This window comes from Paracoccus cavernae (assembly GCF_042430175.1).
Lineage (GTDB): Bacteria > Pseudomonadota > Alphaproteobacteria > Rhodobacterales > Rhodobacteraceae > Paracoccus > Paracoccus cavernae.
In genome coordinates, this window is the sequence record NZ_JBHMDZ010000044.1 from 57,417 (window position 1) to 113,612 (window position 56,196).

Below are 56,196 nucleotides of genomic sequence, written 5' to 3' on the forward strand. Positions count from 1 at the left end.
TTGGCGGCTTCAAACAGGAAGTCAAATTCGCGGAAGGCAACTATCTGAACCCCGGCCCGTGGCGTATTCCGTCGGACCACTATGCGGTTCTCGATTACTGCAAACGTTTCGGCGTCAAGCTCGAGCCGTTCGTCCAGCAGAACTACAATGCCTATCTGCACAGCACCGAAGCCTTCGGCGGCAAGCCGCAGCGCTTCAAGGAAATCCAGTCGGATTACCGTGGCCAGATTGCAGAGCTGCTGGCGAAAGCCGTCAACCAGAGCAAGCTCGACGAGCTGGTGAACGACGAGGATGCCGAACTGCTGGTCGAGTCGCTCAAGCGCTACGGCGTTCTGAACGACGATCTCGCCTATGTGAAATCGGACGCCACCTCGACCTATCGCGGTTGGGAGAAGGATCCGGGCGGCGGGGTCGGCGCAGCGCCGGTCGCATCCGACATCATCTCGCTCAAGGATATCCTGCAGGGCCGTCTGTGGAACGATCTCATCACCGGTGAGTCGATCGACCACCAGGCTGCGATCTTCGAGCCGGTCGGCGGCATGGACATGATCGCCCAGGGCTTCGAAAAAGAAGTCAAGGATCTGATCACCTACAACGCCAAGGTCATCAAGATCGAAGGCGGCGACACCGGCGTGACCGCGACCTATGTCGATGCGAACGGCGGCACCGAAGAGAAAACCGTCAGCGCGGATTACTGCATCTGCACCATCCCGTTCTCGGTTCTGGGCCAGATCGACCACAACTTCGGTCCCGATATGACCGCAGCCATCGACGACGTTTCCTATGCGTCCTCGATCAAGGTCGGCCTCGAGTTCAAGCGCCGCTTCTGGGAGCAGGACGAGCATATCTACGGCGGTATCTCGTACACCAACACCCCGATCACGCTGATCTCCTATCCGTCGACGAACTTCTTCAGCGATGGCCCGGGCGTTCTGCTGGCGGCTTATTCCTGGGGTGCGGCCTCGTATCAGTTCAACGCCATTCCGGCGGAAGAGCGGATCGAGAAAGCGCTGGAATACGGTGCGCTCATCCACCCGCAGTACCGCGAGGAATATTCGAACGGCGTCGCCGTCGCATGGCACCGCGTGCCGTGGACGCTCGGCTGCTACGGCGAATGGCGCGATATGGCGGCGCATTACGACAATGCCTGCAAGATGGACCAGCGCACGCTGATGGCCGGCGAGCACATCTCCTATCTGCCGGCATGGCAGGAAGGCGCGATCCTCTCGGCGCTCAATGCGATCGAGCGTCTCCACCAGCATGTCATCGGCGCGTAAGCGGTAGAGAAGGGAAATATTGTCATGAAACGTCAAATCTCTTTGGCCGTTTTCGCTGCTGCAATGGCGGTCTCGGGCGCAGCTTTCGCACAGGATTTCGTGCAGAGCGGTGCGGCCGACCACCTGCCGCAGAAAGAAGGCAAAGACATCTACAACGCCATCTGCTCGGCATGCCACATGCCGGAAGGGCAGGGCGCGGTTGGTGCGGGCCACTATCCGGCGCTGGCCAACAGCGACTTCGTGGAATCGCCCGATGCGGTGATGGCATGGGTCGTGAACGGCTATAAAGGCATGCCGCCGCTCGGCGGGGTGCTTGATGATGCGCAGGTTGCCGCGGTTGTGAATTACGTTCGCCACAATCTTGGTAATAATTACGAAGGCGAAACGACGGCCGAAGAGGTCGCCGCAATTCGCTAACGTCTTGAAAGGGCCCTCTGCGGGCCCTTTCTTCTACCTACGCGACCCAATCTCGCGACCAAAAAGGAAAAGTGACTATGAAAAAGACTTTTGCTCTTGCAGCAGCTCTGTGTGCGGCGCCGCTTCTGGCCAATGCCCAGGACATCATCCGCCACAAGACGCCCGGCTCGGATTTCCCGATTGCCCGCGCGGTCGAGATCCCCGCAGGCAAGACGACGGTTTATGTCAGCGGCATGGTTCCTTCGGTTGCCGATGAAAGCGCGGATCCCAAAACCGCAGCGGCTTGGGGCGACACCAAGACCCAGACCGTCAGCGTCCTGAACTCGATCGAGGCGACGCTGAAGGATCTCGACCTGACCATGGGCGATGTCGTCAAGATGCAGGTCTTCCTCGTTGCTCCCGAGGGTCAGGCCGCCGATTTCGCGGGCTTCATGGAGGGCTATACCCAGTTCTTCGGCACCGAGGCACAGCCGAACCTGCCGTCGCGTTCGGCGATGATCGTCGACGCGCTGGTCAACCCGAACTGGCTGGTCGAAATCGAAGTGACCGCCGTTCGCCCCTAAGGGCTGCGCAATCATAAAGGTCCCCGCGCCGGAAGGTGCGGGACGGCCCGGGCGGGCAGGGGGAAACCTCTGCCCGTTGCCTTGTCGGGCTAGGGCTTGCCGCTGGTGCCGGAGGGGTTGGCGCTCAGGACTCCGGCCCGCTACAGGTCGCTTCCGCCACCACGGGATGGCGGCTAGAGAGGATCTCGACATGGCTGACGGCGGGCAGGGCGTAAAGCGCGTGTTCGATCGCCAGACGGTGCATGATCGTGATGGGCGCTTCGGTATTTTCGACCCGCATCACCACCCAGATGGAGCTGCCCTCGATCGCGACTTCCTCGATCATGGCGATCAGGCTTTCGCCGGTCGCGGGGTTGCGGGTCTTGCACAGGACCGAGCGGATCAAACCGGCGTTGAGCGGCGCAGCCTTGGCACCCTCGCCCTGCGTGATTGTTCCGGCCGCGCCTGTCGCTTCGCGCATCAGAACGGGCTTGCGGCGGTTGCGCAGCGCCCAAGGCAAGGGCGGCCAGCGGCGCCGTTTGGCGGGCGCGGCCGCGGGGGAGGCCGTTCCGGCCGAGGCGGCATCAGCGGCAACCGCCGTGGCGCAGCAGCAATCGCCGCCGCAATCGCCGGAAGCGCGCAATCCCGCCGCATGGGCATCGTTGTCACGGCTATCATCGGCGAAGGGCATGCCCGAGGCACGGGCCTCGTTTCTATTGGGCGGGAATTTCGGCCATTTGGGCATGGCTATCCTTTTGACGGTCAGGCGCGGGCGGCACCGGTCTTGGCGGGATTCGGTTTCTCTCTAATAAAAACCTAGCCGAAACTCCTTTCTCCCGACTTGCGCTGGATCAGTTTCGCGCAGGCCGTGGAAATTAATTTCCGGCGCGGAAACAGGTTCGGCGCCGGTCAAGGTTTTGTCAGCTCCGTCAGCCGGTTATCGGCCCTGCTCGGATCGGGCTTCGTCGGGATGACCACCCGCGGGAGCGATTACCGGCGGATGCTTCTGCGGCCAAAGCGTCGCGCGGTGATAGGTCTCGCCCATAGCCAGCACCGCCGCGTCCTGTCCATGCGCCCCGATGATCTGCATCCCCATCGGCAGGCCGCTTGCGCCAAAGCCCACAGGCACGTTCAGCGCCGGAAGCCCGATCAGCGAAACGGGGACGACCACCTCCATCCAGCGGTGATAGCTGTCCATCGCGCGCCCGTTGATCGCCTGCGGCCAGCGCTCCCCGACCGCAAAGGGCCAGACCTGCGCCGTGGGCATGACCCAGGCGTCATAGCCCTGAAACAGCCGATGCGCGCGGGCATACCATTTAGAACGGATGGTCGAGGCCTCGTAGACCGCCTCGGCCGAAAGGCTCGCGCCGGTCGAGATCTCCCATGCGCTTTCGGGTTTGAGCAGCGCGCGTTTCGCCGGATCATCCCAAAGCAACTTTTTCGCACCGTAGTTCAGCATGGCGCGCAGGGTGATCCATGTCTGCCAGAGCTTTTCGGCGGGGTAGGGGGCGGCAAGGGGCACGACCTCGGCCCCGAGGCCGCGCAGGACGTCGAGCCCGCCCGCACAGGCCTCCAGAATGCCCGGCTCGCAGGGATAGGCCCCGTCCCAATCGCCGAGCCAGGCGATGCGTTTGCCGCGCAGATCGGCGGGGGCGGCCTCCACCTCCGTCAGGAAATCGCGCGCGGGCAGGCCGAAGGGCATCTGCGGGTTCGGCCCCGAGATGACGCCAAGGAGCCGCGCGAGATCTTGGACGCTGCGCGCCATCGGGCCCTCGGTCGCCATGGTAGACAGAAAGCTCTCGCCGCCCGCATCGCCGGGCACGAGGCCCCAGCTCGGCCGGAAGCCGTAGACGTTACAAAAGGCCGCCGGATTGCGCAGACTGCCCATCATGTCCGAGCCGTCGGCCAGAGGCAGCATCCGCGCCGCCAGCGCCGCCGCCGCCCCGCCCGAGGATCCGCCGGGCGTACGGGCAAGGTCATAGGGGTTACGTGTCGCGCCGAAGACGGGGTTGAACGTGTGGCTGCCGTGGCCCCATTCGGGCGTATTGGTCTTGCCGATCACGATCGCGCCCGCCGCCTTGATGCGGGCCACCATCAGCGCATCGGCCGCAGGCACATGACCGGCATGGATCGGCGAGCCCCAGGTCGTGCGGATGCCTTTGGTGGGGGCGAGATCCTTGATCGCCACGGGCAGGCCGAACAAGGCGCCGTTCGGCGGGGCATCGTCCAGTGCCCGCGCCTCGGCCATCAGCGCATCGCGATCGCGCAGGCTGACCACGGCATTGATCGCGGGATTGACCGCGGCGATGCGGTCCAGACAGGCCGCCATCACCTCGGAAGGGCGCAGGTTGCGGCCGGCAATCGCGGTCGCGATCTCTTGCGCCGAAAGCTCGTTGATCTGCATGGCCTACCCTTCGAACCGGTCTTTTTGCGCATCGCGGAGAAGGTTCTTCTGGACCTTGCCCATCGTGTTGCGGGGCAGGCTCTCGGCGAAAACATAGGCCTTGGGCTGTTTGAACCGCGCGAGATGCCCGCTCAGCGCGGCCTCAAGCACGGCCGCATCCGGCGTGGCACCCTGCTTCGGCACGACGACGGCGACCACCGCCTCGCCGAAATCGGGATGGGGCACGCCGATCACCGCGCTTTCGAGCACGCCCGGCTGTTCGTCGAGGATCAGCTCGATCTCCTTGGGATAGATGTTGTAGCCGCCCGAGATGATCAGATCCTTTTGCCGCCCCACGATCGAGACATAGCCTTCCGCATCCACCACCCCGATATCGCCCGTGATGAAAAAGCCGTTTTCGCGCAGCTCTTCGCGGGTTTTTTCGGGCATCTGCCAATAGCCGCGAAAGACGTTGTGGCCGCGAACCTCGATCATGCCCGGGCTACCTTGCGGCAGTTCGGCGCCGGTTTCGGGATCGGTGATCTTCAGCTCGACGCCGGGCAGCGGAAAGCCGACGGTGCCCGCCCGCCGCTCGCCCTCATAGGGGTTCGAGGTCGACATATTGGTCTCGGTCATGCCGTAGCGTTCGAGGATGCGGTGGCCGGTGCGCTCCTGGAACTGGCGATGGGTCTCCGCCAGAAGCGGCGCCGATCCCGAGGTGAAAAGCCGCATGTGCCGCGTGGCCGCGCGGTCAAAGGCGGGCTCGGCAAGAAGGCGGGTGTAATAGGTCGGAACCCCCATCATCGTCGTGACCTTGGGCAGGTGTTTCAGTACGAGCTCGGGCTTGAACGCCGGCAGAAACACCATCGCGCCACCCGAAAGCAGCACGACATTCGAGGCAACGAAAAGCCCGTGGGTGTGAAAGATCGGCAGCATGTGGAGCAGCGTGTCATCCGCAGTGAACCGCCATTCGCGCGCCAGAACCTCGGCATTCTCAAGCAGGTTGGCATGGCTCAGCATCGCGCCTTTCGAGCGCCCTGTCGTGCCCGAGGTGTAAAGGATTGCCGCGAGATCGTCGCGGGTGCGCGCGACGGGGAAATAGCTCTCGCTCTGCGTCGCCGCGCCCGCGGCAAGACTGCCGCCGCCCGCACCGTCCAGCGTCTCGAACCCAGCGCCGAAGCGGGCCGCAACCGCGGCAAGGCTGTTGGCCTTGGCCGGATCCCCGACCAGCAGCGCCGCGCCGGAATTTTCGACGAAATAGGCCACTTCCTCGGCGGTATAGGCGGTGTTGAGGGGCAAAAACACAACGCCCGAGGCAAGGGCGGCACCGTAAAGCGCCAAAGCGGCGGACGATTTCTCGATCTGGACCGCCAGCCTGTCTCCCGCCTTGAGCCCCAGCGCGCCAAGCGCATGGGCGAAGCGGTGGGTCTGGGCCACGAAATCGGGCCCCGAGACCGTGCTGTCGTCCCCCAGATAAAGCAACGGCGTCGCACGTCCTGCCTGCGGCGCGATCAGCGCGTCGTAAAGCGGATTGGTCATCTTTCTCCTCCCTCGAATTCCGGTCCGGCTTTTATGACGCCAAGGTCACGTCTCGCGCGCCAACAGTCCAGAGCGCGCGCGGGTGATTCGGTATGGATCGGGTCGAAAAAGGGAACTGAACGAAATTGTTTAACGTAGCGTCGACTTGCGGTTGAAGCAGGGGGAGGCTCGGGCTATGAGAAAGCGAATCCTTGTGATTTGTTTATGAAAAATAAACCCTTAAGAACTATTTGTTCTCCGGTTCTCGTGTAGTCTGTCCCGATCGAGATCTTCCGTTGAACGCTTCCGCCACCGTTGCCGCAAGGCTCTTGTCATCCCTTTTGCAAAGTTCAGAGACATGAAAAAAATTGCCCTCATCGCCCCGATCGCAGTCGTTCTCGGCCTCTCGGCCTGCGCGACGCCGGAAAATTACGAAACCACGCCGGTCGTGGTGCAATCCGCACAAGGTCCGGTGACCTGCCAGCTTTACACCAAGAGCCTCACCACCTGGGACCGCTCGATCGACCGTCCGGCCGCAATGTCGGTCAAAGCGGCTGATGCCGCCTGTCAGGCCGAAGGCCAGCGCCAGAAAAACGGCTGATCCGCCAAAGAAAAGCCCCGCCCCGACAGCTGTTCAGGGCAGGGGCCGACATCCCGCCGTTTCGTGGCCGCGTCATGCGGCTGCGTCCGGCGGGAGTGCTAGCTGTTCGTGATCAAAGCGTGCCCGCCGCGTGGAAGGCGTCCCGCAGCATCACATATTGGATGACGGCCAGCGCCATCATCACGCCAAAGACGACATACCACAGCATGTGGCGCTGACGCGGACGGCGCGGCAGCCAGACGGTCGAGCTGCGGGCCAAAAGTCCGATTGCGACCAGCGCGGCGGGGGCGACGAAAAGCCCCCAGACCCCGACGGGTTCGGATTGGATGTTGAAGGCTTGCGTCCATTCCAGCGGAATGCGCGTTTCGAACGGAATGCGGTTGACGGCGAAAGTGGCGGCTGCGGCCAGAAATGCGGCCCAGAGTGCCAGCATCGCGCTGGTCCAGTTTCGCGCCTCGAGTTTGCCTTTATTGGTCATTGCCCTACTCCCTGAATACCATTGATCGGAGCTACTGGTTAAAATCGGGCGAGCTGTCGGCAACGGCGCAGCTTTCTGATGATCCCCGCATGGTTGAATATGTCGGCAATCGGCCGAGCTGCCAAGACAAAAGCGGTTTTCCGCCGATCGTGGTTAACGTCGTGACGGCGCCCGCAGGGCTTGTGTCACCGCATTGCCGAACCCCAATAAAATGCGGTTTTATTAGCTGGCCGGCACAAAATTCTCGGCGGATTTTTGCCGTTAACAAATTCCTAATATGTTCATCTGATGCGGAATTTCCGTGCTTCGGCTCATGGAAAGGTTTCAGACTTCGGGCGATATTTCTTCTTAAAGTTGCAGTCATTCTCTGCGCATCCTGCGCTCCCGCGGGCCTTGCCGGCAGGCGTGGAGCAGGGCTAAACATATCCCAAAAGACAGGCCGACCATGAACGATCTCCGCGCGCTTTATCCCGAAATCACCCCCTACGAGACCGGCATGGTCGAAGTCGGCGGCGGCCATAGCCTCGCTTACGAGCGCGTCGGCACCAAAGGTGCCACGCCCGCGGTCTTTCTGCATGGCGGGCCGGGGGGCGGCATTTCATCCGGCGCACGGCGTTTCTTCGACCCCGCCCGCTATGACGTCCTGCTGTTCGACCAGCGCGGTTGCGGCGGCTCGACGCCCCATGCCTCGCTCGAGAACAACACGACCTGGGATCTCGTGGCCGATATCGAACTGTTGCGCCGCAAGGTCGGTGTTGAAAACTGGCTCGTTTTCGGGGGCTCCTGGGGCTCGACCCTGGCGCTGACCTATGCCCAAACCCACCCCGAGCGCGTCTCGGCTCTGATCCTGCGCGGCATCTATACCGTCACCAAGGCCGAGATCGACTGGTATTATCAATTCGGCGTCTCGGAAATGTTCCCCGACAAATGGGAGAAGTTTCAGGCCCCGATCCCCGAGGACGAGCGTCACGATATGGTCGCGGCCTACCGCAAGCGCCTGACCGGCGCGGATCCCGTGGCGCAGCTTGAAGCCGCCAAAGCATGGACGATCTGGGAGGGCGAGACGATCACCCTTCTGCCCGATCCCGAGCTGGTCGCGGATTTCAGCGACGGCCATTACGCCTTGGCCTTCGCGCGGTTGGAGAACCACTATTTCACTCACGGATGCTGGCTCGAAGAGGGCCAGCTTCTGCGCGATGCCCATCGTCTGGCGGGCATTCCGGGCGCAATCATTCACGGCCGCTACGACATGCCTTGCCCGATGGCGACGGCGTGGAAACTGGCGAAAGCCTGGCCCGATGCCGCCTTCCACCTGATCGAGGGCGCGGGCCATTCCTCGGGCGAGGCGGGGATCCGAGACGCCCTCATCCGCGCGACGGACCGTTTCGCGGATGGCCCGCCCGCCCGCGCCGGTTTGGCGAAATAGCGCCGGTCGCAGGCGGGGCCGCCTCTGGATCGGAGGGGGCCGAACCGCTATGACGGTCGGACCAGACAGGCCCCGAAAGGAAGTGACATGGACGTAGCCGACCGCATTGCCCGCGTAATCGCATCAGAGATCGGGGCGGGGGCCGCGCAGGTCACGGCGGCCGTGGGGCTGCTCGACGGCGGCGCGACGGTCCCCTTCGTCGCACGCTACCGCAAAGAGGTGACGGGCGGGCTGGACGATACCCAGCTGCGCAACCTTGCCGAGCGTCTGGTCTATTTGCGCGAACTCGAGGCGCGGCGGGCCTCGATCCTCGGTTCGATCAAGGATCAGGGCAAGCTGACGGACGATCTCGCGCGCGCGATTGCCGTGGCCGAAACCAAGGCCACGCTTGAAGATATTTACCTGCCCTACAAGCCCAAGCGCCGCACCAAAGCGATGATCGCGCGCGAAAACGGGCTGGAGCCGCTGTTGCGTCGCATCGTCTCGGATCGCGGCGTCGATCCGAAAGTGCTGGCCGAGGGCTATGTCTCCGAGGCCGTTGCCGATGTCAAAGCCGCGCTTGACGGCGCGCGCGACATCCTGACCGAAGAACTGTCCGAGAACGCCCCGCTTCTGGGCCGTCTGCGCGAATTCATGCGCAACGAGGCCGTGGTCGGCGTCAAAGTCGTCGCCGGAAAAGAAGAGGCGGGCGCGAAATTCTCGGATTACTTCGACCACCGCGAGAAATGGGCCGATATGCCCTCGCATCGCGCGCTTGCGGTGATGCGCGCGGCCAAGGAAGATATCGTCACCATCGAAATCGCCCCCGATCCGGAAACCGGCGCGCCGCGCGCCGAGCGTATGGTCGCGGCGGCAATCGGCGATCTGGGCTCGCGTCCGGGCGATGACTGGCTGCGCGGGGTTGCGGGTTGGGCTTGGCGGGTGAAGCTGACGAATACGATGTATATCGACCTGCTGACCGATCTGCGCAAACGCGCCCATGATGATGCCATCAAGGTTTTCGGGCGCAATCTCAAGGACTTGCTGTTCTCGGCTCCGGCGGGCGCGCGCCCGACCATCGGGCTTGATCCCGGTATCCGCACCGGCGTCAAGGTTGCCGTGGTCGATGCCACCGGCAAGCTGGTCGAGACGACGACGGTCTATCCGTTCCAGCCGCGCATGGATGTGCAGGGCGCGCAGGCCGCGATTGCGGCAATGATTGCGCGCCACAAGATCGAGCTGATCGCCATCGGCAACGGCACCGGCTCTCGCGAGACCGAACGGCTGGTCGGCGATCTGCTCAAGCAATTGCCGAAAACCGTGAAGGCGCCGACCAAGGTCATCGTGTCCGAGGCCGGCGCTTCGGTCTATTCGGCCTCGGAACTGGCGGCCAAGGAGTTTCCCGATCTCGACGTGTCGCTGCGCGGTGCGGCCTCGATCGCGCGGCGTCTGCAGGATCCTTTGGCCGAGCTGGTCAAGATCCCGCCGGAATCCATCGGCGTCGGGCAGTACCAGCACGACGTCGACCAGCGCCAATTGACCCGCGCGCTTGAAGCCGTGGTCGAGGATGCGGTGAACGCGGTGGGCGTCGATCTCAATATGGCTTCGGCCTCGCTTTTGTCGCATGTCGTGGGGCTGGGGCCTTCGCTCGCGCAGGCGATCGTCACCCATCGCGAGGCGAATGGCGCGTTCAAGTCGCGGAAATCATTGCTGAAAGTCACCGGCCTCGGGCCGCGCGCTTTTGAACAGGCCGCGGGTTTCCTGCGCATCCGTGACGGAGAGGAACCGCTTGACGCCTCGGCCGTGCACCCAGAAGCTTACGGCGTCGCGCGGAAAATCGTTCAGGCCTGCGGCCGCGACATCCGCCAGATCATGGGCCATCCCGAGGCTTTGCGCGGCGCGCGCGCCGAGGATTTCGTCGACGGCAGCTTCGGCCTTCCGACCGTGCGCGACATTCTGGCCGAGCTGGAAAAGCCCGGCCGCGACCCGCGCCCCGATTTCGTCACCGCAAGTTTTGCCGACGGGATCGAGGATATCAAAGACCTCCGCCCCGGCATGTTGCTGGAGGGGACCGTCACCAATGTCGCCGCTTTCGGGGCCTTCGTCGATATCGGTGTCCATCAGGACGGGTTGGTCCATATCAGCCAGATCGCCGACCGTTTCGTGAAAGATGCCCATGAAGTCGTGAAAGCAGGCGATGTCGTCAAGGTTCGCGTGACCGAGGTCGATGTCGCGCGCAAACGCATCGGGTTGTCGATGCGCAAAGACGGCGGCGGCTCGGACGAACGCGGCAATGCGGGCGGGGCCGCGCGCGGTGGCCAGAAGCCCGCGCCGCAGGGGCGAGGGGGGGCGCAAGGCAAGCCCGCAGCCGGAAAATCCGGCGGCAATTTCCAGAGCGCGCCCAAATCTTCGGACCAGACCGGCGCTTTGGGTGCGGCATTGCTGAACGCCTTGCGCAAAAGCTGAGACATCGGGGGGTGGTTGCTTGCGGGCAACCACTTCCGCCAAATCGCGGTTTCGCCGCTTTTGCCGTCTTGCCGCAGAAAAGCGGCGGCACTAGATCTTGCCTCGAACGGGGACGACCCCGCCTGATTTCAGGTCATATCCGCGCGGGACGACCCGGCATTCTTCAAGGGGAAAGCCGATGGCTTGGATTTATCTTACTTTCGCGGGTCTGCTGGAAATCGTCTGGGCGGTTGCGATGAAACAATCGCAGGGTTTCACGCGGTTGACCCCGACCCTCGTCATGATCGTGACCATGATCGGCAGCTTCGGCCTGCTCGCGCTCGCGATGCGCTCGCTGCCGCTTGGTACCGCCTATACGATCTGGACCGGTATCGGCGCGGTCGGCGCTTTCGTCGTGGGGATCATGTTTTTCAACGAGCTGGTCTCGCCCATGCGGATCCTCGCGGCGGTGCTGATCGTGAGCGGCCTTGTCTTGATGAAGATGTCGTCCTCTTCGTAAGGGCGACAGACTGCGAAAGACAAACAGCCCCGCAATCGCGGGGCTGTTTGCATTCGGGCGCAAAGCGTTTCGGGCGGAAGGCCGCCCGAAAGCTTTTCTTAACCGATTGCCGCGAGAATACGCTCGATCACGCGATCGGCGGCTTCTTCGGCGGAAAGCTCGACCGTATTGACGACGATTTCGGCATCCTCGGGGGCTTCATAGGGGCTGTCGATACCGGTGAAGTTCTTCAACTGGCCGGCACGGGCCTTTTTATAAAGACCTTTGACATCGCGCTCTTCGGCAACCGCCAGCGGCGTGTCGACATAGACTTCGATGAATTCGCCGGCGGCCATCAGGTCGCGGACCATCTGGCGCTCCGAGCGGAAGGGCGAGATGAAGGCGGTCAGCACGATCAGACCGGCATCGGTCATCAGTTTCGCGACCTCGCCGACGCGGCGGACGTTCTCGACGCGGTCGGCATCGGTAAAGCCGAGATCGCGGTTGAGACCGTGACGCACGTTGTCGCCGTCAAGCAGGAACGTGTGCTTGCCCATCGCATGAAGCTTGCGCTCGACGATATTGGCGATGGTCGATTTGCCCGAGCCCGAGAGGCCGGTGAACCAGACGGCTTTTGCCTGCTGGTTCTTTTGCGCGGCATGGGCGTCGCGGTCGACATCGGTGGTCTGCCAATGGATGTTCTGCGAGCGGCGCAGCGCAAAATGCAGCATGCCGGCGGCAATCGTCGCATTGGTCATGCGGTCGACAAGGATGAAACCGCCGAGATCGGGGTTCTCGGCATAGGCCTCGAAGGGGATCGGACGGTCGGTCGAGATATTGACGACGCCGATCGCATTCAGCGCCAGCGTTTTGGCGGCCGTATGTTCCAGCGTGTTGACGTTGACCTCGTATTTCGGCTGATTGACGGTCGCGGTGACGGTCTGGGTGCCGATTTTCAGAAGATAGGGGCGGCCCGGGAGCATCGCCTCTTCGGCCATCCAGACGACGGTCGCCTCGAACTGGTCGGCCACTTCGCAAGGATTGTCCGACTGCACGATGACATCGCCGCGCGAGCAGTCGATCTCGTCGTTGAAGGTCAGGGTGACCGACTGGCCGGCAACCGCCTTGTCGAGGTCGCCGTCGAAGGTCGTGATGGTTTTCACGGTCGTGGTCTTGCCCGAGGGCAGCACGCGGATCGCATCGCCCGGACGCACCGTGCCCGCGCTGATCATGCCGGTGAAACCGCGGAAATCGAGGTTCGGCCGGTTGACCCATTGCACCGCCATGCGGAAGGGATGTTCCTGCATTTCGGTGTCGTTGATCGGTGCGACCTCGAGATGGTTGATCAGGGTCGGGCCCTGATACCACGGCATCGCGGTGCTCGGCGTGACGATATTGTCGCCCTTGAGGCCCGAAATCGGGATCGGCAGGAAGCTTTCCATGCCGATGCCTTTGGCGAAATTCGAATATTCCGAGACGATTTCATAGAAACGCTCGGCCGAATAATCGACCAGATCCATCTTGTTGATGGCCAGCACCACGTTGCGGATGCCCAGCAGCTTGACCAGATAGGAGTGGCGGCGGGTCTGGGTCAGAACGCCCTGACGCGCATCGATCAGGATGACGGCAAGGTCGGCGGTCGAGGCGCCGGTGACCATATTGCGGGTATATTGCTCGTGGCCGGGGGTGTCGGCCACGATGAATTTGCGCTTGTCGGTCGCAAAGAAGCGGTAGGCCACATCGATGGTGATGCCCTGTTCGCGCTCTGCGGCGAGGCCGTCGACCAGCAGGGCGAAGTCGATGTCGCCGGCCTGGGTGCCGACGGTTTTGGAATCATGCTCGAGGCTCGCAAGCTGGTCCTCGAAGATCATCTTGCTGTCGTAGAGCAGGCGGCCGATCAGCGTCGATTTGCCGTCGTCGACCGAGCCGCAGGTGATGAAACGCAGCATGGTCTTGTGCTGGTGCTTAACCAGATAGGCATCGATGTCTTCGGCGATCAGCGCTTCGGTGACGTAAACCGGCTCGTCGGTCTTGGTATCTTGGATATCGGCGCTCATCAGAAGTAGCCTTCCTGTTTCTTCTTCTCCATCGAGGCGGCCTGATCCTTGTCGATGGCCCGGCCCTGACGCTCGGATGTGGTGGTCAGGAGCATTTCCTGAATGATCTCGGGCAGTGTGCGCGCCTCGGATTCGACGGCGCCGGTCAGCGGGTAGCAGCCCAGAGTGCGGAAACGGACCGAGCGCATCTCGGGCGTTTCGCCTTCCCTGAGCGGGAAGCGGTCGTCATCGACCATGATCAGCAGGCCGTCGCGTTCGACCACCGGACGCTTCTCCGAGAAATAGAGCGGCACGATGTCGATGTTTTCGAGGTGGATGTACTGCCAGATGTCGAGCTCGGTCCAGTTCGACAGCGGGAAGACGCGGATCGATTCACCCTTGGCTTTGCGGGTGTTGTAGAGCTTCCACAGCTCGGGGCGCTGGTTTTTCGGGTCCCAGCGGTGGTTGGCCGAGCGGAACGAGAAGATGCGCTCTTTGGCGCGCGATTTTTCCTCGTCGCGGCGTGCGCCGCCGAAGGCCACGTCGAAATTGTATTTCGTCAGCGCCTGTTTCAGACCCTCGGTCTTCCACATGTCGGTATGCAGGCTGCCGTGATCGAAAGGGTTGATGCCCTTTTCCAGGGCCTCGGGGTTCTGATAGACCAGCAGCTCCATTCCGGCGGCTTTCGCGGCGCGGTCGCGCAGCTCGTACATGGCCTTGAATTTCCAGGTCGTATCGACATGGAGAAGCGGGAAGGGCGGCGGCGCGGGATAAAAGGCCTTGCGCGCCAGATGCAGCATGCAGGCCGAATCCTTGCCCACCGAGTAAAGCATCACGGGGTTTTCGGCATTGGCCACAACCTCGCGCATGATGTGGATGCTTTCCGCCTCGAGACGCTGGAGATGGGTGAGCGAGGTCGGGCTCGGTCGGCTGTCGGTGGCTGGTTTGCTCGTCATTAGCATAAACTCTCTTGGCGAAAGGCGCGCGGGATGAGTTCGCACGTCGGCGGTCGTTGGAGCCGCTATCCCTCTTTAGAGGGGGGAGTGCAACTCAAGAATGGGTCCATTCCGTCATTCCGGTCGGGAATGGTGCATCCCCCCGTGAACGGCAGGATGATATTCAGCATCAGCTGCGGAATGGGGGAAATAATTTGCCCGTTTTTGCGGGGGATCGGCGGGGCGGGGCAAGGCGGGATATCGGCATGGGCAGGGCTCGGGACAGTCGGATAAAGCGGCGGCGCGAGGGGCGGCCTGAAAGGATCGGAACAAAGCTTCGGGAAAGCGGAAACAGGGAAGCGGCCCTGAAGGGGCGGGCCGCGGAGAAAAAACGGGAGCAGGACAAGAAGGTGACGTGAAAACCTGATCTTAGCGCTTTTCACCCTCCGCTGCCAAGGGGCCGCGGTACGTCGATCGGGGCAGCGGGTGCAGGCAGGCGCCGTCGCAAAGCGCGCGATGCGGCCCGGGGTTGTGCCTTGTGGGCTGGCTCGCCTTTGCGGGCGGGTGCCGCAGGGTCGGGCGGGCGCGAAAGGACGGGGGCGGGGATCAGGGTCGCGGAGGTTTTGGCGCGCAGGTCGCGGCTGCTTGCGGCGCGTGGTTTTCGGTCGCCAGAATGCGCGGCTTCGGGGCGTGACCCGCGCGGCAGTCGGGCTGTTCTGGGGCCCTGGTCGGGCGGAGGGATCGGGCGGGATTGCCGCCCGACCGATGGTGCTCAGGAGGCGAATTTGCCGTGCGGGATGATCGGTGCCTTGAATGTCTCGGCCGAGGCGCGGCCCCAGCGGCTGATCCATTCGCGCAGCTCGGGGATCTCGCTGCCTTCGATCAAAAAGCCGGTGGGCAGATGCGGATAGGCCTCGTTTCCGTCAAGGAAGGTGCCGTCCTTCTGGCGGAACATGAAGTGGTAGGGCAGGAATTCGCTTGGCGTATCGAGCCCCGCAGCCCCCGCGATCTCGCCCAAAGCATGCAGCGTATTGCGGTGGAAACGCGCGACGCGGTCGCTTTTGTCGCCGACATCGATGGCGCGCTGACGAAGGGGGTCTTGCGTGGCGATCCCCACGGGGCATTTGTTGGTGTGACAGGATTGCGCCTGAATGCAGCCGACCGCGAACATGAAGCCACGTGCCGAGTTGCACCAATCCGCGCCCAGAGCCAGCGCGCGGGCAATGTCGAATGCGCTGGTGATCTTGCCGGCGGCACCGACGCGGATCTGGTCGCGAATGCCGGCACCGCGCAGCGTGTTATGGACGAAATAGAGCCCTTCGAGCATCGGCATGCCGACATGGTTGGCAAATTCCAGCGGTGCCGAGCCGGTACCGCCCTCCGCCCCGTCGACCACGATGAAATCGGGCAGAATGCCGGTCGAAAGCATCGCCTTGACCATGCACATGAATTCGCGCCTGTGCCCGATACAGAGCTTGAAACCGACGGGCTTGCCCTCGGACAAAGCGCGCAATTCGCCAAGGAAACGCATCATCCCCTCGGGCGTCGAAAAGCTGCTGTGCGAGGGGGGCGAGATGCAGTCCTCGCCCATGGGAATGCCGCGCGCCTCGGCGATTTCCTTGCTGATTTTCGCCGCGGGCAACATGCCGCCATGACCGGGTTTCGCGCCCTGGCTGAGCTTCAGCTCGATCAGTTTGATCTGGGGGTCGGCGGCCTGAAGGCGGAACTTCTCGGGGTCGAAACTGCCGTCGGCTTTGCGGCAGCCGAAATAGCCCGACGCCACCTGATAGATCAGGTCGCCGCCGCTTTCGCGGTGATAGCGGCTGATCCCGCCCTCGCCGGTATCATGGGCGAAGCCGCCCTTCTTCGCGCCGCGGTTCAGCGCCGCGATCGCATTGCCCGACAGCGCGCCGAAGCTCATGGCGGAGATGTTGTAGAGCGAGGCATCATAGGGCTGGCGGCATTCCGGCCCGCCGATCGGGATGCGGAAATCGGTATCGGTGATGATCTTGGGCGCGACCGAATGTGTCACCCATGAATAGCCCGCTTCATAGACCTTTTCGGATGTGCCGAAGGGGCGCTTGTCCTCGGCGCCTTTGGCGCGTTGGTAGACGAGGCTGCGCGCCTCGCGGCTGAAGGGCAGCTCGTCATTGTCGCTTTCGATGAGATATTGCCGGATCTCGGGTCGGATGCTTTCCAGAAGGAAGCGGATATGGCCGATGATGGGATAGTTGCGCAAAACCGCATGGTGGCGCTGGGTCAGGTCATGGATGCCGAGCGCCGTCAGCAGGCCGAAAATGACCAGAAAAGCCAGTGCCGCCTGATGACCCGCTACCGCCATGACCGCGGCGGCAAACAGGCCGAAAATCGTGCAGCCCAAAATCGTGTAGCGTGCATATTGTGTCGACGTGAGAACCTTCAAGACCCTGTTCCTTTGGTACCTTGCGCGTGCGGTCGGGGAGGACCCGCCGCCCCCCTATAGCCGAGATCGCGCGCATTGGTTACGACAAGCTAGCCGCTTTCGGTGAACTTCCTGTTAACGCCGCGCCGCAAATTCGTGAGCCGTGCCATAAAGGCCGCGGCCGCGGGCATCTGTACTTCGCGCGGCGGGCGTGGCTTAGATGGCGCTCCATCCCACTTCCGGAGCAGGACATGCCGCGCAGGCCCTTGGACCAGATCGACCGCAAAATTCTCGAGCAATTGCAAAGGGACAGCAAACTGAGCAATGTCGAGCTGTCGAACCGCGTGGGCCTGTCGCCCTCGCCCTGCCTTGCGCGCGTCAAGCAGCTGGAAGCGGACGGGATCGTGCGGGGCTATGTCGCGCTTCTGGATCCGGCGGCGGTCGATCTTTCGATCAGCGTCTTCATCCATGTCACGCTGGAAAAGCAGGTCGAGCGCGCGCTTTCGACTTTCGAGCAAAAGATGAACGCCTTTCCCGAGGTCATGGAATGTTATCTCATGACCGGCGACAGCGACTATCTGGTGCGCCTCGTCGTGCCCGATCTGGCGGCCTTGCAGGATTTCATCGTCAAGGAGCTGACGACCATCCCCGGCATTGCCAACATCAAGTCGAGCTTTGCGCTCAAACAGGTCAAATACAAGACGGCGCTGCCGGTCTGAAAACGGCGCGCGGCCTGCGCCAAAGTCTTATTTGCCCGATTGGCGTGATTTGCCTGTGAATTGTTTGCGCCGGAAGTTTCGGCGTTTTGTGCTGATTCTGTGAGATAAATCAGCAGGACATGCTGCAAGGTTGGCATATTGCCGGATCAACGGCACCATATTCCGCGCGACCCCCGATATGCTGGCCTGACGTCAATTGGGGGGAAGATTATGTCGCAGCTCGAGCCGCAGGCCTTTGGAATGGTCGATCCGGATCCGGTGGAAACGCAGGAATGGACCGAGGCGCTTTCGGCGGTTGCATCCGCCTCGGGCAGCGAGCGCGCGCAATTCCTGCTGCGCCAGCTCGAGGGCGTGGCACGCGACAACGGCGTCTTCCTGCACGGCCAGCCCTATTCGGCCTATCGCAACACCATCCCCGTGGCCCAGCAGGGCGCCTATCCCGGCGATCTCGCCATGGAGGAGCGGCTGACCGCGATCATGCGCTGGAACGCTTTGGCGATGGTCGTTCGCGCGAACCGCGCCTATGGCGAGCTTGGCGGCCATATCGCGAGCTATGCCAGCGCGGCCGAGATTTTCGAGATGGGCTTCAACCATTTCTTCCGCGCCAAAACGCCGGAATTCGGCGGCGATCTGGTCTATTTCCAGCCCCATTCCGCCCCCGGCGTCTATGCCCGCGCCTTCCTTGAAGGGCGTCTGTCGGAAGAGCAGATGAACAATTACCGTCAGGAAACCGGCGGCAACGGGCTGTGCTCCTATCCCCATCCGTGGCTCATGCCCGATTTCTGGCAATTCCCCACCGGCTCGATGGGTCTCGGCCCGATCAGCGCCATCTATCAGGCGCGCTACATGCGTTACCTCGAGGGCCGCGGCCTTGCCGATACGGCGGGCCGTCACGTCTGGGGGGTATTTGGTGATGGAGAAATGGACGAGCCCGAGTCCATTGCCGGCCTGACTTTGGCCGCGCGGGAAAACCTCGACAACCTGACTTTCATCGTGAACTGCAACCTGCAGCGTCTGGACGGGCCGGTGCGCGGCAACGGCCAGATCATCCAGGAGCTGGAAAGCCTGTTCATCGGCGCGGGCTGGAATGTGATCAAGGTGCTTTGGGGCTCGGAGTGGGACGGGCTGTTTGCCCGCGACAAGGATCTGGTCCTGCTGCGCCGCTTTGCCGAGACTGTGGACGGGCAATATCAGGATCTGGGCAGCAAGGACGGCGATTACAACCGCGCGAAATTCTTTGATACCGACCCCGCGACCCGCGATCTCGTCGCCCATATGACCGATGCCGAGATCCATGCGCTCAAGCGTGGCGGCCATGACTTCCGCAAGCTTTACGCGGCTTTCGCGGCGGCCAAGGCGCATAAGGGACGCCCGACGGTGATCCTCGCCAAGACCAAGAAGGGCTACGGCATGGGCAATGCCGGCGAAAGCCGCATGACCGCGCATCAGTCGAAAAAGCTGGATATGGAGGCTTTGGTCGCCTTCCGCGACCGCTTCGATCTGCCGCTGTCCGAGGCCGATCTCGAGGCGCTGAAATTCTATCGTCCCGCGGACGACAGCCCCGAGATGACCTATCTGCGGACCCGCCGCGAGGGCTTGGGGGGCGCTCTGCCCGCTCGCCATCAGGGCGGGGCGGCCATTCCCGCGGTGCCCGCGCTGGCAAGCTACGGCAAATTCGCGACCCAAGCCGAGGGGCGCGAGATGTCCACCACGATGGCGGCTGTTCGCATGATGGGCGGGCTGTTGAAGGACAAGGCTTTCGGGCCGCGCATCGTGCCGATTGTCGCCGACGAGGCGCGCACCTTCGGCATGGACAACCTCTTCCGTCAGGTCGGGATCTATGCCCCCAAGGGCCAGCTTTACGAGCCCGAGGATGCTGGCTCGATGATGTTTTACAAAGAGGCCAAGGACGGCCAACTGCTGGAAGAAGGCATTACCGAGGCCGGCGCGATTTCAAGCTGGGCTGCGGCGGCGACATCCTACAGTGTCCATGACACGCCGGTTCTGCCCTTCTATATCTATTACTCGATGTTCGGTTTCCAGCGGATCGGCGATCTGATCTGGGCGGCGGCCGACCAGCGCGCGCGCGGCTTTTTGTTGGGCGCGACGGCGGGGCGGACCACGCTTTCGGGCGAAGGGCTCCAGCATCAGGACGGCACCAGCCATGTCATCGCGGCGACGATCCCGAATTGCCGCGCCTATGATCCGGCCTTTGCATCCGAACTGGCGGTGATCATGGATCACGGCATGCGCCGCATGATCGACGAGCAGGCCGACGAATTCTACTACGTCACCGTCATGAACGAGAACTACGCGCAGCCGAACCTGCCCGAGGGCCGCGAAAGCGACATCATCAAGGGGCTTTACCATTTCGGCACGCGCGGCGACGACAAGGCCGAGACCCGCGTGCGTCTGCTTGGCTCGGGCACGATCATGCAACAGGTCATTGCGGCGGCGGATCTTCTGGCCGCGCGTTTCGGGATCGCGAGCGACATCTATAGCGCGACCAGCTTTACCGAACTGGCCCGCGAGGCCCGCGAAATCGAGCGCGAGAACCGGCTTTGCGCCCATGACGAGCCGCGCATCAGCCATGCCGCGCGCCTGCTTTCGGGCCGGATGCCGGTGGTGGCCGCGACCGATTACGTCCGCGCGCTGCCTCAGATGATCGCGCCCTATCTCGATGCGCGGATGGTTGCTTTGGGCACCGACGGTTTCGGGCGCAGCGATACCCGCACCGCGCTTCGTGCCTTCTTCGAGGTCGATCCGCAAAGCATCGCTTTGGCCGCGATCGACGCCCTCGTGCGTGACGGCCATCTGCCGCGCGACATCCAGCGCGAGGCCATCGCGGCCTTTGGTCTGGACGCGCAAAAGCCCAGCCCCTGGACCGTGTAAGGAGGCCCCGACAATGACCATGCTGACAAAGATTGCAGTGCCGGATCTGGGCGAGTTCAAGAATGTGCCGATCGTCGATATTCCGGTGGCGGTGGGCGACGAAATCGCGATCGGCGATACGCTGATCGTGGTGGAATCCGACAAGGCGACGCTGGACGTGCCGAGCGATTTCGCGGGGGTGGTGACATCGATCCTCGTGGCGCTTGGCGACAAGGTGAGCCAGGGCTCGATCCTCGCCGAGATCCGCATGGAGGCGGGGGCTGCCGCGCCCGCCCAGCCTGCCGCGCCCGAAGTGGAGGCGGCAGAGGTTGCGCCGCCTGCATCCACAGCGCCCGCACCTGTCGCGCCGGTTCCGGCGGCGCTGCCCGTCGCGGCGCCCGCGACGGTCACCGCTCAGGCGCCGGTTCAACCTGTAGCGGGCGGCTCGCCGTTCCCGCCCCATGCCTCGCCCTCGGTGCGCAAATATGCGCGCGAGCTGGGGGTCGATCTGGCGGGGATCGGCGGGACCGGTCCCAAGGGCCGCATCTCGCGCGAGGATGTGCAGGGCGCGGTCAAGGCCGCGATCGCTGCAGCCAAAGCGGCACCTGCCGCGTCGGGCGGGGGCCTCGGGTTCGATCTTCCGCCTTGGCCGCAGGTCGATTTCGCGAAATTCGGCGAGATCGAGCGGGTCTCCTTGTCGCGCATCACCCGCATCTCTGGTCCGGCTTTGGCGCGCAATGCGATCATGATCCCGCATGTGACCAATTTCGACGAGGCCGATGTCACCGATCTTGAAGCGTTCCGCAAAACCCTCAATGCCGAGGCGGCAAACGGGGGCGCGGGCAAGCTGTCGCTGCTGCCTTTCGTGGTCAAGGCGGCGGTCGCCGCGCTCAAGACCTATCCCGCCTTCAACGCCTCGCTGGATGGTGGCGAGATGGTGCTCAAGCATTACTGGAACATCGGGGTCGCGGCGGATACGCCCGACGGGCTGGTCGTGCCGGTGATCAAAGGGGCGGACCGCAAGGGCATCCGCGAGATCGCCTCGGAAATGGCGGATCTGGCCGCCGATGCGCGGGCGGGGCGGCTGCATCCGACGGATATGCAGGGCGCGAGCTTTACGATTTCTTCGCTCGGGGGGATTGGCGGCACGAATTTCACGCCGATCATCAATGCGCCGGAGGTCGCGATCTTGGGCATGACGCGGGCGGCGATCAAGCCGGTCTGGGACGGGCAGGGCTTCGCGCCGCGCCTCATCCAGCCTTTGTCGCTGTCCTGGGACCACCGTGCTGTGGACGGGGTGGCGGCGGCGAAATTCCTTGGCGTGGTCGGGAAGATGCTGGGTGATTTCCGCCGCATCACCTTGTGAGGCGGGGGGCCGCGCGCAAGCGCCTTCGGGTGAAGCCGTCGGGTGAAAAAGGGCTGCGGGAAACCGCAGCCCTTCGCGTTACAAAAGCGCCTTGAGGTCCGAGGCCGGATCGGCAATCACCGCCGCCTCGGGCGAGCGCCCCGCCTCGATCAGGCGTTTGCCGATCATATAGTTGCGCGGATCATTCATCGCATCGACGGCAAGCAGGGTCTCGCCCTTGAAATACCAATGCGAACAGGTGGTTGCGCCTTCCGCCTTGCGTACGACAACGCGGTCGAAGCCGGTGTTGAGGCCCGCAATCTGTAGTTTCAGCGCATATTGATCCGACCAGAACCAGGGTTTGGGATGATAATCCGCCTCTGCGCCCAGCATATTGGCGGCGACGGCCTCGGCCTGATCAATCGCGTTCTGGACGCTTTCAAGCCGGATCATCGCGCCGCGATAGGGTAGAACCGTGCAATCGCCCGCAGCCCAGATGGCGGGATCGCTGCTTTGGCCGCGCGCATCGACGATGATGCCGCCCTCGCAGGCAAGCCCCGCCTCGCGCGCGAGCCGGTCATTGGCCGCAACCCCGATCCCCGCGATGACGAAATCGACGTTCAGCACGCGCCCGTCCGCCAGATCGGCGGTGATCGCGCCGTCACCTGTCCCGCGCAAGGATGCCAGTCCCGTGCCCTCGATGATGGCGACGCCGTTTTCGCCGTGGAGCGCGCGGAAGAAATCCGAGGTCTCGGGCGCGGCGACGCGTTGCAGGATGCGCGGCGCGGCCTCGAGCAGCGTGACCGACAGGCCGAGCTTGGCCGCAACCGCCGCCGCCTCGAGGCCGATATAGCCGCCGCCCACGATCAGCACCCGCCGCCCCGCGACGAATTCCGGCCCCATCCGCGCGACATCGGCCAGATCGCGCACCACATAGACGCGCTCCAGATCGCCGCCCATCGCGGCAGGCAGGCGGCGCGGGCTCGCCCCCGTGGTCAGCGCCAGCCCGTCGTAGCCGAGTGTCGTGCCGTCATCGAGACGGATTTCGCGGCTCTCGCGCCGGATTTCCGCCACGCGGCGCCCGGTCAGAAGCGTGATCCCCTGATCCTCGTAGAACCGCGCGGGCCGCAGATGCAGCTGCTCGAGCGTCATCTCGTTCATCAGATATTTCTTGGATAGCGGCGGGCGCTGATAGGGCAGCGAGGGTTCGTCGCCGATCAGGGTGATCGCGCCTTCATGCCCCAGCGCGCGGAGCTTGGCTGCAAGCGCCGCCCCCGCCTGTCCGGCACCAATGATCACGAAATGGCTCATGCGGGTGGTCTCCTGTCGTCTGGGATGTCCGGCGGCGGGACGGGTCACGGAAAGCTGCGCGTTTGCCGTGGTGAATGATCAAAAAGTTCATTATTCATCAGCGCCTTGAAAGAATCATACCAAATGGTTTGACCGATTGCTATTATTTTGTTTAACTTTTCCCCAAGGGGAGGAGAAACCATGACAGAGATGCCAGACCGCACAGGGTCCAGCCGGGGGGGGGTGCCGATGAAACGCTATTGGGCCGATTACTCCAGCCGCGAATTCGCCGCGCTCGACCGCGAGAGAATCATTGCCGTGCAGCCGATCGGAGCGATCGAGCAGCATGGCCCGCATCTGCCGATGTCGGTCGATGCCTGCACCGTTGACGGCGTTGCAAGACGCCTCGCGCGCGCCTTGCCCGAGGATAGCCCCGTGCTGATCCTGCCGACGCAGGCGGTGTGCAAAAGCGACGAACATATCGATTTCCCGGGCACTTTGACGCTTTCGCCGGAAACGCTTCTGCGCGTCCTGACCGAAATCGGCGCCTCGGTCGCGCGGTCGGGCGTACGCAAGATCGCCTTTCTCAACGGTCATGGCGGGAATATCGCGGTCATGGACCTTGCCGCCCGTGCCCTGCGTGTCGAGCACGACATGATGGCCTTTTCGGTCAACTGGTTCGGCTTCGGCATGCCCGAGGGGACCTATTCGCCGCTCGAATCCGGCCACGGCATCCATGCCGGCGATATGGAAACCTCGGTCATGCTGGCGCTGGACCCCGACAATGTCGATATGGGGCTGGCGCGCGACTACCGCTCGCGCGGGCAGGATCTGGCAGAGACCACGCGCCATATCGGGCTCGGCCGCGGCGTGAAGCCGGGCTGGAAGATCCAGGATCTCAACGACGACGGCGCTTGCGGCGAGGCCCATCTGGCCAGCGCCGCCAAAGGCGAGGCCACGCTTGACCATGCGGTCGCGCGTCTGGTCGAGGCCATGGCCGAAATCGACGCCATGCCGGCCAGCTGGCTGCGCAAACGGCAGGAGGGCTAGGCGATGCCGGACCAATCCCACGGCCATCCCGACGGCGGCCGCGCGGGGCAAACCGCCCTGATCGAAATGATCGACGTCGACAAGGAATTCGCCAACGGCACGGTCGCGGTCCGCGATATGTCGCTGGTGATCAACAAGGGCGAATTCGTCAGCTTCCTCGGGCCGTCGGGCTGCGGGAAATCGACGGCGCTCAAGATGATCTCGGGGCTTTTGTCGGTCTCGAACGGCTCGATCACGGTGAACGGGCATCTGGCGGGGCAAAGCCCCGATGCCAGCGACATCGGCTATGTCTTCCAAGAGGCCAACCTGCTGCCTTGGGCCACGGTTTTCGAGAACGTGTATTTGCCGCTGAAGCTGCGCGGGCTGTCGCGCAAAGAGGCGAGCGCGCGTGTCGAGGAAGCCCTCGCGATGGTCGGGCTCGCGAAATTCGCGAAATCCTATCCGCGCCAGCTCTCGGGCGGGATGCGGATGCGCGTCTCGATCGCGCGGGCGATGGTGACCAAGCCCAAGCTTTTGCTGATGGACGAGCCCTTTGCCGCTTTGGACGAGATGACGCGCGCCAAGCTCAATGACGATGTGCTCCAGCTTTGGGAAAGTCAGGGACTGACGGTGATCTTCGTCACCCATTCGGTGTTCGAATCCGTCTATCTGTCCAGCCGCGTCGTCGTCATGGCCGCCCGTCCGGGCCGCGTCGTCCACGATATCGCGCTCGGGGACGGCTATCCGCGCAACGCCGCCTACCGCATGACGGCGGCCTATACCGAGAGCTGCCGTCTCGTCAGCAACGCTTTGGAAGGGACCATGGACCATGTCGATCTCAACCATTGAGGGCGCCGTAACAGCGGGGGGCCCCACCCGCGCCAAACCCGATCCCGCGCTGGCCCGCGCCCGCGCCGAGCGCTTCGAGGCGCGCAAACGCGTCATCCTGCCGGTCGCCTCGATCCTGACCGCGCTGGCTTTGTGGGAATTCCTCGTCTGGTTTTACGAGGTCCCCCATTACCTGATCCCCGCGCCGAGCCTGATCGCGAAAACGCTGGTTCAGGACTGGTCGAGCCTGATGGGCAGCGCGATCTTCACCATCAAGCTGACGCTGTTGTCGCTTGGCCTTGCGATCGTGGGCGGCGTCCTGATGGGGATGCTTTTCGCGCTGTCGCGCAATCTGGAAATGAGCCTGTTTCCCTTTGCGGTGATCTTGCAGGTGACGCCGGTGATCGCGATTGCGCCGCTGATCCTGATCTATGTCAGCAACACGTTTTTCGCGTTGCTGATCTGCGCGTGGCTCGTGGCTTTCTTCCCGATCCTGTCGAATACCGCGATCGGGATGCGCAGTGCCGACCATAATCTGCGCGACCTTTTCACGCTCTATCAGGCGACGCCGTGGCAGCGGCTGCGCTACCTGCTGATCCCCTCGGCGCTGCCCTATTTCATGGCCGCGCTGAAAATCGCGGGCGGGCTGGCGCTGATCGGCGCGGTGGTCGCGGAATTCGTCGCGGGCACAGCGGGGACGAATACCGGCCTTGCCTCGCGCATCCTCGAATCCAGCTTCCGCAACGAGATCCCGCGCATGTTCGCCGCGCTTTTCCTCGTGTCGATGCTGGGGATCGTGATCTTCCTTGCGACCTCGTGGCTCTCGCGCGCGGTGCTTGGCCATTGGCACGAAAGCGAGATCAAACGCGAGGGCTGAGACCCGCCCGAACCATCCGCCCGTCCGGTCCTCCGGTCGGGCGTCTTCCATCCCGTCACCGCCCCATCCGCTCCGCCGCTTCCCAAGGAAAGAGACCGACCATGACCAGAACCCAAGCCCTCGACGCGTTCAAAGCCGATCTCGCGGGGATCCGTTTTCACGACGACGCCAATTACCTCTCGGCGCGGTCCAAGGATTATTTCTGGTACAGCCCGATCCTGAACGATCTGCTGCAGGACAAGCTGGGCGAACTGGTCGTCGTGCCGCAATCGGTCGAAGAGGTCACAGCCGTTGCTGCCCTGATCGCGCGCTACAAACTGCCCCTGACCCTGCGGGGCGGCGGCACCGGCAATTACGGCCAATGCGTGCCGCTTGAAGGCGGCGTGATCATGGATCTGACGCGGCTCGACAAGGTGCGCGAAATCCGCGAGGGCTATGTCCGCGTCGAGGCCGGCGCGCGCATCTCGCGTCTGGACGAGGCCGCGCGCGAGACGGGGCAGGAGCTTTTGATGTATCCCTCGACCCGCCAGATGGCGACGATCGGCGGCTTTATCGCGGGTGGTTCCGGCGGGATCGGCTCCTTGCGTCACGGGATGCTGCGCGATCCGGGAAATGTGAGCTATATCAAGGTCATCACCGTCGAGGAAAACCCGCAGGTGATCGAATTGCGCGACGACGCCATCCAGAAGGTCCAGCACGCCTACGGCACCAACGGCATCGTGGTCGAGGTCGGTCTGGCCCTGACGCCCGCCACCGACTGGATCCATACGGCGGCGCTCTTCGACGGCTACGACCATGCCTTGCGCTTTGCGACTTCGGCGCAGGAAGGCGGGATGGATTGCTATCTGCTGACCGCGGTCGAGCGCCGCTTCGCGCCCTATTACACCAAATTCGGCGACTACTTCCCCGCCGACCGCGACGCGATTTTCGCCATGGTCGCGCCCTCGGAACTGGCGCGTTTCACCGCCGAGGCCGAGGCGCGGGGGGGCCGTGTCTCCTTTGCGATGACCAAGGACGAAATCCGCGCGGCCGGTCTTCAGCCCGCCTATGAATGCGGCTGGAACCATACCACGCTTCAGGCGCTCAAGGCCGACAAGGGCTGGACCTATCTTCAGGTCGCCTATCCGCGCCCCTTCGATCCCGATCTGGTGATGGCGCAGATGGCGCGCTACGGCGAGGAGCTTTACTGGCACCACGAAATGGCGCGGATGGACGGCGAGATCCAGATCTTCGCGCTGCCCCTCGTGCGCTATCGCGGCAAAGACGAAACCTACCGCCTGATTGCCGAGCTCGAAAGCCTCGACGGCTGCACCATCTTCGATCCCCATGTCGTCACCATCGAAGACGGCGGCATGAAGCAGATCGACGACAGCCAGATCGCATTCAAGAAACAGGCCGATCCTTACGGCCTGATGAACCCCGGAAAAACGCGGGGCTGGAGCGCCGATATGGCGCGCAAGGACGAAACTCAGGGAGAGGTCGTATGAAGGGAATTCTCGCGGCATTGGCCGCAGCAGGCGCCTTGATGGCGGCAGGCGGGGCTTGGGCGCAGGACAAGGTCGTGCTGGGCACCAACTGGCTGGCGCAGGGCGGGCATGGCGGCTTTTATCAGGCCGTGGCCGACGGGACTTACGCCAAACACGGGCTCGAGGTCGAAATCCGCCCCGGCGGGCCGCAGGTCAACAACCGCCCCATGCTTTCGGCGGGGCGTCTGGACTTCATCATTGCGGGCAACCTGTTGCTTTCCTTCGATAACGTCCGCAACAACATCCCGACCCGCGTCGTCGCGGCCTTCTATCAAAAGGATCCGCAGGCGGTCATGGCCCATGCCGGCGCCTATCCCGATTTCGCGTCGCTGACCAAGGCGCCGACGGTGTTGATGGGCAAGGACGGCCAGTTCAGCTTCTGGAAATGGATGGTCGCGGACAAGGGCTTCAAGAACGAGCAGCTGCGCCCCTACAACTTCAACCTCGCGCAGTTCCTTGGCGATCCGGCCATGGTCCAGCAGGCCTACGGTACCGCCGAGCCGCTTTATGCCAAGACCGAGGGCGCGGCGGTCGATACCTTCCTGCTCGCCGATCAGGGCTGGACGACCTATGGCGGCACGATCGAGACCCGCCAGCAGCTCATCGACGAAAACCCCGAGCTGGTGCAGCGCTTCGTCGATGCCTCGATCGAGGGCTGGTACAATTACATCTACGGCGACCGCAGCGCCGCCTATGCCGCGATCATGGCCGCCAACCCCGAGATGACGGTCGAAAAGCTTGATGCCGAAATGGCGCAATTCGAGGCTCTGGGCATCATCGATTCCGGCGAGGCGCTGGAAAAGGGGATCGGCGCGCTTGACGAGGCGCGGATCAAGGATTTCCACGATCTCGCGGTGGCCTCGGGCATTCTCGAAGCGGGCAGCGTCGATCTGTCGAAGGTCGCGGATACCCGTTTCGTCAACAAAGGCACGGGGCTTGATCTGAAAGCCAAGCTTTCGGCCGAGTAATTCCCCGCCTCACGACAACCGGCCGGACGCGCATCCGCAGCGTCCGGCTTTTTCTTGACCGCAACCTTCTTTGCCGCCGTCTTTGCCGCCGACTTTGGCTGCCGTCTGTCGCCGCCGCGCGCGCGATCCGGCCCCATCCCGTTCAAAAGGCTGGTAAAGCCGCGCGGGGCAGGCTACCGCCAGAGAAGGAAATCCAGATCCGGAGGGAGGGCGGCATGACCAGCGCCCAGCAACGACGCCGTGAAATCCAGGCCGCGATCCGCGATGCCGCGATCCGCGAATTCGCCCGTAACGGGCTGGCGGGGACCTCGACCGCGGCGATCGCGCAATCGGCGGGGATCACCAAGGCGCAGCTGCATTACTATATCTCGTCCAAGGAAGAGCTCTATCAGGATGCGCTCGGCCATATCGTGACAGAATGGCGCGACATTTTCTTCATCAATGCGCCGGGCGACGATCCGGCGTCGACGATCTCGGCCTATATCGCGCGCAAGATCCGCCATTCGCTCGACCATCCCGATGTCTCGCGCTTTTTCGCCAGCGAAATCGCCCGCGGCGCGCCGGAAATGGGCGAACATTGGGGCGCGCTGAAAGCCGCCGTTCAGGACGCGAATGCCGTGATCGAGGGCTGGATCGCGGCGGGCAAGATCGCGCCGCTCGATCCTTTGCTGTTCCAGTTCAACATCTGGGCCGTGACCCAGCATTACGCCGAATACGAGGCGCAGGCGCGCGTCCTGATGGAGGTGCCCGAGGGCGCGGCCCTTGATCTCGACCGCATCATCGCCGAGGCGACGGGGCTGTTTCTGGCGCGCTGCGGTTTGGTCGAGCGCGGCTGAGGGCGTCTGGACGGGGGGCAGTCAAGCCGCCCCCCTCAGGATCGCGCGACGCTCAGCTTGCCGCATATGCCAAGCGGCTGCGCAGCAGATCGACGGCCAGAAAGAGGGCGAGGCTCGCGCCCAGAGCCGGCAGCGCCCAGCCAAAGGCCAGCGCGGCGATCAGGGTTGCGATGCGTGCAGTCGCTCCCGTCCGCGACCAGCCGGCAATCAGCCCTTGCGGCAAGGCCCCCGCTGCAGGACGGCGCAGCCACCAGATGCGGTAGCCATAGGCGATGACCGCCACCAGACCCAGACCCGCCTGCGCGACGACGATCTGGTTCGCCAGCCCGAACAGCACGCCCATATGCGCGTCGATCCCCCAGCGCACCAGCTTCGCGACCAGCCCGAAACTGTCGAAATCGGTGCGTGCAATCACGGTGAACATCGCCGGATCGACCGCCGCCGCATCGACCTGACTGGGCCAGCGCCGGTCGTATTCGGTCACGAGCCATGCCTTGCCGGCTTTCGGCGGACGGATCTCGGTCATGGGGGCGTCGATCCCCTCGAACCGCGCCGAGGCCAGCGCGACATCGAAATAATCGTCCAGCTCGGGGCCGGATAGCGCGGTCATCGCGGCGGCTTGCGCCATATGTTCGGCATGTTCACCCCCCGACATATCCGCCATCCCCGCCCCGTCCAACGACAGATCCAACGCGGGCGTGACCCAGCCCATGACGCCGCGCAACGCGTCGATCCGCGCCCCCGCCGCCTGAGACCATGTCAGCCCCGTGACCGACAGGAAGAGCAGGACAACCGCGATCGAGACCCCGATCATGCTGTGGATCCAGCGCAGCCTTTGCGCCTTGGGCAGCTGGTTGACCGGCCGCGCGCGCCTGCGCCCCGTGGCCCAGAGCCAGACCCCGCCGAGCGTTGCCACCCACAGCCATGATGCGGCCAGCTCGCTGTAATAGCGGCCCCATTCGCCCAGCATCAGGTTGCGGTGGAAATAGTCGATGGCGGTGCGGAAGGGCAGGATCCCCGAGGTGCCATAGGCCACCATGTCGCCTTTGACCGCCAGCGTGAAGGGATCGACAAAGATCGCGCGCGTCTCGGACGGGCCAAGCGCGGGGTCGGAAAACATCACCCGCGTCGTATCGGCAGGTGTCGGCGCGGGCCGGAGCGCAAAGATCGGCGCATCCCCCGCCAGCTTGCGCGCGGCGCGGATCTGCTCGGCCAGAGGGGCGGGTTTCGGGGTCTCGGGGCTGGTCCAGTCGCCGGTCTCACCGGTCGAAAGCGCCTCGCGGTAGATCCATGCCTCGAGCTGGGGAGTGGCGACGTAAAGCGTGCCGGTCAGCGCCGCGATCAGGATGAAGGGGCCGGCAAAGAGGCCGACATAGAAATGGAGGCGCAGCAGAAAGGCGCGCCAGGCGGCGGCATTGGTGCCGCTATTGCTGCCCTTGTTGGCGGCATCGGGCCGCGCGTTGGGAAAAGTCTCGGTCATTTTTGGTCCCGCATTCGCAAAGAGAGGGCGCGCGCGGCGGTCCCGCGCGGGCGATCACATGTCGAAAAGCCCAAAGCCGGCCCGTGAAAGCGTTCAGACGGGGCGACCGGCAAGCGGGAAGAGGGGCGGGCCGCGCGGCGGCGTCGCGCGGTCGCGCAGCCGGTCGAGCGCATAGCGGCGCATCGGCAGATAGGTGACGGCCTGCGCGTGACGCTCGATCGCGACAAGGCAGGGCTCGGGATCGGGCAGGATCGCGGGGCCGACCTGCGTGCAGACCGGACAATGGGGCAGGGCGAATTCGTCATGCCCCTCGGCCCCACCGCAAAGATCGCTCGGCAATCCGGCGAGCGCATAGGCGCGCAGGGCAAGCGAATCCGCCGAAGGCAGACGATGGCCAGCCCCCGCCATGCCCAAAGCGAGCGTCAGCATCGCCACGAGCACCAGACAGAAAGAGGGCAGAATCCGCATCGCCATGACCCGCAATAAAACGGGATCCCGCGCGAGACAAGTCGCCAGAAATGCTGAATTTCGTCCCCTGCGCGGCAAAGGGCGGGCCGGTGCGTTCCCTGTTTGCCGCCGCGGCGCGCGCGGGTCTTGTTTTGCGGGGTCCCGTCATGGTGCGGCGGCCGGTTGCCGTGCCGCGATCGAGCCGCAGCCCGAGCCTGTGCAAGCCGGGCTATCTTGTTGGCGACAATCCCGTCATGCTGCGCGAAATCATGCAGGAAAGCGGGAAATGATGCGCGACTTCAAAGCCATTCTCTTCGATTGCGACGGGGTTTTGCTCGATAGCGAGCCTCTGGGCTGCGAATCTCTGGCCCGCGCGGTCAGCGCTGCGGGCAGGCCGATGACCACCGTCGAGGCGGCCTCGGTCTTTTCGGGCAATTCGGTTCAGGCCAGTCTCGCTTGGATCGCGGGCGAGGGGCTCGATCCCGAACAGGTGGTCGCCTCGGCCGACGAGATCCTTTTTGCGATGTTCGACATGGATATTCCCCATATTCCGGGGGTGGAGGCGGTTCTGCGCGGTTTCGACCTGCCGATGGCGGTCTGCTCGAATTCCAGCATAAACCGGCTCGAGCAATCCTTGGCGCGCACGCCTCTGGCCGCGCATTTCGGGCCGCATATCTATTCGGCCGAACAGGTCGCGCGCGGTAAACCCGCGCCGGATCTGGTCTATTTCGCCGCCGAGAAACTGAGGGTCGCGCCTGCCGAGGCGATCTTCATCGACGACAACCCCCACGGCGTGAAGGCCGCGGAGGCGGCGGGCTGTCTTGCGGTGGGATTCGTCGGCCCCTCCGACCACCGTGCGGGCCATGCCGAGGTCCTGCGCGCCGCCGGTGCCGATCATGTCGTGAGCGGAATGGCGGCATTCCACGAACTTCTGACCCGCCTCTCGGTCCCCGTAGCCGCGTGATATTGTTCGATTAAAGGCGCGTTCTTCCCCGTGTGTGCGCGGCAATGGCCGCCATCGGGCGCGATCGGCGGCTGGCGTGCCGACCCGTGCGCAGAGATGGGGCAAAGGGGCCTGTGCGGCCCTTTTGCTCATTCCGAGCCGAAGATGAAGGCCCCCAAAAGTCGCGGCGCGACCGGCTTTTGCAAGATCTCGATCCCGTATTCGCGCGCGCGTTCGCCCAGCTCCGCCGAGCGGTCCGCAGTGACCAGGCGGGCGGGCAGATCGCGGCCGAAACGCATGCGCAAGGCATTGAGGCAGGCGATCCCGTCCATCCCCGCGCCAAGCTGGTAATCGACAAGGCACAGATCGGGCTCGACGCCGGTTTCCGCAATCAGATCAAGTGCTTCCTCGCCGCTGGCCACGCCCAGAACCGTCAGCCCCCAGCGTTCGAGCAGTTCGGTCGTGGCGCGCGCCAGCTCGGCATCGTTTTCGACCAGAAGGACGGTCTGGCCGCTCTGTTCCTCGTCGGGACCGGCGGTGCGGGTCTGGGGCGCGGGCGGCGTGCGCGCGGGTAAAAGCCCCTCGGCCGAGGTCATCGAAACCGAAAAGGTCGAGCCGCATCCCAAGGCCGAGCGCAGACCGATCCTGTGGCCAAGCTGGCCTGCCGCGCGCTCGACGATGGCAAGGCCGAGCCCCAGCCCTTCGCCCGCCGCGGCCTTGCTGTCGAGGCGGTGGAATTCGCGGAAAATCAGGGCCTGATCGGCGGTATCGATCCCCGGCCCGCTGTCGCGGATCTGGGCCTGCCATTCGTCCCCGCGCCGACGCAGACCGACATGGACGCGGCCCTGCGCCGTATAGCGGATCGCGTTGGAAATCAGGTTTTGCAGGATGCGGCGCAGATAGACCTGATCCGAGATCACCACGGCGCCCTGCACCGGCGGCACGATCAGTTGCAGCCCCTTGCGCGCGGCGAGCGGGATGAATTCCTCGCGCAATTGCGCAAAGAGCGGCCCCAGCTCGATCGGCTCCAGCGTGACCGCCGCATGGCCGGACTCAAGCCGCGAAATATCGAGCAAAGCGCCCAGAAGGCCCTCGACCGAATCAAGCGAGCGCTGCACCTTGTCGATGGTTTTGCGGGCGGGCGCGCTCATGGTTTCGTCGGGAAGCGAGGCGAGATACAGCGTCGCGGCAGACAAAGGCTGCAAGAGATCATGGCTCGCGGCGGCGACGAAACGCGCGCGCACGGCATTGGCGCGTTCGGCCTGCGCCAGAGCATCCTCCAGCTCGAGCGTGCGCGCGGCGACCCGCGCCTCGAGGGTTTCATTGGCCTGCGACAGCGCCGCAAGCGCGCCGCGTTCGGCCGAAACGTCGTCGAAGGACATCACGAAGCCGCCGCCCGGTGTCTCTTGCGCGAAGATCTTGAAGATCTGCCCGCCCTTGCGCGTCAGCTCGATCGCGAGACTGTCCTTGCGCCGCACCCGCCGCACCCAATCCGAGATGCGGTGCGGCGACAGCCCGTGCGGAAAGAGGAACTGGCTTTTGACCTGTTCGAGCAGCTGGTCGAAATGCATGCCCTGCCGGACGCGGGTCCGCGGCAGCGCGAGATATTCGGCAAGCTTTTCGTTCCAGCCCAATAGCAGAAGCCGCGCGTCGAAAATGCACACGCCAAGCGTCAGATGGTCCAGCGTCGCGCGCATGATCTGGGCGTGATCGTCCTGCAGGCGGCCGCGCTCCTCGCGTTCGCGCCGGATGAGGTCGGTCACCTCGGTTTGCAAGATCACGGTGCCGCCGTCATCGGTGCGGTGTTCGGAGATCTGGAGCCAGCGATCGCCTTCGACCGCGAGATCGAGGATGAAATGATGCTCTTTGTGGCGGGCGCGCCGCATCTCGACCCAATCGGGCGGGGAGACATCGGCGGGCAGCAGGATATGGGCAGAAGAGGCCGCGAGGTTGAGGTAATCGTCAAAGCCGAGGCCGGGCACGAGTTTCGGCACGATATCGGGCAAGAGCACGCTGAAGCGCGAATTGCACATCACCATGCGCTCGTCGGTGTCGAAAAGCGCGAAACCTTCCTGCACCGTCTCGATTGCCGCGGCGAGGTTCTGGCGCGCGGCCTCGGTCTCGCGACTGGCTTCGGCGAGGCGCGCGTTCGAGGTATTGAGCAGATCGAGCGCGCGTTCGAGATCGCGCGTCCGGCTGCGCACCTGTTCTTCCAGCATGGCGGCGCGCTGGAATTGCGCGAAACCGTGGTCGTGATCCTCGGGCATGGCCTCGACCTGACGGATCAGCGCGCCGGTGATCGACAAAAGCTTTTCGTTGCGCCGCGCCAGATCGTCTTCGGGATGGAAAAGCGCGCCGAGATCCAGCGGCGGGGCGGGGTCGGGCTGGCCGCTGCGGTCGCTCATGGCCGGACTTCCGGCGGATAGAAAGCCACGCCGGTCAGGGTCTGGTTGACATGGAGCCCGCCGAATTGCTCGCCATAGGTCGAAAAGCCGACGACGCGGTTATTCGCCAGAATCCGCGAGACTTCGGCGCCCTTCTGGCGGCTTTCGGCGTCGATGCGGCGGAAGATGCAGTCGAAACCGAGGATGAGATCGGGCGCGCCCGCCGCCGAGATTTCGGCCAATGCGCCTTCGAGATGCTCGGCGATATCGCTTGATTGGGCGATGGTAAGCACCATGCCCTCGGCGATGGCACTGAAGAAGACCAGCGAATTGTCGGGCAAGGCGTGGCGGATGGCGCGGGCGTGATAGCTGCCGCCGGCGCGCACCAGAACGGGGCGGGTGGCGAAGACATCGGCCGTCAGCGCATCGACCGGCAGGCCGACAAGGCGGGCATATTCCAGCGCCGCCGGCTCGTCGTTGATGCGCGTCACGATGCGGCGCAACGGATCGGCGGCGGTCACGATCATGCGCGCGGACGAGGGCCGGTTGTTGTCGAAAGAGAAATTGCGCAACTCGCCGCGGCTGCGGATCAGGCACAAAATCGCGGCATTGTCGAGAATGCGGCCGTCGGCAAAGACTTTGGCATTGCGGAAATGGCCCGAATCCCCCGCCGATCCGCCGACCATCGGCACATGGCCGAGCCCGCCGGTCAGCGCCGCGATCAGGGCTTCTTCCTGCCCCGACAGCCCGTCGACCAGCAGGATCGCGAGGTCATGGGGCAGGGCCTCGGCGCGGCGGGTCAGATCTTCGCGGGCATGGAGAACCTCGGCCACGATTTCGCGGGTGGCGATGTGCTCGATATTCTCGATCACGACATATTCGGCGGCAAAACTCGTCTCGGGCAAGGCGAGGGCGACAATCTGGCCGGTCTCGTAACCGCTGGCACCGATCTCTCCGGCGGTGGTGCAGCCGGTGATGCGCGAATGGGGATAATGGCGTGCCGCATCCGCCAGAAGCGGCGCGATATCGGCCTGAAGCGAGGCGAAAAGCACGATCAGCGCGAAAGGCCCCGGCCCGAGCATCCCCGCAAGGGCCTGCGCGGCATCGGGCGTATCGGCCGCGACCGAGGCGCTGCGGGGCGCGCTGTCCGCTGCCGTGTCTTGCGTCCCGCCGATAGCTTCGCCATCCGTGCGGGGCGCGAAGGAAAGCAGCCCGTTCAAGGGGATATCACCATCCGAAACTTCCTCCATACCGCTTAACCCTCCCCCTCGGGCAAAGGTTATGAACTTCGTCGTGACCCGACAAGGGGCGGCATCGGAGCGGCGTGATTGCGCGGGCCGACATGGATTTCGTCGCGCGGCTTAATGGCTCGGGCTCGGGCCGGTTTCCTGCGCTTCGCGCGCCATGAGCACGGCCTGGGTGCGCGAATAGACCCCGAGTTTGCGCATGATCGCGGTGATATGGGCCTTCACCGTGGTCTCGGCGATGGACATGTCGTGGGCGATCTGCTTGTTCATTTTCCCCGCACAGATCTGTTCGAGGATCTTGGCCTGCTGGCGCGTCAGCTGCGAGAGCTTGCGGATCGCCTCGTCTTGCGACGAGGGCGAGCGCGGCTCCGTCAGGCTGGCGAGACTGGCTTCGGGGACGAAAACTTCTCCGCGCGCAATCGTGTCGAGCGCCTGCCGGAACATGTCGCGTTTGGCATGTTTGGGCAGATAGCCCGCCGCACCGGCCAGCAGCGCCGAGCGGATGATGCGTGGCTCGGCGGCGGCCGTCACCACCACGACCGGAACGTCCGGCGCGGATTGGCGCAGGGCCATGAGGCCGGAAAGTCCATTGACATCAGGTAGATGCAGGTCAAGCAGGATCAGGTCGGGCCGCTCGGCGCTTTCAATGCGGGCAATGGCCTCGTCCATTGTCTCATAATGTTCGATCCGCTCGATTCCGGCCACGGATTGCAGCGTCATCGCCAAAGCATCCCCGAAAAGCGGGTGGTCCTCGACGATCAGGGCCGAGCGGAATCCGTTCTGCGGGCGGCTGAAGGCGGGGTCGTCCTGCATCTTTTCCTCGGCGTTGTTTCTGCCTTTTGCCGATCTTAGACCGCGTTTTGCGATTCGCGGTATTGCTGAAAAGTCGCGGTTGTTCCCTGCCTGCGATGCGCACAGGATGGCGGCTGTCGGGCCGTGGCCCGTGCGGCGCTCAGGGCCTGCCGCTGGCGATGGCCAGACCGTCGACCACGGCGGTAAAGGCCTCGGAGCGGCTGACCTCGGCCTTGGTGCAAAGCGCCTTCGCCTCGTCGGCGACCAGCGACATCAGGCTCGAACCGCCGACCAAAACGATGCGCCCGATCGCTTCGGGCGCGGTGTCCGCCATGTCCAGCGTCTCGGACATGGCCTGATGCAGGGCGCGGCGATAGGCACCGAGCGCGGCATCCATCGAGGCCGGCGTGACATCCGCCGCAAGGCCGCGCTCGATATAGCCCATGGCGATACGGGCTTCGGGGCGGGCGGAATTGGCGGCGATCTTGCCCTTTTCGACGGCAAAGGCCAGCTCGTGGCCCAGCTCGTCCCCGATCACCGTGGCGAGGCGGGTCATCTTCTTGGGCTCGACCGCATGTTTGACCAGATCCGCCACCAGTTTCTGGGTGTCGCGGGTATAGAGGAAGGGGATTTTCGGCCAGCTTGAAAGGTCCTGATAGACCCCGTTCGGCACCGGCAAGAGCCCCTCGCCGAAGGTGCGGCGCAGTTCGGTGCCGTGACCCAGCAGCGGCATGGCATGGCTGAGCGAGATCGCATGGTCGAAATCGGTGCCGCCAAGACGCAGGCCGTGGCTGGCGAGGATCTCGACCCGGCCTCCGGGCGCGCGATAGACTGAGAAATCCGAGGTGCCGCCGCCGATATCGACGATCAGCCCCAGCTCTTCGGGGCGGCCGAGGCTATGGCTCGCGACAGCGGCTGCCTCGGGTTCGAACATGAAATCGACCCCCGCGAAACCGGCGGCGAGATAGCAGGCGCGCAGATCCTCTTCGGCCTTGCGGTCGCGGGCGGGATCGGCCGAGTGGAAATGGACCGGACGGCCCGACAGCGCATGGGTGAAGCGGCGGCCGGTCTCGGCCTCGGCGCGCGCTTTCACGGCGGCGAGAAAGGCGGTGACGATTTCGGACAGGGTGCGGCGCTTGCCGCCGACCAGACGGCTCTCGTGGAAGAGGCTGGTCCCGAGGATGCTTTTGAGCGCGCGCATGAAGCGGCCGTCTTCGCCGTCGATCAGCGATTGCACCGCCTGCTGGCCGATCTGCATCGCGGCGCCGCGCGTCGGGAAAAAGACGGCGGTGGGCAATGTGTCCTCGCCGCCCGCAATCGGGATGCGGCGGAGCGCGCCGTCCTGCCAGATCGCTGCGGCAGAGTTCGAAGTGCCGAAATCAATGGCGAGAATGGCGTCGGGCGCGTCGGACATGGGCGGACCTGTGATCGGAGAAGGGGCGCGGCCGCGGGGGCCGGAAGGCGGAGCGGCGGGGCTATACCGAAGGCGCGCCTGCTGCAAGACCCGCATTGGCCCTTACCCCGCATCGGCGCGAAAGTGCTTGGTCCGAAAGGCAAGGGTCGCACCGGCATGATCCGCACCGGCATGATCCGCACCGGCAAGGGCCGAAGGGAAAAAGGCCCCGCAGGTGCGGGGCCTTTCGGGATGGTGAAGGGCTCGGGCCGATCAGGCCGCGAGTTTGGCGATGACGCCGCCCTGTTTGCTCCAGTCGGCGAACCAGTCCTGGAACAGTTTGAGCTGCGCTTCGCAATAGCCCTGCTGGCTCGGCGAGAGCTTGTCGAACTCGTTGAAATGCGTGACATATTCCGGGTTGCCGGTCAGCACCATCATATGTTTGTAGAACAGGACCAGATCCGGGCCTTCGTCGAAGGACGACAGCACGCGCAGCGCCGCTTCCAGTTCCAGCGCGCGGGTGCGGGCCTCGGCATCGCCTTTGGCTGCGGCTTTGCACAGTTTGACCAGCAGCAGGACCTCTTTGGGCAGGACGTTGCCGATGCCGGTGATGGTGCCGATCGCGCCGCATTCGACGATGCCGACGAAGTTGGCGGTATCGACGCCGACCATCAGTGCGACCCCGTCATCGGCCGAGGTGATGAATTCCGCTGCATAGCGCAGGTCTTTCGGCCCGCCGAATTCCTTGAAGCCGATCAGGTTCTTGTGCTCGCGACGCAGTTCGAAGAACAGCTCGGCGCGGGTCGCGAAACCGTAATAGGGGCTGTTGTAGATCACGGCCGGAACGTCCGGAGCAGCGGCGAGGATCGCCTTGAAATGCTCTTTCTGGGCCGCGACCGAGGTGCCGCGCGACATGACGCGGGGGATCACCATCAGCGCCTGCGCGCCGACCTTCTGGGCATGGGCCGCATGGGCAACCGCCAGTTTGGTGTTGACCGCGCCGGTGCCGACCATGACCGGAACGCCGGCTTTGACCAGCGCTTCGACGCCCTGCATGCGCTCTTCGTCGGTCAGCAGCGGCCAATCGCCCATCGAGCCGCAATAGACGACGCCCGACATGCCCTGCGCGACCAGATCCTGACCCTTGCGCACCAGCGCGTCGAAATCAGGGGTACGGTCCGCTTTGCACGGGGTCATCAGCGCCGGGATCGTGCCCGTGAACATATCCGAAATCATCTTTCTCTCCATCATTACAGGGCCTGCCGCGGCAAAGAGATCCGCGATTCCCGTCATCTGACTCTCAACATAACTCATGTATTTTATTTGTCGACAAGTTTTCTGCATGATCCGCAACAGGGCCCGCCGCAGGGCGAAAAGGCGCGCGCCGCATCGGGAAAAGGGTGGAACAGCGGCTGGAACGGTGCGCCCGGGGCGCGGGGTGGCCAAGGTACGGGCAAAGGGCGCGAAAAGGCGCGCAAACGCAGGGAAACAACAGCAAAAGCGCTGAAAAGACTTTGATCCTCGGCCCAACAAGTCCATATTCATTGTCGACACAGAGGATACCAGATGGACCAGAAACAGGCGCCCGCATCGGCAGACCGCAAACGGGGCTCGGGCGTGAAGCTCGTCTATGACGTGCTGCGCGACGAGATCATCAGCCTTTCGCTGCCCCCCGGCAGTGCGATCGACGAGAACCAGTTGGCCGAGCGCTTCGCCATGTCGCGCACGCCGATCCGCGAGGCTTTGGTGCGCCTTGCCGGTGACGGTCTGGTCACGACCCTGCCCAACCGTTCGACCGTGGTCTCGAATATCGACTTCCTCAGCCTGCCCGCGTTTTTCGATGCGATCACCCTGATGTACCGCGTCACCACCCGTCTGGCCGCGCGCAACCGCACGCCCGAGGATCTCGCGGTCATCCGCGCCCATCAGGCCGATTTCGCCCGTGCGGTGCGTGATCAGGATGCTCTGGGCATGATCGCGACCAACCGCGATTTCCACGCCTCGATCGCGGATGCGGGCAAGAACCCCTATTATGCGAGCCTCTTTGCGCGGCTGCTGGACGAGGGGCGGCGCCTCTTGCGGCTTTACTATTCCTCTTATGCCGACAAGCTCCCCGAGGAATTCGTGACCGAGCACGAAGAGATGATCCGCGCGATCGAGAATCAGGACATCGACACCGCCGACCGGCTCGGCGCGACCCATGCCGACCAGATCGTCCTGCAGATCCGCACCCTGATCGCCGAAGACCGGCGCGAACATATTCCGCTGTAAAGCCGTGTAAAATCCCAGCAATCCGGGCCCGTCGCAAGATCGGGCCCGTTTTCGTCGGGCGCGCTGCACGGTCAGGCGCCCCCGCGAAACTCCCCCGCGCTTTCGCAAAACTTTCACAACCGCGACACCCCCCTGTCACAGCCCCTGCCTATTTCGGTCGCCAACAAGCCGGGGGCGAGATGCTGCTATCTTTTGAGAATGTGACGCGGATTTTCGGGCAGGCCACTGCCGTAGATCACGCGAGTTTCCAGATCGACCGCCCGATGATGGTCGGCGTGATCGGCGCATCGGGCGCGGGAAAATCGACGCTGTTGCGCATGATGAACCGACTGACCGATGCGAGCTCGGGGCGGATCCTTTTCGAGGGGCAGGACATTCTGGCCTATAAGGGCGCCGACAAGCGCCGCTGGCAGAGCCAATGCGCGATGATCTTCCAGCAGTTCAATCTGGTGCCGCGCGTCGATGTCGTCTCCAACGTGCTGCACGGGCTGCTCAACCGGCGCGGCATCGGGGCGACGCTTCTGAACCTGTGGCCGCGCGAGGATATCGCCCGCGCCATCGCGATCCTCGACCGTCTGGGCATTGCCGAACAGGCCGCCAAACGCGCCGAGGCGCTTTCGGGCGGCCAGCAGCAGCGTGTGGCGATCGCCCGCGCCCTGATGCAGGACCCCAAGATCATCCTCGCCGACGAGCCGATCGCCAGCCTCGATCCGATGAATGCGCAGATCGTGATGCGCACGCTGCGCCAGATCCACGAAGAGGACGGCCGCACGGTGATCGCGAACCTCCACACGCTCGATACGGCGCGGCGCTATTGCGACCGCGTGATCGGGATGCGCCACGGCCGCGTGGTCTTCGACGGCGCGCCCGCGCAACTGACGCCGGCCGCCGCCCGCGACATCTACGGCGCGGGCCACGACTTTTCCGAGGCCGCGACCTCGACCGAAATCGACACGCTGGAGCGCGATCCCGCCCCCCTGCGCGACGATGCCTATGCCGCCCGCATGTTGGCGGATTGAGCGCAAGACCAACCCCAGACCCCGAAAAACCGGAGTTCCACCCCATGAAATCCCTTGTCCTCGCCCTGACGGTCTCGACCGCGATGGTGCTGCCTGCTTTCGCGCAGGACGGCATCAAGGAATTCAACATCGGCGTGATGGGCGGCGAGAATGCGCAGGACCGCATGACCGCGAATGCCTGCCTGCAAAAATATGCCGAGGAAGCGCTCGGCGTTCCGGTCAAGCTTTTCACTCCGGCCGATTACGACGGCGTTATCCAGGGCCTGCTCGGCGGGACGCTGGATGCGGCGAGCCTCGGCGCCTCCAGCTATGCCAAGATCTATCTCACCGATCCCGAAGCGGTTGATCCGGTGCTGGTCAAAGCCAATCTCGACGGCTCGACCACCTATCACTCGATCGGCTTCGCGCGCACCTACAGCGGCATCACCTCGCTGGCCGATATGAAGGGCAAGAGCTTCGGCTTCGGCGATCCGAACTCGACCTCGGGCTATCTCATCCCGCTGGTCGAAATCCCGGCCGAGGGCTATTCGATGAAGCCGGGCGAGTATTTCGGCGAGATCAAATTCACCGGCGGCCACGAACAGACCATCATCGCGGTCCAGAACGGCGATGTCGCGGCGGGCGTGACCTGGGCGGATGCCCAGGGCGATTGGGCCGACGGCTACAATTCGGGCGCTTTGCGCAAGGCGGCAGATGCGGGCATCGTCGACATGAACCAGATCGTCGAGATCTGGAAATCCAAGCCGATCCCCGAAGGCCCCTTTGTCGTCCGCAAGGCGCTGCCCGACGACGTGAAGACCAAATTCACCGCACTTCTGGCCGAGCTGGGCGAGAAGGACAAGGAATGCCTTTACGGTGTGGCTTCGGGCGAGACGGCGGGCTTCAAGCCGGTCACCCACGAGGCCTACAACACCATCATCGACGTGCGCAAAGCCGAACTTGCAGCGCAGTAATTTCCGAAAACGGGCGGGCAGGGGTTTTCCTGCCCGCTTTTTCACATGCAGGTTTCGATGACCGATCTGGACCACCTCCAATCCCGCTATCTCGATCTGGTGCGCCGCCGCCGGATGTATTCCGGCCTTCTGCTGATCGTCTTCGTGGCCCTTCTGGCCGGCGGTTTCCAGATCGCCAACGACCGCAATGCAGGCGGCTTTCTGCGCGGTCTGCCCCATGTTTTCGACTATCCCTCGGAGCTGATCGCCGAGGCAGCCGCCAAGGCCGCCAATCTGCCGGGGCTGATGTGGACCTATCTGCCCGCGCTGGTCGAGACGCTCAATATCGCGGCGGTCTCGACGCTGGTGGGAGCGCTTGGCGGCGGGGTGCTGGCCCTGCTCGCGACGCGCGGACTTTCGCCCTGGCCGCGCATGGTCGCGCCGGTGCGCCGCCTGCTCGACATCATGCGCGCCATCCCCGATGTGGTGATCGCGCTGGTGCTGATCTTCGTTCTGGGCGGAGGGCCGGTGCCCGCGATGATCGCCATCGCCTTCCATACCACCGGCGCCTTGGGCAAACTCTTTTCCGAAGTGGTCGAGAATGCCGATACCAAACCGGTCGAGGGGCTGGAAAGCGTCGGTGCGGGCTGGTTGCAGCGGATGTGGCTTGCGGTCATGCCGCAGGTCGCGCCGAACTGGCTGGGCTATGCGCTGCTGCGCTTTGAAATCAACATCCGCGCAAGCGCCATTCTGGGCTTCGTCGGCGCGGGCGGCATCGGCTACGAGCTGAGAAACGCCATCGCCTGGGGGCCGGGCCGCTATGATGCGGCCGCGGCGATCTTCATCCTGCTCTTCGTCACCATCGTCGTGATCGATCAAGCCTCAAGCACGGCGCGAGACCGCCTCATCCACGGGGAAAAACCATGACGAGCGCCACCCGAACCGCGCCGATCGCGCAAGTCGCCCTCATCGAGGCCCGCGCGCAGGCGTTGATCCGCAAGCGCAGCCTGCGCGCAATGGCGGTGCCTGCGGGGATTCTGGCCTATCTCGTCTATGTCTTCTTCGCCTTCGATCTTGCGGGGCTCGCGGGGCGGGCGCGGCTGGACAATGCCGCGCTGCTGATGCGCGATTTCTGGTCCTACAAGACCCATGTGACGCTCGACAACCGCTCCGATCTGGTCACGACCGCGATCGAGGGCAGCCGCAAGATGACCTATCCCGCGGGCGAGGAGCCGGCATGGATCACCCGCGAGGGCAGCGCGACCCGCGTCGAGATCCCGCAAGCCGAGGTCGTCCTTGCCCCCGGTCGCGTCGAGGTCCTGCGCGAGGGATTTACCCCGATAACCATCCTTCCCGCCCGCTCGGGCATTACATGGGAGGGGATCACCGGCAGCGAGGATTGGGTTTCGGCCAGCGCCTCGCGCGTCGATCTGACCATCGGCTCCTCTCGGGTCAGCGTCACCAAGAACCGCGCCGAGGTCATGCGCCGCTTCGCGGGCTGGGAGCTCTTTTTCTTCACCCTCGACAGCCCCTATCACGGGCAGGGGCCGCTGGCTCTGGCGGGGACCGCGCTGTCCGATCCCGCGCAGATCGGCGCGATGGCCCATGACTTCTGGACCAATCGGGTCTGGCATCACGGCGATGTCTTCGGTGCCTTGGGCGAGACGGTCCTGATGGCCTTTCTCGGGACCTTCGGCGCGGCCCTGATCGCCTTGCCGCTGGCCTTTGTCGCGGCCAGCAACTTCGGGGTCTCGCGCATTTTGCGTCAGGTGGCGCGGCGGTTCTTCGACTTCCTGCGCGGGGTCGACGGGCTGATCTGGACGATCATCCTGTCGCGCGCCTTCGGGCCAGGGCCGCTGACCGGCAGTCTCGCGATCCTGATCACCGATGTCGGCAGCTTCGGCAAGCTCTTTTCGGAATCGCTCGAGAACATTGACGGCAAACAGGTCGAGGGGCTGCGTTCGACCGGCGCGGGCCCGCTGCAACGGGCGCGCTGGGGCGTGCTGCCGCAGGTGGCGCCGGTGGTGTTGTCGCAGGTGCTCTATTTCCTCGAATCCAACACCCGCGGCGCGACGGTGATCGGCGCGATTGTCGGCGGGGGTATCGGTTTGATGCTGACGCAGGCGATCCAGACCCAGCAGGATTGGGAGCATGTCGCCTATTACATCGTGCTGATCGTGCTGGTGGTGATGGTGATGGACTGGTTCTCGGGCATGTTGCGCCGCCGCCTGATCAAGGGCTGAAAAGCCCCGCAGAAAACACGCGGGCCGCCCTTTCGGGGGAGGCCTTTGCCTGTTCAGGCGCTGCGTTCCTCGGCGATGTGATGGGCCATGACATGGAGCATGTCGCTGACATGGGCATCGCTGAGGCTGTAAAAGACCTGCCGCGACTGGCGCTCTCCCCTTACGAGACGCGCCGCGCGCAACAGGCGCAGATGGTGGCTGACGAGCGATTGCGACTGGTCGAGCGCCTCGGCGATCTCTCCGACCGAGCGGGGCGCATTGAGGCAGCACAGCAGGATGCTGAGCCGCGTCGTATCGCCCAGAAGCTTGAATGTATCCGCCAGAACCGCGGTCTCGGGCTGGCTGAGAACCAGCCCGCAAGGCGCGGCGGCCGCAGGCAGGGTGCTCATGGGGCGGTCCCGCCCGCAAGGCTGCAGCGCCGCGTTTCGCCCGACCAGTCAAGCGCCACGGTTGCATGTTCGATCTCGAAACGCTCCTGCAGGGCGCGGGCGATACGGGCGGAAAGATCGCGGAACGCGGCCCCTTCGGAGGGCTCGACGCTTAGCGTTGCGAGCATGCGCTTGTTGGTGATCTGCCACAGATGGATATGCGCGACCGAGGTGATTTCAGCCGCGAAATCCGCGCGCAGGAAGGTCTCGACCTCATCGGCGGACAACCCTTCGGGCGCGCCTTCGAGCAGGATGTCGAGCGAGCGTTTCGCCAAGAACCACGCGCTGCGCAGGATCAGGACCGAGACGACGACCGACAGGATCGGGTCGATCGGGGTCCAGCCGGTCAGCCAGATCGCCGCCGCCGCCGCAATCGCCCCGACCGAGCCGAGCAGATCGCCCAGAACATGCAGGGTCGCGCCCTGGATGTTGACATGGTCGTGGTCGCCGCCCTGCGTCAGGATGCGCAGCACCAGCAGGTTGACCAAAAGCCCGAGCACCGCGACCACCAGCATCGGCCCCGCGAGGATCTCGGTCGGCGAGGTAAAGCGGTGCCAGGCCTCGAAGGCGATCCAGAAGACGATGGCGAAAAGCGCAAGCGCATTGACGAAAGCCGCGATGACCTCGAAGCGCAGATAGCCGAAGGTGCGCCGCCCGTCCGCCGCGCGGCGTCCGAAGCGGAAGGCGAGATAGGACAGCGCCAGCGCCGCGGTATCGGTCAGCATATGGCCCGCGTCTGCCAGCAGCGCGAGCGAGCCGGACAGATAGCCGCCCACTACCTCGACCAGCATGAAGCTTCCGGTAATCGCGAGCGCGATCAGGACCTTGCGCTCGTTCTCGGAGGTGACGGCGGGTGTGTGGTCATGGCCCGCATGGTCGTGATCATGGCCATCGTGGCCGTGGCCGGCGTGCTCGTGGGGTCCGTGACCGTGGGTGCCGTGACCGGCGTGGCTGTGGTCTGGATGGTGGTCATGCCCCTCGGGGGCAGGGTGGTCATGCGCGGCCATGGTCGCTTCCTGCGAATGAGTCAACATATGAATACCTATTCATAGATTGATTCCTTCGGCGCAGCCAGCCCCGATTTCTCCCGCGCGGCGCCAAAAAGAAAGGCGGCCCGAAGGCCGCCTTGCCGGTCCCGAAAGGGAAGTGATCAGAAGCTGCGCAGCAGACGGCCGAGACGGGTGATGCCCTCGTCGATCTGCTCGTTGGTGGCGCAGGAATAGCTTAGCCGCATGTCGTTGCGCCGCGAGCCGTCGGCGTAGAACGCCCCGCCCGGCACGAAAGCGATGCGGTAATCGGCAACCGCGCGCGCCAGAACCTCGGCCGCATCGAGCTTGGGATCGATCGTGACCCAGACGAACATGCCGCCTTCGGGGCGGGTAAAGGTCACGCCCTCGGGCATTTCGCGCGCCAATGCGGCCAGCATCGCATCGCGGCGGCTGCTGTAGATTGCGCGGATCTTGGCGACATGTTCGTCGAAAATCTCGCGGGCGACGAAATTCGTGGCCATCTGGCTCAGCGTCGGCGAATGGAGATCGGCCGCCTGTTTCATCAGCACGAGCCGCCCGATCACATCCTTGGCCGCGCAGACCCAGCCGACGCGCAGACCCGGCGCGAGCGTCTTGGAGAAAGAGCCGCAATAGATGACGCGGGAGTTTTCGATACCGCCTTTGGCTTCGATATCAAGGGCTTGTAGCGGGGGGATCGCCTCGCCGTCAAAACGCAGCGACTGATAGGCCGCATCCTCGATCACCGCGATATTCATCGCATCCGCACGCGCGAGCAGGGCCTTGCGCCCTTCGAGCGACAGGGTTTCGCCGGTCGGGTTGGCGAAATCGGCCGAGAGATAGGCGAATTTCACGCGGCCCTTGCCGTCCGAGGCTTCGGCGGCTTCGGCCTGAGCCGCCTCGGGCGTCTCGTTCGAGAAAGCGTCGAGGCGGGCATAGCGCGGCTCGTAGGCATTGAAGGCGCCAAGCGCGCCCAGATAGGTCGGCGCGGTCACCAGAGCGGTATCGCCGGGAGAAATCAGCAGCTTGCCGAGATAATCCAGCGCCTGCTGCGAGCCCGAGGTGATGAAGATATTGTCGGCATCGCAAGGCACGCCGATCTTGCCCATCTCGCCCGCGATCCATTCGCGCAGCGGCTTGTAGCCCTCGGAGACGGAATATTGCAGTGCCGAGGCGGCATGTTCCGGCGTCATCGCGGTCTCGAAGGCTTTCGAGAAGGCGGCGGTCGGGAACAGGGCCGGGTCGGGAATGCCGCCTGCAAACGAAATGATGTCGGGCTGGTCGAGCAGCTTCAACAATTCACGGATTTCGGATGCTTTCATCCGGCTGTTTCGCGTGGCGAGCACATCCGTCCATTGCATGGGCTCATTCTCCTACTTGTATGATCGGGCGGAACCTGCGCCTCGGCGTCGGGAAAATCAATGCGGCGAAGGCGTGAAATCGGCAGGATTCTTACGTCGGAGGGTGCTTTTCGGTACGATTGTGGAAATCCTTGCCGTTTCGCGCGCAAAAAGACACAGGCGAAGGGGCGCGCGGCACAATGGTCGCCGCGCGCGCGGCTGCAAGTGGGGGTGCGCGGAACGGTGCGCGACTCGCACTTCGCGCGATTGCCGCAACAAAAGCGGTCCGGCCCCCCGCGAAAACCCCGCCGCGAAAAAAGCCGAGAAAATTTTAGCGGTCCCCTTGATCGAAAGAGCGGCTGCGCTAATTCTAAAAACGCAGGACGGGCCCCTCTGGCGATCGGCATTTTGGCTGAACGTGATGTCGGACTGCATCGAGCATGCTCGAGGCTGGCCCGGTGATCCCTACGCGATCTCATCTCCTGACCTCTGGCTTTGTACAAACGGAGGTCGAATGGAATTTCTTCTCGCATTATTCATGGGCACACCGGTCTGGATGTGGCTTTTGTTCGTGGGCATCGTGCTGGGCCTGCTGATCCTTGATCTGGGCGTGTTCAACACCGAGGATCACGAGATTGGCGTTGCCGAAAGCCTCAAGATGTCGGCGTTCTACATCACTTTGGGCCTCGCCTTTTCGGGCTTTGTCTGGTGGCAGATCGACGCGACCGCCTCGGCGCAATATCTGACGGCCTTTGTGGTCGAAAAGACGCTGGCGCTCGACAATATCTTCGTCATCGCACTGATTTTCAGCTTCTTCGCCATCCCGCGCAAATACCAGCACCGCGTGTTGTTCTGGGGTATTCTGGGCGTGATCGTGCTGCGCGGCATCATGATCGGCCTTGGTGCGACCATTGTCGCGCAATATCACTGGGTGCTCTATATCTTCGCGGTCTTCCTTGTCCTGACCGGCATCAAGATGTTGTTTTCGGGCGATGATCACGCCCCCGACCTGAGCAAGAACCCGATCCTGCGTTTCGCCAAAAAGCGCATGCGCGTCACCGAGGATCTGCACGGCAATGCGTTCTTCGTCCGCCTGCACGACAGCAAAGCCGGCAAGATGGTTCGGTTCGCGACGCCTTTGTTCCTTGCGCTGGTGATGATCGAATTCGCCGACCTGATCTTTGCTGTCGACTCGGTGCCTGCGGTCTTCACGATCACGACCGACCCGTTCATCGTCTATACCTCGAACATTTTCGCGATCCTCGGCCTGCGGGCGCTGTTCTTTGCCCTCTCGGCGATCCTGCACCGCTTCGCCTATCTGAAATATGCGCTCTCGATCCTGCTGGTCTTCATCGGCTCGAAGATCTTCATCGCCGATGCGATGGGCTGGGAGAAATTCCCGCCGGCATGGTCGCTCGGCATCACCTTCGCGATCCTTGGCGCGGGCATTGCGGTCTCGCTGTGGAAAACCGGCGGTGGTGATGACGGCGCGGCGATCAGCGGCGAAAAGCAGCACTGATCAGACCCCATGACGCGCGAGACGCCGGCCGGTCCTTCCGGTCGGCGTTTTGCATGTCCGGCGCGGGCGCGGCAGAATGCGGGGATGATTGCTTCACATGCATACACGTTATATGCAGGATGGCGAAGGTTTGATGCCGCGCTTGATGCCCGCAGGAAAAGGACATGACCATGAGCGATTCCACCGTGATTTCCGAACAGGATCTGACCGCGCTTGTCGCGGGCGTGCTGCGCAATGCGGGCTTTTCCCAAGATCACGCCACGGCCATCGGCCGCACCATCGCGGCGGGAGAGCGTGACGCCTGCAAATCGCATGGCGTCTACCGCGTCGAAGGCTGCCTGCGCACGCTGAAACTGGGCAAAGTCGTGCCGGATGCAGTGCCCGAACTGATGGCGGACGAGGGATCGTCGGTGATCCGCGTCGATGCCAAGGGCGGTTTCGCCAACCTCGCCTTCGAGATCGGCGCTCCGGCCCTGATCGAGCGCACCCGCAAGCTGGGTTTTGCGGCGCTTGTCATCAATGATTGCACCCATTTCGCCGCCCTGTGGCCCGAGGTCGAGCTTTTGGCCGAGGCCGGTCTTGCCGCAATGGCGATGTGTCCGAGCTATGCGACCGTCGCGCCTGCGGGAGGCAACAAGCCGCTTCTGGGCACCAACCCCTTTGCCTTCGGCTGGCCGCGCCCGAACCAGAATCCCTATGTTTTCGACTTCGCGACCAGCGTCGCGGCGCGCGGCGAGCTTGAACTTTACCGCCGTGCGGGAAAACCGCTTCCCGAAGGCTGGGCGATCGACGCGGACGGCAACCCGACCACCGATCCCGAGGCCGCTTTGGCCGGTGCAATGCTGCCTTTCGGCGCGCATAAAGGCTCGGCGATCTCGACCATGATCGAGCTGCTGGCCGGCGCGATGATCGGCGATTTCACCAGCCCCGAGGCGCTGGATTTCCTTGGCACGACCACGATCGCGCCGCGCCACGGCGAGCTGATCCTGGCCTTCGATCCGGTCCGCATGGCCGGTGGCCGCGCCGATCCGTCCGCCAAGGGCGAGGCGCTTTTGACCGCGATCGGCGGGCAGGGGGCGCGTCTGCCCTCGCAGCGCCGCTTTGCCGCCCGCGCCTTGTCGCGCGAAAACGGCATCACCCTGACTGCCGAGGAAATGGCCCAGCTCGAACGCCTGCGCGATCAGGGGCTTGCGGCGGTCAACTAAGCCACACCTTTGTAAAGACATGGAAAAGGCCCCCGTTCGGGGGCCTTTTGTCGTTGGTTGGCCACTGCGTGCGCGCCTTAGTCCGCGTGGAATTTCGGGCTGCGTTTCTCGACAAATGCGCCCATGCCCTCGCGCTGGTCGGCGGTGCCGAACATGCGGTGGAACAGGCGGCGTTCGTAAAGGATGCCTTCGGACAGGCTGGTTTCCTCGGCGCGCATGACGGCCTCGCGCGCCATCCGTGCGGCATTGCGCGAATAGCTCGCGATCTGGCGCGCGGCCTCGAGCGCGGTCGGGACCACTTCGGCGTCGGGGACGACGCGGGCGACGAGGCCCGACTGAAGCGCCTCGGCCGCATCCATCATCCGGCCCGTCAGATGCATGTCCATCGAGCGCGCCCGCCCGATCAGCTTGGTCATCCGCTGCGTGCCGCCCATGCCCGCGATGACGCCGATCTTGATTTCCGGCTGGCCGAATTTCGCGCCCTCGCCCGCAATGGCGAAATCGCACATCATCACGACCTCGCAGCCGCCGCCCAAGGCGAACCCGTTCACGGCGGCGATCTTCGGGGTCTTGCAGGCGGCGAAACGGTCCCAGACCGCGAAGAAATCATCCTCGATCATCTGATCGGCGCTGCGGTCGACCATTTCGGAAATATCCGCGCCCGCGGCAAAGGCGCGCTCGGATCCGGTGATGACGATGGCGCCGATGCCCTTGTCCTTCTCGATCGCCTCGACGGCTTCGACCAGCTCGACCGCGAGCGCGGAATTGAGCGCATTGAGCTGTTTGGGCCGGTTGAGGCGGATCAGGGCGACGCGGTCTTCGACTGTGATTTCAATCAGTTCGGGCATGACTTCCTCGGGGTTTCGGAGGCTTTTAAAGGCTGCGGGCGATGACGAGACGCTGGATCTCGCTGGTGCCTTCGTAAATCTGGCAGACGCGGACATCGCGGTAAATCCGTTCAACCGGATAGTCGCGCAAATAGCCGTAGCCGCCGTGGATCTGGATCGCGTCGGAACAGACCCGCTCGGCCATTTCCGAGGCCACGAGTTTCGCCATCGAGGCCTCGGTCAGCGCCGGACGGCCCGCCTCGCGGAGCGCGGCCGCATGGAGGACCATCTGGCGCGCCGTCTCTATCCGCGTCGCCATATCGGCGAGTTTGAAGGCCACCGCCTGATGCGCCATCAAGGGCTTGCCGAAGGTGATGCGTTCCTTGGCATAGGCGCGGGCCGCGTCGAAAGCCGCGCGGGCCATGCCCACCGCCTGCGCCGCAATCCCGATCCGCCCACCTTCAAGGTTCGAGAGCGCGATTTTCAGCCCCTCGCCCTCTTCCCCCAGACGGTTTTCGACCGGAATGCGCATATTGGTAAAGGCGATCGCGCAGGTATCCGAGGCATGCTGGCCGAGTTTGTGCTCGACGGAAACCACCTGATAGCCGGGCGTGTCGGTCGGCACGATAAAGGCGGTGATGCCCTTCTTGCCCGCCTCGGGATCGGTCACGGCAAAGACGATAATCACCTTGCCGTTCTTGCCCGATGTGATGAATTGTTTCGCGCCATCAAGCACATAGTGATCGCCGTCGCGCCGCGCCCGCGTCTTGATCGCCGCCGCATCCGAGCCGGTCGAGGGCTCGGTCAGCGCGAAGCCCCCGATCCATTCCCCCGAGGCCATTTTCGGCAGAAAGCGCGCTTTTTGCGCGTCGGTGCCGAATTTCAGGATCGGCATGCAGCCGACCGAGCTATGGACCGAGATGATGGTCGAACAGGTCCCGTCGCCCGCCGCGATTTCTTCGAGCGCGGCGGCATAGGCCACCATGCCGAGGTCCGAGCCGCCCCATTCCTCGGGGACGAGCATGCCGAGAAAGCCCAGCTCGCCCATTTCGCGCATCTCGTCATGGGGGAAAGCGTGATCCGCGTCGCGCTGATGGGCCCCCGGCAGCAGGCTGTTTTGCGCGTAATCGCGGGCGGCCTCGCGGATTTGTTCCTGATCTTCGTTCAGCAGCATCAGATCAACCTTTCGATCGCGACGGCGGTGCCTTCGCCGCCGCCAATGCAAAGCGAGGCCATGCCGCGTTTGAGCCCGTGGGTCTCGAGCGCCGACAAAAGCGTGACCATGATCCGCGCGCCGGTCGCGCCGATCGGATGGCCAAGGGCGCAGGCACCGCCGTGGATATTGACCTTGTCATGGGGCAGATCGAGATCCTTCATCGCGGCCATGGCGACGACGGCGAAAGCCTCGTTGATCTCGAACAGATCGACATCTTTCAGGCCCCAGCCGGTCTTTTCCGACAGTTTGCGCATCGCGCCGATCGGGGCGGTCGGGAAGAGGTTCGGCTTGTCGGCATGGGTCGCATGGCCGACCAGAACCGCGCGCGGGGTCAGCCCGCGACGCTCCGCCTCGGAGGCGCGCATCAAGACCAATGCCGCGCCGCCGTCCGAGATCGAGGACGAATTCGCCGCCGTCACCGTGCCGCCCTCGCGGAAGGCCGGACGCAGGGTCGGGATTTTCTCGGGACGGGCCTTGCCGGGCTGTTCGTCGATGGAAATCACGGCCTCCGCGCGGCCGGCCTTGACCGTGACGGGGGCGACTTCGGCGGCAAAAAGCCCCTCGGTGATCGCGCGCTGCGCCCGTTCGAGAGAGGCGATCGCATAGGCGTCCTGCTCTTCGCGGGTGAAGCCGAAAGCCTCGGCGCAATCTTCCGCGAATGTGCCCATCAGACGGCCCTTGTCATAGGCGTCCTCCAGCCCGTCGAGGAACATGTGATCCAGAACCTGCCCGTGCCCCATGCGGTAGCCCGCGCGGGCCTTGGGCAGAAGATAAGGGGCGTTCGACATGCTCTCCATCCCGCCCGCGACCATGATCTTGGCGGAACCCGCCAGCAGCATGTCATGGGCAAACATCGCCGCCCGCATCCCCGAGCCGCACATCTTGTTCACCGTGCTCGCGCCGACCGCGACCGGCAGGCCCGCGCCAAGCGCCGCCTGACGCGCGGGGGCCTGACCCTGACCGGCGGGCAGGACGCAGCCCATGATCACCTCGTCGACCTGATCGGGGACAAGGTCCGCGCGCTCAAGGCTGGCGCGGATCGCGGCGGCACCAAGTTGCGCGGCGGTGGTCTGGGCGAAATCGCCCTGAAAGCCGCCCATCGGCGTGCGCGCCACGCTGACGATGACGACCGGATCAGAGGCAAATGATTGGTTCGACATGGTTTTCTCCTGTTTGGCCGCGATCATTTCGCCGACATGCGCAAAGCGCCGTCGAGGCGGATGACTTCGCCGTTGAGCATCTGGTTCTCGACCGCATGGCGCACCATCGCGGCATATTCCGCCGGATCGCCGAGGCGGGGCGGGAAGGGGACCAGCGCGCCGAGGCTGTCTTGCACCTCTTGCGGCATCCCCGTCATCATCGGCGTGGCGAAAATTCCGGGCGCGATGGTGATCACGCGGATGCCGTGACGCGCCAGCTCGCGCGCGGCGGGCAGGGTCAGGGATGCGACCGCGCCTTTCGATGCCGCATAGGCCGCCTGCCCGATCTGGCCGTCATAGGCGGCGATCGAGGCGGTGTTGATGATCACGCCGCGCTCGCCGCCCGAGGCGGGCTCGTTCTTCGCGATCGCTTCGGCAGCAAGACGCAGCATGTTGAACGTGCCGATCAGGTTGATCGAGACCGCGCGGGCGAAGCTGTCGAGACGGTGCGGCCCCTCGCGGCCGAGGATCTTTTCACCGGGCGCGATGCCCGCGCAATTGACCAAAGCGTCGATGCGCCCGAAGGCCGCAAGCGCCGCCGCGACCGCCGCCTGACCATCGGCATCCGAGGTCACATCGGTCTGGTGAAACAGCGCATTCGGCCCAAGTGCTGCGGCCGCTGCCGCCCCCGCCTCGGGGTTGATGTCTAGCAAGACGGCCTTGCCGCCGCCCTCGACCACCATTTTCGCCACGGCATTGCCGAGGCCGGAACCCGCGCCGGTAATCAGGAAAACACGGTTTTCGATCTGCATGGTTTTCTCCTTAGGCAGCAGGCGTGGCGGCGGCTTCCAGCTTTTCGATCTCGGCTTTGCGCAGCAGGAAGCGCTGGATCTTGCCGCTCGGGGTCTTGGGCAATTCTGTCACGAAATCGACCGCGCGGGGATAGGCATGGGCGGAAAGCTGTTTGCGCACATGCTGGCGCAGCTCTTCGGCCAGCGCCTCCGAGGGGGTGGCGTCGGGGGCAAGGATGACGAAGGCCTTCACGATCTCGGTGCGCTCGGGGTCGCGGACGCCGATCACGGCGGCCTCGGTCACGGCGGGATGTTCGATCAGCGCGCTTTCGACGTCGAAAGGCCCGATCCGGTAGCCCGATGAGGTGATCAGATCATCCGAGCGTCCGATAAAGCTGATGCGCCCGTCGGGTTCCAGCTCGACACTGTCGCCGGTGCGGTAATAGCCTCCGGCAATCGCGGGCGTATCCTTGCGGTAATAGCCCGTGAACCACAAAAGCGGCGAGGCTTCGATATCGACCGCCAATACGCCGGGCTGGTTCGGCCCCAGCTCGCGGCCTTCGGCGTCCAGAACCGCGACGCGGTAGCCGGGCATGGCGAAACCGGCGGAACCGGGGTGGACCGGATGGCTCAGGCCGTGGTGGTTGTTCACGACCATCCCCGTTTCGGTCTGGCCGTAATGGTCAAAGATCGGCGCGCCGAGATGGGCGTCGAACCAGCGGATGACCTCGGGGTTGAGCGGCTCTCCCGCGCTGGAGACCGCGCGCAGGCGGCCCTTGACGGCAGCGGCCGCCTCGGGGCCTGCGGCCATGAGCAGGCGGAAGGCGGTGGGCGAGCCGGCAAGGTTCGTCACGCCGAGGCGGGTGATCAGCTCGTAAGTGCTTTCGGCGGTGAAACTGCCCTCGTACAGCGTTGTGGCGATGCCCAAAAGCAGCGGGCCGGTGATCGCGTAGTAAAGCCCATAGGCCCAGCCCGGATCGGCGATGTTCCAGAACACGTCGCCGGTCCGAAGCCCGACCGCCTCGCGCATATAGGCCTCGAAGGCGAGCATGGCGCGCAACGGAACCGGCACGCCCTTGGGCAGGCCCGTCGTGCCCGAGGTCGACATCATCATGAAGAGATCGTCGGCCCTGCGCATGACCGGCGCGAAATCGGCCGAGGAGGCGGCCAAAGCGGCGGCCAGATCCAGATCGCCCGCAGGCAAAGCCTCGCCCGCTTTCAGGACGGTTGCGACGGGGGGCGCATCGGGGATCTCGGCGATTTTGGCGCGGTTGGCGGGATTGGTGACGACCAGTTTCGCGCCGCTGGTGTGAAAGCGGTGCTCGATCGCCTTGGGGCCGAAAGCGGTGAATAGCGGCTGATAGACCGCGCCGATCAGCCATGTGCCCAGAATGGTCGCGACCAGATCGACCCCGCGTGGCAAAAGCCCCGCCACGACATCGCCCGCCTTTATGCCCTGTGCGGTCAGGACATTGGCCATGCGCGCCGAAAGATCGCGCAGCTCGGCGAACGTATAGTCTCGCCCCGTGCCATCCGCCGCAATCGCCCGCAGCGCCAGCCCGCTCGACCCATCCGCCGCAATATGGCGGTCGACGCATTCGACACAGGCGTTCAGCGCCTCGGGACTGCCCGAAAGCCGCGCCATTGCGGCCTCGAGGGTGAAATCCCTGACGGCCTGCTCGTGGCTTGCGGGCTGCGATTGTGCTGTGGTGCTCATCCGAAGGCTCCCCCTTCTGCTGCTCTTTGGGCCCGCCTCCTCGCGGGTGTGACGGGGAAAGGTTAACGCGGAGTTTCTTGCAAACAATGACGCAGCCTGTGCTAATATCTGATCGGTTTTGCAATATGAGGCAGGGATGGAGCGCGCCAATATCAGCCCCGGTTTCGTCGAGGATGCGCTGAATGCCTTGCGCATCAAGGGGATCGCGACCGCGCCCTATCTGGCGGCGGCGGGACTGCCGCCCGTGGTCGATGCGCCGGTGACGAACGGGCAATATGCGCGGCTGTGGCTGCTGATCGCCGAAGGGATCAGCGACGAATTCTTCGGCCTTGGTGCGCGTCCGATGCGGCCCGGCGCGTTCCGGCTGATGTGTCAGGCGATGCTTCATGCGGGGACGCTCGATCAGGCGCTCAAGCGGGGCTTGAGCTTTCTGGATGTGGTCCTTGATGCGCCGACGGGGCGGCTGCGCCAGCAAGGTGGCGCGGCGGTGATCGCGCTGTCCGAACCCGAGGGTGCCCCCGCCCGTCCCGCCTTTGCCTATCGCGCCTATTGGCTGATCGTGATGGGGGTGGCCTGCTGGCTGATCGGGCGCCGCGTCGCGCTGAAGCGGCTTGATTTTGCCTGTCCCGC

General features: G+C 64.3%; 49 protein-coding genes (2 of these 49 running past the window's edge). 26 read left to right on the forward strand and 23 right to left on the reverse strand.

What is annotated here, in order from left to right:
* The 3 genes from ACFFUC_RS14310 to ACFFUC_RS14320 all read left to right on the forward strand — a co-directional run.
* Window positions 1–1,277, forward strand: partial view of a flavin monoamine oxidase family protein gene (locus tag ACFFUC_RS14310; RefSeq protein WP_377687360.1) — the 3' portion only. It extends 310 nt beyond the left edge of the window; 1,277 of the gene's 1,587 nt are visible here — the last part of the coding sequence; its start codon lies beyond the left edge, outside the window; its stop codon occupies window positions 1,275–1,277.
* Window positions 1,278–1,301: 24 nt separating this feature from the next.
* Complete coding sequence (locus tag ACFFUC_RS14315; RefSeq protein ID WP_377687362.1) at window positions 1,302–1,694, forward strand: c-type cytochrome; 393 nt, start codon at window positions 1,302–1,304, stop codon at window positions 1,692–1,694.
* A 77-nt stretch (window positions 1,695–1,771) separates the two neighbouring features.
* Window positions 1,772–2,257 carry a RidA family protein gene (locus tag ACFFUC_RS14320; RefSeq protein WP_377687364.1) on the forward strand — a complete coding sequence of 162 codons (486 nt, stop codon included), beginning with the start codon at window positions 1,772–1,774 and terminating at the stop codon, window positions 2,255–2,257.
* Between the two features lie 124 nt (window positions 2,258–2,381).
* Here the strand turns inward: ACFFUC_RS14320 and ACFFUC_RS14325 are convergent, their stop codons facing one another.
* From ACFFUC_RS14325 to ACFFUC_RS14335, 3 genes are all read right to left on the reverse strand, one after another.
* Window positions 2,382–2,981, reverse strand: a complete 600-nt coding sequence (locus ACFFUC_RS14325) for a hypothetical protein (RefSeq protein WP_377687366.1) — start codon at window positions 2,979–2,981, stop codon at window positions 2,382–2,384.
* A gap of 192 nt (window positions 2,982–3,173) precedes the next feature.
* Window positions 3,174–4,640, reverse strand: coding sequence for an amidase (locus tag ACFFUC_RS14330; RefSeq protein ID WP_377687368.1), 1,467 nt, complete (start codon window positions 4,638–4,640; stop codon window positions 3,174–3,176).
* Between the two features lie 3 nt (window positions 4,641–4,643).
* On the reverse strand, window positions 4,644–6,158 hold the full coding sequence (locus ACFFUC_RS14335; RefSeq protein WP_377687371.1) for a malonate--CoA ligase: 1,515 nt from the start codon (window positions 6,156–6,158) through the stop codon (window positions 4,644–4,646).
* A 337-nt stretch (window positions 6,159–6,495) separates the two neighbouring features.
* On the opposite strand from ACFFUC_RS14335, the gene ACFFUC_RS14340 reads away from it, so the two are divergent.
* The gene (locus tag ACFFUC_RS14340) at window positions 6,496–6,738 is read left to right on the forward strand and encodes a hypothetical protein (protein ID WP_377687373.1); all 243 of its coding nucleotides are present in this window, start codon (window positions 6,496–6,498) and stop codon (window positions 6,736–6,738) included.
* Between the two features lie 112 nt (window positions 6,739–6,850).
* On the opposite strand, the gene ACFFUC_RS14345 is transcribed toward ACFFUC_RS14340, so the two are convergent.
* On the reverse strand, window positions 6,851–7,216 hold the full coding sequence (locus ACFFUC_RS14345) for a hypothetical protein (protein ID WP_377687374.1): 366 nt from the start codon (window positions 7,214–7,216) through the stop codon (window positions 6,851–6,853).
* A 445-nt stretch (window positions 7,217–7,661) separates the two neighbouring features.
* On the opposite strand from ACFFUC_RS14345, the gene pip reads away from it, so the two are divergent.
* The 3 genes from pip to ACFFUC_RS14360 all read left to right on the forward strand — a co-directional run bounded on the left by pip (window position 7,662) and on the right by ACFFUC_RS14360 (window position 11,586).
* Entirely contained in the window at window positions 7,662–8,642 is a 981-nt protein-coding gene (gene pip, locus ACFFUC_RS14350) for a prolyl aminopeptidase (protein ID WP_377687376.1), read from the forward strand.
* A gap of 87 nt (window positions 8,643–8,729) precedes the next feature.
* On the forward strand, window positions 8,730–11,087 hold the full coding sequence (locus ACFFUC_RS14355) for a Tex family protein (RefSeq protein WP_377687378.1): 2,358 nt from the start codon (window positions 8,730–8,732) through the stop codon (window positions 11,085–11,087).
* A gap of 178 nt (window positions 11,088–11,265) precedes the next feature.
* A complete protein-coding gene (locus tag ACFFUC_RS14360; RefSeq protein ID WP_377687380.1) occupies window positions 11,266–11,586 on the forward strand; it encodes a DMT family transporter in 321 nt (106 codons plus the stop codon).
* 98 nt (window positions 11,587–11,684) lie between these two features.
* On the opposite strand, the gene cysN is transcribed toward ACFFUC_RS14360, so the two are convergent.
* The 3 genes from cysN to ACFFUC_RS14375 all read right to left on the reverse strand — a co-directional run bounded on the left by cysN (window position 11,685) and on the right by ACFFUC_RS14375 (window position 16,877).
* On the reverse strand, window positions 11,685–13,622 hold the full coding sequence (gene cysN / locus ACFFUC_RS14365; protein WP_377687383.1) for a sulfate adenylyltransferase subunit CysN: 1,938 nt from the start codon (window positions 13,620–13,622) through the stop codon (window positions 11,685–11,687).
* Entirely contained in the window at window positions 13,622–14,557 is a 936-nt protein-coding gene (gene cysD / locus ACFFUC_RS14370; protein ID WP_377687385.1) for a sulfate adenylyltransferase subunit CysD, read from the reverse strand. Before cysD ends, cysN begins: the two co-directional genes overlap by 1 nt.
* A gap of 751 nt (window positions 14,558–15,308) precedes the next feature.
* Window positions 15,309–16,877 (reverse strand): FMN-binding glutamate synthase family protein, encoded by a 1,569-nt coding sequence (locus tag ACFFUC_RS14375; RefSeq protein WP_377687458.1) that lies wholly within the window; start codon window positions 16,875–16,877, stop codon window positions 15,309–15,311.
* A gap of 311 nt (window positions 16,878–17,188) precedes the next feature.
* On the opposite strand from ACFFUC_RS14375, the gene ACFFUC_RS14380 reads away from it, so the two are divergent.
* The 3 genes from ACFFUC_RS14380 to ACFFUC_RS14390 all read left to right on the forward strand — a co-directional run bounded on the left by ACFFUC_RS14380 (window position 17,189) and on the right by ACFFUC_RS14390 (window position 21,893).
* Entirely contained in the window at window positions 17,189–17,656 is a 468-nt protein-coding gene (locus ACFFUC_RS14380; RefSeq protein WP_377687386.1) for an Lrp/AsnC family transcriptional regulator, read from the forward strand.
* Window positions 17,657–17,866: 210 nt separating this feature from the next.
* Window positions 17,867–20,548, forward strand: a complete 2,682-nt coding sequence (mdeB, locus tag ACFFUC_RS14385; RefSeq protein WP_377687388.1) for an alpha-ketoglutarate dehydrogenase — start codon at window positions 17,867–17,869, stop codon at window positions 20,546–20,548.
* A gap of 13 nt (window positions 20,549–20,561) precedes the next feature.
* Entirely contained in the window at window positions 20,562–21,893 is a 1,332-nt protein-coding gene (locus ACFFUC_RS14390) for a 2-oxo acid dehydrogenase subunit E2 (RefSeq protein ID WP_377687390.1), read from the forward strand.
* Window positions 21,894–21,971: 78 nt separating this feature from the next.
* Here the strand turns inward: ACFFUC_RS14390 and ACFFUC_RS14395 are convergent, their stop codons facing one another.
* Complete coding sequence (locus ACFFUC_RS14395) at window positions 21,972–23,183, reverse strand: NAD(P)/FAD-dependent oxidoreductase (RefSeq protein ID WP_377687393.1); 1,212 nt, start codon at window positions 23,181–23,183, stop codon at window positions 21,972–21,974.
* A 228-nt stretch (window positions 23,184–23,411) separates the two neighbouring features.
* On the opposite strand from ACFFUC_RS14395, the gene ACFFUC_RS14400 reads away from it, so the two are divergent.
* The 6 genes from ACFFUC_RS14400 (at window position 23,412) to ACFFUC_RS14425 (ending at window position 29,226) form a co-directional block, all read left to right on the forward strand.
* Entirely contained in the window at window positions 23,412–24,212 is an 801-nt protein-coding gene (locus tag ACFFUC_RS14400) for a creatininase family protein (RefSeq protein WP_377687395.1), read from the forward strand.
* A 3-nt stretch (window positions 24,213–24,215) separates the two neighbouring features.
* On the forward strand, window positions 24,216–25,040 hold the full coding sequence (locus ACFFUC_RS14405; protein WP_377687397.1) for an ABC transporter ATP-binding protein: 825 nt from the start codon (window positions 24,216–24,218) through the stop codon (window positions 25,038–25,040).
* Entirely contained in the window at window positions 25,021–25,896 is an 876-nt protein-coding gene (locus ACFFUC_RS14410) for an ABC transporter permease (RefSeq protein WP_377687399.1), read from the forward strand. Before ACFFUC_RS14405 ends, ACFFUC_RS14410 begins: the two co-directional genes overlap by 20 nt.
* A 101-nt stretch (window positions 25,897–25,997) precedes the next feature.
* A complete protein-coding gene (locus tag ACFFUC_RS14415; protein ID WP_377687400.1) occupies window positions 25,998–27,383 on the forward strand; it encodes an FAD-binding oxidoreductase in 1,386 nt (461 codons plus the stop codon).
* Window positions 27,380–28,390, forward strand: a complete 1,011-nt coding sequence (locus tag ACFFUC_RS14420) for an ABC transporter substrate-binding protein (RefSeq protein ID WP_377687402.1) — start codon at window positions 27,380–27,382, stop codon at window positions 28,388–28,390. The genes ACFFUC_RS14415 and ACFFUC_RS14420 overlap by 4 nt, the downstream gene beginning before the upstream one ends.
* 215 nt (window positions 28,391–28,605) lie before the next feature.
* Window positions 28,606–29,226 carry a TetR family transcriptional regulator C-terminal domain-containing protein gene (locus ACFFUC_RS14425; protein WP_377687404.1) on the forward strand — a complete coding sequence of 207 codons (621 nt, stop codon included), beginning with the start codon at window positions 28,606–28,608 and terminating at the stop codon, window positions 29,224–29,226.
* 52 nt (window positions 29,227–29,278) lie between these two features.
* Here the strand turns inward: ACFFUC_RS14425 and ACFFUC_RS14430 are convergent, their stop codons facing one another.
* Entirely contained in the window at window positions 29,279–30,706 is a 1,428-nt protein-coding gene (locus ACFFUC_RS14430; RefSeq protein ID WP_377687405.1) for a PepSY-associated TM helix domain-containing protein, read from the reverse strand.
* Window positions 30,707–30,799: 93 nt separating this feature from the next.
* Window positions 30,800–31,174: a hypothetical protein gene (locus ACFFUC_RS14435; RefSeq protein ID WP_377687406.1), complete on the reverse strand. Its 375-nt coding sequence runs from the start codon at window positions 31,172–31,174 to the stop codon at window positions 30,800–30,802.
* A 50-nt stretch (window positions 31,175–31,224) separates the two neighbouring features.
* On the opposite strand from ACFFUC_RS14435, the gene ACFFUC_RS14440 reads away from it, so the two are divergent.
* Both ACFFUC_RS14440 and ACFFUC_RS14445 read left to right on the forward strand, forming a co-directional pair.
* Window positions 31,225–31,443: a hypothetical protein gene (locus tag ACFFUC_RS14440; protein WP_377687408.1), complete on the forward strand. Its 219-nt coding sequence runs from the start codon at window positions 31,225–31,227 to the stop codon at window positions 31,441–31,443.
* Entirely contained in the window at window positions 31,440–32,117 is a 678-nt protein-coding gene (locus ACFFUC_RS14445; protein WP_377687410.1) for an HAD family hydrolase, read from the forward strand. Before ACFFUC_RS14440 ends, ACFFUC_RS14445 begins: the two co-directional genes overlap by 4 nt.
* Window positions 32,118–32,245: 128 nt before the next feature.
* On the opposite strand, the gene ACFFUC_RS14450 is transcribed toward ACFFUC_RS14445, so the two are convergent.
* The 5 genes from ACFFUC_RS14450 to ACFFUC_RS14470 all read right to left on the reverse strand — a co-directional run bounded on the left by ACFFUC_RS14450 (window position 32,246) and on the right by ACFFUC_RS14470 (window position 39,148).
* Window positions 32,246–34,501, reverse strand: coding sequence for a PAS-domain containing protein (locus ACFFUC_RS14450; RefSeq protein ID WP_377687411.1), 2,256 nt, complete (start codon window positions 34,499–34,501; stop codon window positions 32,246–32,248).
* Window positions 34,498–35,730 (reverse strand): FIST N-terminal domain-containing protein, encoded by a 1,233-nt coding sequence (locus tag ACFFUC_RS14455; protein WP_377687412.1) that lies wholly within the window; start codon window positions 35,728–35,730, stop codon window positions 34,498–34,500. The genes ACFFUC_RS14450 and ACFFUC_RS14455 overlap by 4 nt, the downstream gene beginning before the upstream one ends.
* Before the next feature lie 111 nt (window positions 35,731–35,841).
* Window positions 35,842–36,540, reverse strand: a complete 699-nt coding sequence (locus ACFFUC_RS14460) for a response regulator (RefSeq protein ID WP_377687414.1) — start codon at window positions 36,538–36,540, stop codon at window positions 35,842–35,844.
* Between the two features lie 139 nt (window positions 36,541–36,679).
* A complete protein-coding gene (locus tag ACFFUC_RS14465) occupies window positions 36,680–37,933 on the reverse strand; it encodes an Hsp70 family protein (RefSeq protein WP_377687416.1) in 1,254 nt (417 codons plus the stop codon).
* Window positions 37,934–38,185: 252 nt separating this feature from the next.
* On the reverse strand, window positions 38,186–39,148 hold the full coding sequence (locus tag ACFFUC_RS14470) for a dihydrodipicolinate synthase family protein (protein WP_377687418.1): 963 nt from the start codon (window positions 39,146–39,148) through the stop codon (window positions 38,186–38,188).
* 330 nt (window positions 39,149–39,478) lie between these two features.
* Between ACFFUC_RS14470 and ACFFUC_RS14475 the strand changes: the two genes are divergently transcribed.
* From ACFFUC_RS14475 to phnE (ACFFUC_RS14495), 5 genes are all read left to right on the forward strand, one after another.
* Window positions 39,479–40,183 (forward strand): GntR family transcriptional regulator, encoded by a 705-nt coding sequence (locus ACFFUC_RS14475; protein WP_377687419.1) that lies wholly within the window; start codon window positions 39,479–39,481, stop codon window positions 40,181–40,183.
* 179 nt (window positions 40,184–40,362) lie between these two features.
* Window positions 40,363–41,202: a phosphonate ABC transporter ATP-binding protein gene (gene phnC / locus ACFFUC_RS14480; RefSeq protein WP_377687421.1), complete on the forward strand. Its 840-nt coding sequence runs from the start codon at window positions 40,363–40,365 to the stop codon at window positions 41,200–41,202.
* Window positions 41,203–41,246: 44 nt separating this feature from the next.
* The gene (phnD, locus tag ACFFUC_RS14485; RefSeq protein WP_377687422.1) at window positions 41,247–42,155 is read left to right on the forward strand and encodes a phosphonate ABC transporter substrate-binding protein; all 909 of its coding nucleotides are present in this window, start codon (window positions 41,247–41,249) and stop codon (window positions 42,153–42,155) included.
* A gap of 57 nt (window positions 42,156–42,212) precedes the next feature.
* Entirely contained in the window at window positions 42,213–43,061 is an 849-nt protein-coding gene (phnE, locus tag ACFFUC_RS14490; RefSeq protein WP_377687424.1) for a phosphonate ABC transporter, permease protein PhnE, read from the forward strand.
* Window positions 43,058–44,377 carry a phosphonate ABC transporter, permease protein PhnE gene (phnE, locus tag ACFFUC_RS14495; protein ID WP_377687426.1) on the forward strand — a complete coding sequence of 440 codons (1,320 nt, stop codon included), beginning with the start codon at window positions 43,058–43,060 and terminating at the stop codon, window positions 44,375–44,377. The genes phnE (ACFFUC_RS14490) and phnE (ACFFUC_RS14495) overlap by 4 nt, the downstream gene beginning before the upstream one ends.
* A gap of 53 nt (window positions 44,378–44,430) precedes the next feature.
* On the opposite strand, the gene ACFFUC_RS14500 is transcribed toward phnE (ACFFUC_RS14495), so the two are convergent.
* From ACFFUC_RS14500 to ACFFUC_RS14510, 3 genes are all read right to left on the reverse strand, one after another.
* Window positions 44,431–44,766 (reverse strand): ArsR/SmtB family transcription factor, encoded by a 336-nt coding sequence (locus ACFFUC_RS14500; RefSeq protein WP_377687428.1) that lies wholly within the window; start codon window positions 44,764–44,766, stop codon window positions 44,431–44,433.
* Complete coding sequence (locus ACFFUC_RS14505) at window positions 44,763–45,812, reverse strand: cation diffusion facilitator family transporter (RefSeq protein WP_377687430.1); 1,050 nt, start codon at window positions 45,810–45,812, stop codon at window positions 44,763–44,765. The genes ACFFUC_RS14500 and ACFFUC_RS14505 overlap by 4 nt, the downstream gene beginning before the upstream one ends.
* Before the next feature lie 143 nt (window positions 45,813–45,955).
* Window positions 45,956–47,173, reverse strand: a complete 1,218-nt coding sequence (locus ACFFUC_RS14510) for an aminotransferase-like domain-containing protein (protein WP_377687432.1) — start codon at window positions 47,171–47,173, stop codon at window positions 45,956–45,958.
* A 493-nt stretch (window positions 47,174–47,666) separates the two neighbouring features.
* Here ACFFUC_RS14510 and ACFFUC_RS14515 point away from each other — a divergent pair, with 493 nt between their 5' ends.
* Window positions 47,667–48,671, forward strand: coding sequence for a TerC family protein (locus ACFFUC_RS14515; protein ID WP_377687433.1), 1,005 nt, complete (start codon window positions 47,667–47,669; stop codon window positions 48,669–48,671).
* Window positions 48,672–48,841: 170 nt separating this feature from the next.
* Window positions 48,842–49,876, forward strand: coding sequence for an Ldh family oxidoreductase (locus tag ACFFUC_RS14520; protein ID WP_377687435.1), 1,035 nt, complete (start codon window positions 48,842–48,844; stop codon window positions 49,874–49,876).
* A gap of 77 nt (window positions 49,877–49,953) precedes the next feature.
* Here the strand turns inward: ACFFUC_RS14520 and ACFFUC_RS14525 are convergent, their stop codons facing one another.
* From ACFFUC_RS14525 to ACFFUC_RS14545, 5 genes are read right to left on the reverse strand one after another with little or no spacing between them, the layout of a single operon-like run.
* Window positions 49,954–50,724, reverse strand: a complete 771-nt coding sequence (locus ACFFUC_RS14525; protein WP_377687437.1) for an enoyl-CoA hydratase-related protein — start codon at window positions 50,722–50,724, stop codon at window positions 49,954–49,956.
* 25 nt (window positions 50,725–50,749) lie between these two features.
* Window positions 50,750–51,877, reverse strand: coding sequence for an acyl-CoA dehydrogenase family protein (locus tag ACFFUC_RS14530; protein ID WP_377687439.1), 1,128 nt, complete (start codon window positions 51,875–51,877; stop codon window positions 50,750–50,752).
* Window positions 51,877–53,079, reverse strand: a complete 1,203-nt coding sequence (locus ACFFUC_RS14535; RefSeq protein WP_377687441.1) for an acetyl-CoA C-acyltransferase — start codon at window positions 53,077–53,079, stop codon at window positions 51,877–51,879. Before ACFFUC_RS14535 ends, ACFFUC_RS14530 begins: the two co-directional genes overlap by 1 nt.
* A 23-nt stretch (window positions 53,080–53,102) precedes the next feature.
* Window positions 53,103–53,870 (reverse strand): SDR family NAD(P)-dependent oxidoreductase, encoded by a 768-nt coding sequence (locus tag ACFFUC_RS14540; RefSeq protein ID WP_377687443.1) that lies wholly within the window; start codon window positions 53,868–53,870, stop codon window positions 53,103–53,105.
* Between the two features lie 10 nt (window positions 53,871–53,880).
* On the reverse strand, window positions 53,881–55,566 hold the full coding sequence (locus tag ACFFUC_RS14545; protein ID WP_377687445.1) for an AMP-binding protein: 1,686 nt from the start codon (window positions 55,564–55,566) through the stop codon (window positions 53,881–53,883).
* Between the two features lie 136 nt (window positions 55,567–55,702).
* Between ACFFUC_RS14545 and ACFFUC_RS14550 the strand changes: the two genes are divergently transcribed.
* Window positions 55,703–56,196, forward strand: partial view of an AraC family transcriptional regulator gene (locus tag ACFFUC_RS14550; protein WP_377687447.1) — the 5' portion only. The gene runs 493 nt beyond the window's last position; the window shows 494 of its 987 coding nt (coding positions 1–494); its start codon is at window positions 55,703–55,705; its stop codon lies beyond the right edge, outside the window.

Excerpts from the sequence above, each read along its gene's own strand:
- ACFFUC_RS14460 (WP_377687414.1), bottom strand. The coding sequence starts at position 36,540 with ATGCAGGACGACCCCGCCTTCAGCCGCCCGCAGAACGGATTCCGCTCG.
- ACFFUC_RS14500 (WP_377687428.1), bottom strand. The coding sequence starts at position 44,766 with ATGAGCACCCTGCCTGCGGCCGCCGCGCCTTGCGGGCTGGTTCTCAGC.
- ACFFUC_RS14335 (WP_377687371.1), bottom strand. The coding sequence starts at position 6,158 with ATGACCAATCCGCTTTACGACGCGCTGATCGCGCCGCAGGCAGGACGT.
- ACFFUC_RS14430 (WP_377687405.1), bottom strand. The coding sequence starts at position 30,706 with ATGACCGAGACTTTTCCCAACGCGCGGCCCGATGCCGCCAACAAGGGC.
- cysD (WP_377687385.1), bottom strand. The coding sequence starts at position 14,557 with ATGACGAGCAAACCAGCCACCGACAGCCGACCGAGCCCGACCTCGCTC.
- ACFFUC_RS14360 (WP_377687380.1), top strand. The coding sequence starts at position 11,266 with ATGGCTTGGATTTATCTTACTTTCGCGGGTCTGCTGGAAATCGTCTGG.
- ACFFUC_RS14435 (WP_377687406.1), bottom strand. The coding sequence starts at position 31,174 with ATGCGGATTCTGCCCTCTTTCTGTCTGGTGCTCGTGGCGATGCTGACG.
- ACFFUC_RS14315 (WP_377687362.1), top strand. The coding sequence starts at position 1,302 with ATGAAACGTCAAATCTCTTTGGCCGTTTTCGCTGCTGCAATGGCGGTC.
- phnC (WP_377687421.1), top strand. The coding sequence starts at position 40,363 with ATGCTGCTATCTTTTGAGAATGTGACGCGGATTTTCGGGCAGGCCACT.
- ACFFUC_RS14455 (WP_377687412.1), bottom strand. The coding sequence starts at position 35,730 with ATGGAGGAAGTTTCGGATGGTGATATCCCCTTGAACGGGCTGCTTTCC.
- ACFFUC_RS14535 (WP_377687441.1), bottom strand. The coding sequence starts at position 53,079 with ATGTCGAACCAATCATTTGCCTCTGATCCGGTCGTCATCGTCAGCGTG.
- ACFFUC_RS14420 (WP_377687402.1), top strand. The coding sequence starts at position 27,380 with ATGAAGGGAATTCTCGCGGCATTGGCCGCAGCAGGCGCCTTGATGGCG.
- ACFFUC_RS14405 (WP_377687397.1), top strand. The coding sequence starts at position 24,216 with ATGCCGGACCAATCCCACGGCCATCCCGACGGCGGCCGCGCGGGGCAA.
- ACFFUC_RS14505 (WP_377687430.1), bottom strand. The coding sequence starts at position 45,812 with ATGGCCGCGCATGACCACCCTGCCCCCGAGGGGCATGACCACCATCCA.
- ACFFUC_RS14515 (WP_377687433.1), top strand. The coding sequence starts at position 47,667 with ATGGAATTTCTTCTCGCATTATTCATGGGCACACCGGTCTGGATGTGG.
- ACFFUC_RS14410 (WP_377687399.1), top strand. The coding sequence starts at position 25,021 with ATGTCGATCTCAACCATTGAGGGCGCCGTAACAGCGGGGGGCCCCACC.
- ACFFUC_RS14320 (WP_377687364.1), top strand. The coding sequence starts at position 1,772 with ATGAAAAAGACTTTTGCTCTTGCAGCAGCTCTGTGTGCGGCGCCGCTT.
- cysN (WP_377687383.1), bottom strand. The coding sequence starts at position 13,622 with ATGAGCGCCGATATCCAAGATACCAAGACCGACGAGCCGGTTTACGTC.
- ACFFUC_RS14340 (WP_377687373.1), top strand. The coding sequence starts at position 6,496 with ATGAAAAAAATTGCCCTCATCGCCCCGATCGCAGTCGTTCTCGGCCTC.
- ACFFUC_RS14395 (WP_377687393.1), bottom strand. The coding sequence starts at position 23,183 with ATGAGCCATTTCGTGATCATTGGTGCCGGACAGGCGGGGGCGGCGCTT.
- ACFFUC_RS14415 (WP_377687400.1), top strand. The coding sequence starts at position 25,998 with ATGACCAGAACCCAAGCCCTCGACGCGTTCAAAGCCGATCTCGCGGGG.
- ACFFUC_RS14425 (WP_377687404.1), top strand. The coding sequence starts at position 28,606 with ATGACCAGCGCCCAGCAACGACGCCGTGAAATCCAGGCCGCGATCCGC.
- ACFFUC_RS14475 (WP_377687419.1), top strand. The coding sequence starts at position 39,479 with ATGGACCAGAAACAGGCGCCCGCATCGGCAGACCGCAAACGGGGCTCG.
- pip (WP_377687376.1), top strand. The coding sequence starts at position 7,662 with ATGAACGATCTCCGCGCGCTTTATCCCGAAATCACCCCCTACGAGACC.
- ACFFUC_RS14450 (WP_377687411.1), bottom strand. The coding sequence starts at position 34,501 with ATGAGCGACCGCAGCGGCCAGCCCGACCCCGCCCCGCCGCTGGATCTC.
- ACFFUC_RS14510 (WP_377687432.1), bottom strand. The coding sequence starts at position 47,173 with ATGCAATGGACGGATGTGCTCGCCACGCGAAACAGCCGGATGAAAGCA.
- ACFFUC_RS14530 (WP_377687439.1), bottom strand. The coding sequence starts at position 51,877 with ATGCTGCTGAACGAAGATCAGGAACAAATCCGCGAGGCCGCCCGCGAT.
- ACFFUC_RS14355 (WP_377687378.1), top strand. The coding sequence starts at position 8,730 with ATGGACGTAGCCGACCGCATTGCCCGCGTAATCGCATCAGAGATCGGG.
- ACFFUC_RS14380 (WP_377687386.1), top strand. The coding sequence starts at position 17,189 with ATGCCGCGCAGGCCCTTGGACCAGATCGACCGCAAAATTCTCGAGCAA.
- ACFFUC_RS14440 (WP_377687408.1), top strand. The coding sequence starts at position 31,225 with ATGCTGAATTTCGTCCCCTGCGCGGCAAAGGGCGGGCCGGTGCGTTCC.
- phnD (WP_377687422.1), top strand. The coding sequence starts at position 41,247 with ATGAAATCCCTTGTCCTCGCCCTGACGGTCTCGACCGCGATGGTGCTG.
- ACFFUC_RS14400 (WP_377687395.1), top strand. The coding sequence starts at position 23,412 with ATGAAACGCTATTGGGCCGATTACTCCAGCCGCGAATTCGCCGCGCTC.
- ACFFUC_RS14545 (WP_377687445.1), bottom strand. The coding sequence starts at position 55,566 with ATGAGCACCACAGCACAATCGCAGCCCGCAAGCCACGAGCAGGCCGTC.
- ACFFUC_RS14445 (WP_377687410.1), top strand. The coding sequence starts at position 31,440 with ATGATGCGCGACTTCAAAGCCATTCTCTTCGATTGCGACGGGGTTTTG.
- ACFFUC_RS14465 (WP_377687416.1), bottom strand. The coding sequence starts at position 37,933 with ATGTCCGACGCGCCCGACGCCATTCTCGCCATTGATTTCGGCACTTCG.
- ACFFUC_RS14525 (WP_377687437.1), bottom strand. The coding sequence starts at position 50,724 with ATGCCCGAACTGATTGAAATCACAGTCGAAGACCGCGTCGCCCTGATC.
- ACFFUC_RS14330 (WP_377687368.1), bottom strand. The coding sequence starts at position 4,640 with ATGCAGATCAACGAGCTTTCGGCGCAAGAGATCGCGACCGCGATTGCC.
- phnE (WP_377687426.1), top strand. The coding sequence starts at position 43,058 with ATGACGAGCGCCACCCGAACCGCGCCGATCGCGCAAGTCGCCCTCATC.
- phnE (WP_377687424.1), top strand. The coding sequence starts at position 42,213 with ATGACCGATCTGGACCACCTCCAATCCCGCTATCTCGATCTGGTGCGC.
- ACFFUC_RS14470 (WP_377687418.1), bottom strand. The coding sequence starts at position 39,148 with ATGATTTCGGATATGTTCACGGGCACGATCCCGGCGCTGATGACCCCG.
- mdeB (WP_377687388.1), top strand. The coding sequence starts at position 17,867 with ATGTCGCAGCTCGAGCCGCAGGCCTTTGGAATGGTCGATCCGGATCCG.
- ACFFUC_RS14520 (WP_377687435.1), top strand. The coding sequence starts at position 48,842 with ATGAGCGATTCCACCGTGATTTCCGAACAGGATCTGACCGCGCTTGTC.
- ACFFUC_RS14375 (WP_377687458.1), bottom strand. The coding sequence starts at position 16,877 with ATGGCGGTAGCGGGTCATCAGGCGGCACTGGCTTTTCTGGTCATTTTC.
- ACFFUC_RS14390 (WP_377687390.1), top strand. The coding sequence starts at position 20,562 with ATGACCATGCTGACAAAGATTGCAGTGCCGGATCTGGGCGAGTTCAAG.
- ACFFUC_RS14540 (WP_377687443.1), bottom strand. The coding sequence starts at position 53,870 with ATGCAGATCGAAAACCGTGTTTTCCTGATTACCGGCGCGGGTTCCGGC.
- ACFFUC_RS14345 (WP_377687374.1), bottom strand. The coding sequence starts at position 7,216 with ATGACCAATAAAGGCAAACTCGAGGCGCGAAACTGGACCAGCGCGATG.
- ACFFUC_RS14325 (WP_377687366.1), bottom strand. The coding sequence starts at position 2,981 with ATGCCCAAATGGCCGAAATTCCCGCCCAATAGAAACGAGGCCCGTGCC.